The following is a 56,545-nucleotide window of genomic DNA, read 5'->3' as shown; positions in this document are numbered from 1 at the left end:
GGCCGGTCCGGAAGTCCGGCCTGTCCCCGACCTGTCGGGCGGCCTATCGGGCGGCCAGTTCGATGATGGCCCTGCAGAACGCGGGCAGGTCGTCGGGCTTGCGGCTGCTCACCTGGTTGCGGTCCACCACCACCTCGGCGTTCTCCCAGATGGCCCCGGCGTTGATCAGGTCGTCCTTGATGCCGGGGGTGGAGGTGCAGCGGAACCCGCGCATGATGCCCGCCGAGATGGGAATCCACCCGGCATGGCAGATGTGGGCCACCACCTTGCCCGCCTCGTGCATGCGGCGGGTGAGTTCCAGCACCTTGGGGTCGCGGCGCAGCTTGTCCGGGGCGAAGCCGCCGCTGATGACCAGCAGGTCGAACCCGGCGTCGTCCATGTCGGCGATGGCGGCGTCCGCCTTGCAGGGGTAGCCGTTCTTGCCCGCGTAGGTGCGGCCCTTCTCCGGCCCGGCCACCACCACTTCCGCACCCTCTTCGATCAGGCGCAGCTTGGGGTACCACAGTTCCAGGTCTTCATACACGTCGTCCACGAACATGAGGACGCGCTTTCCCTTCAGCCGTTCCATGTGTCCCTCCCGCCCCGCTCCGGCGGGGCAATCGGCTTGCCGTAACTGAAAGGGGCGGCTTTCGCCGCCCCGTGAACATCGCGCCGCGCCTCTTAAGGGGCTGTCTCCAAATTAGGTTTTTTGTTCGTTGGCAAGGAAAACGAGCTTGGCATGAGGGAGTGCGGCAGCCGTTAGGCGAGCTTGCGAGCCTTAAGGATGGCGACCGCAAAGCGTACTCTTATCGTATTCGACCGAGCCTTAGCCGTTAGGCGAGCGCACAGCGCGAGTCTTACGGATAAGGACAGCAAAGCCATGCCAAGCGAAGTTTGACGAAGCCAACGGGCAAAAGGACAATTTGGTGACAGTCCCTAGATGATACGCTTGCGAATATGGGTGACGAACACCTCCGCGATGACCACCACCGCGAAGATGCATACCAGTATAAGCGCCACGCGGTCCCAATGGAACAGGTTGAGCGCCTCGTCGAGAGCCATGCCGATGCCCCCCGCGCCCACCAAGCCGATGACCGAGGATTCGCGCACGTTGATGTCCCAGCGGAACAGGGCGATGCCCCAGAACGCCGGAGACACCTGCGGCCAGTAGCCCTTCAGGAACACGCTGATCCACGGCGCCCCGGAGGCGCGCAGCGCCTCGATGGGGCCGGGGGCGGATTCCTCCAGCGCCTCGCCGAACAGCTTGCCCACGAAGCCGATGGAACGCACGGCGATGGTCACCGTGCCCGCCAGCGTGCCGGGGCCGAACACCGCCACGAACAGCAGCGCCCAGACCAGCGTGTTGACCGAACGCGAGGAGACCAGGATAAACGTGGCCAGCCAGTTCAGCGCGGGCACGCGGCACACGTTGCCGGCCGCCATGATGCCCACGGGAATGGCAATGCCCAGGGTCATGATGGTGCCCAGGGTGGCGATGTGCAGCGTTTCGATGAGCACCGCGTGCACGCCGCGCTCGTAGTAGGCGAAGTCCACCGGCCACATGCGCTTGAACAGGTCGGCCACCTGCTCCGGGGCGTCCATGAGGAACTCGGGGATGATCTCCACCGTGCGGAACGACCATGCCAGCAGGATGCCCGCCGCGAGAAAGACCGCGAAACGCGCCATGCGCTCCGCCGGGGTGAAGCGTTGCCAGGTGCGCACCTCGCTCATTGGAACACCCCCTTCACCCGCACCGCCACGTACTCGGAAACCATGATCAGGGCGATGATGGCCAGCAGGATGGCGCACACGAAGCTGTAGTCGAAGCGCTGGAAGGCCGCGGCCAGGGTGCCGCCGATGCCGCCCGCGCCCACGATGCCGATCATGGTCGAGTTGCGCAGGTTGGAGTCCACCTGGTAGGTGGAAAAGCCGATGAACCGGTTCAGCACCTGCGGCAGCACGGCGAAGGTCAGCACCGAAAGGAACGGCGCGCCCGCGGCCCGCGCGGCCTCCACCGGCTTGAGCGAGATTTCCTCGATGGCCTCGGCGAACAGCTTGGCCACGAAGCCGATGGACGCGAAGATCAGCGTCAGGATGCCCGCCAGCGGGCCGAAGCCCACGGCCTTCACGAACAGGATGGCGAAGATCACCGGGTGGAACGAGCGGCACACGGCGATGAAGGCGCGCGCGGGCCAGGTCAGCCAGTCGGGCATCAGGTTGCGCGAGGCGGCCAGCCCCACCGGCAGCGAGATCAGCACCCCGAACAGCGAGGAGATGAGCGCGATCTGCAACGACTCCAGCAGGTTGTCGATCAGCAGCTTCCAGCGCTTGAACTCCGGCGGGAACATGGCCCCCAGGAAACGGGCGCCGTTGTCCAGACCCGCCAGCAGGCGGTCCCAGGAAATGTCCAGGATGGACAGCGCATACAGACAGTAGGCCACGGCCAGCAGATAGCCCAGGCGGGCCCACCAGTTGACCGCGAAGGGCGCGGGACGGGCGACGGTTGCAGCGCTCATGCCAGCCAGTCCTCGCCGCCGTAGATGAGCTTGAGGTGGGCGTCGGTCAGGTCGCCGGGCACGCCGTCGAAGACCACCTCGCCCTTGGACATGCCCACCACCCTGTCGGCGAAGCGGCGGCCCAGCGACACGTCGTGGATGTTCACCAGCACGGGGATGTCGTTGGCGGCGGCCACCTCGCGCAGGAGTTCCATGATCTCCACCGAGGTCTTGGGGTCCAGCGACGAGGTGGGCTCGTCCGCCAGCAGGATGTGCGGCTGCTGCATCACCGCGCGGGCGATGCCCACGCGCTGGCGCTGCCCGCCGGAAAGTTCGTCGGCGCGGGCGCGGGCGAATTCGGTCAGTCCCACCATGTCCAGCAAGTCGTAGGCGCGGTCGATGTCCTCGCGCGGGAACTTGCGCAGCCAGGCGCGCCACGGCGAAATGTAGCCCAGGCGGCCGCAGAGCACGTTTTCCATCACCGACAGGCGTTCCACCAGGTTGTATTCCTGGAACACCATGCCGATGCGCCGCCGCGCGGCGCGCAGGTTGGCCCCGCGCAGCGCGCAGATGTCCTGCCCGCTGACCAGGATGCGCCCGGACGTGGGCTCGATGAGCCGGTTGATGCAGCGCAGCAGCGTGCTCTTGCCGGTGCCGGACGGGCCGATGATGGCGGTGGTGCACTGCCCGGCCACGGTCAGGCTGATGTTCTTGAGCACGGGCTTGCCGCGCGTGTATTCCTTGCGCAGGTTCTCGACGACGAGCGACTTGTCGCCCGCGCTGCAGGCGGGGCGGCGGGCAATGGTAGAGGACTCGGTTTCCTTGTGCACGGTGCTGATTCCCAATGCTGCGGGTGATGGCGCTGCACGGCGGCGGCCGGGCATTGCCCGGCGCATGTCATGGCGCGCGACGAACGTATTGCCGACAGGCATGGCGCGTCCCGGCGGAACGCCCCGCTACATTCCGCCGTGCATCGCGCGATGCACCCCCCGGAATGCGGACGGGAAAATCCGGGCATGCGCCCGGACCTGATGACCGGATGGCCGCGCAGCCCGCGCATGCTGCACGGACACGGCGGCGGCACCCCTTCTGCCGACGGACGACAAGGCGGGTGCAGGGCCCGACGCCCGGCACCCGCCATCCGGAATTGCTATTGCTTCTTGGCTTCGGCTTCCTGCTTCTTCTTGGCGGCCTCGGCGGCTTCCTTCTCGGCGATCTTCTGCAGACCGGACTGGTTGAAGGTTTCGCCGTTGGCTTCCGCTATCTCGCGGATGACCGCCCAGTCCTTCTGGTAGGTCACCGGGAAGAACCGGTCGGCCCCGCCGAAGGTCTTCTGCATTTCGGGGGTGAAGCGGTATTCGTGGAAGGCGTCGACGATCTTCTTCACCAGGTCGGGGTTCAGGTCGTGGGCATAGCCGAACGACGACGTGGGGAACACGTCGCTCTGCCAGATGACCCGGTAGTCGGCCTCGCTGATGCGCCCGGCCTGGGCCATGCGCTTGAACACGTCGCCGGCCACGGGGGCGGCGTCGTAGTCGCCGTAGCCCACGCCCAGGATGGACTGGTCGTGCTTGCCCGAATAGACCACGGTGTAGTCCTTTTCGGGGGTCAGGCCCAGCTTGGGGAAGATGGCGCGCGGGGCCAGGTTGCCGGAGTTGGAAGAGGCGGAGGTGTGCGCCACCTTCTTGCCCTTCAGGTCGGCCAGGGTCTGGAAGGGGCTGTCCTTGCGCACGATCATCAGCAGGCGGTAGCCTTGGAAGCCTTCGGCGTCGCCCTTGACGGCGATGGGCACGTAGCCCGCCAGGTTGACCGCGTAGCAGGTGGGGCCGGTGGAAAAGCCCGCGATGTGTAGGCGGCCGGAGCGCATGGCCTCCACTTCGGCGGCATTGGACTGCACGGTGTAATAGATGACCTTCTTGCCGGTCTTCTTTTCCAGGTAGGCCTGGAAGTCGGCGAAGGCATCCTTGTAGACGGCGGGATCTTCAACGGGGGTGTACGTGAACACCAGCGTGCCCGGATCCTTCCACTTCCCCTTGTCCTTGGGGGTATCGGCCACCAGGTCCTTGTTGTCGTCGCAGAACATGGCGTCCAGCGCGCCACGGTTCGCGCACTCGTCGGCGGCCCTGGCGATGTCGGCGGTCATGACGCACAGGCCCGCGGCCAGAACGACCGGAGCGAGCAGCAACTGCATCCACTTCTTTGTCATTGCCTTCTCCTAGATATGGCGTTGACGTTGGAATGATCGGCCCTTGCGGCGTCTCATCCTCGTCACCGAAACGCCGCAAAATCGTCATAGTATAATCCAGAGGGGTTTATTCTCAAAGCATTTTCTGTCCGCCGTACATCCGGCGGGGGGCCGCATGGCGACATCCTGCCGGATGTACGCATGCCCGCGCAAGCGACGTTACCGTTACGCCATGCATGACCACGCGGGCGCCCGTTCCGGAAACCCCCGCAGGTCAGTATCCCCCCAGGTCCTCCACTACAAGCGCGGGCTGCCGGGCGAGTCCGGCAAGATCCTCGCGTCGGGTTTCGCCGCTGAGCACCAGGATGAAGTCCATGCCGGCGTTTTCCGCAAGCAGCTTGTCGGTATAGATGCGGTCGCCCACCATGGCCATCTCGTGGGGCTGGTAGCGCGTGAGCAGCGAACGCAGCAGGATGGTGTTGGGCTTGCCGAACACCATGTCCGGCGTGCGTCCGGTGGCCGCCTCGTACAGTGCGATGAAACTGCCCGCGTCGGGCAGCGGACCCTGCGGCGAGGGGCACACCTTGTCGGCATGGGTGGCCAGGAAGGCCACCTCGGGCCGTTGCAGCAGCAGGCACGATTCCGTGAGCTTGCGGTAGGTCAGTTCCGTGTCGTAGCCCAGCAGCACGGCCTGGCAGTCGGCCCCGGCGGTGAACGCGATGCCGGGCACGCGTTCGCGCAGGAAGGCCGTGAAATTGGCGTTGCCCACCGGATAGACGCGGGTGATGTCCTGTTCCCGCAGATGGTCCACCAGCGGCAGCAGCGGCGAGAGCATGCGGTCGAGCCCGATGTGGATGCCCATGCCCGCCAGCTTGGCCGTGTAGTCGGCAAGGTTCTTTGAGGTGTTGTTGGTCAGGAACTGGATGTCGCGCACCCCCAGGTTACGGCGGATGAAGTCCACCGTGCCGGGGATGGGCCGGTCGCCCAGGTACACCGTGCCGTCCAGGTCGAAGATGATGCAGCGCTTCTGGTCGAGATTCATGAATATCCCATGCAGTATGTGGATGCGGTGCGTTGTCCGGGAATGATGCCGAAGGGGGAGTCCCGGCCGGGTGGCCGGAGGCGGAGTGCGCGGGCACGGAATGCGCGGGGCACGTCCCGGCAGCATGTCGCACGGCCGGGCCTTCGCGTCAACGCCGGGGGGGCTGGTTCCGTGGCCGCCCCGCGCGCGCCTCCATTTCCGATGGATGACGTTTCCCTTCCATTACATACTGTTACAACAATGTTGCAGTGGCACGGCAACTCCATTATAGCTAACGCGCCGCCGGGGGGCGGGCATGCCGACAGGGCGTGCCCGGCCGCATTCCGCCGTGCCCCGCGCGCCACCCGTGGACCCCACCATGGCATGCCCCATGGTACCCCCATGGTATCGCAGAACGCGGCCCGCCCTCTCCCGGCTCCGCGCATCCACACCCTTACTTGCCCCGCCAGGAGCGACCCCACTTGCAGGACAGGCAGACCCAGCCCCAAGACTCTTCCGGAACATCCACCGGGCCCTCCCGCGAGGCCGCCCGCGATTCCGAGAGCCAGGCGCAGCCCTCGCGCATCAGCTATCTCGACGGCATCCGTTTCCGCCGGGTGGTGCGCGCCGCCGCGCACCGCCTCATCGAAAAGCACGGCCATCTCAACGCCATCAACGTGTTTCCCGTGCCGGACGGCGACACGGGCAGCAACATGGCCGGAACCATGAAGTCCATCGTGGCCTCCACCTCGGCCACGCCGGAAAGCTCCATCGGCCGCATGAGTTCCATCGTGGCCGAATCGGCGCTCATGGGCGCGCGGGGCAACTCGGGGGTCATCCTGGCCCAGTTCCTGGCCGGGTTTTCGGAAGGGGTGAAGGACCTGTCGCGCGTCAGCCCCCGCGACTTCGCCGAGGCCGCATCGCTGGCCGCCCGCCGCGCGGTGGAGGCCATCGCCCAGCCCAAGGAGGGCACCATCCTCACGGTGATCCGCGACTGGGCCGACCACCTGCGCGCCAACTGCCACTCCTACAAGGATTTCCATCACCTGCTGCACGATTCGCTGGACCGTGCCCGCCAGTCGGTGCAGGAGACGCGCGAAAAGCTGGCCGCGCTCAAGGCCGCCAACGTGGTGGACGCCGGGGGTCTCGGTTTCGTGTACCTGCTGGAAGGCATCGTGGAATTCACCGAGCGCGGCACCATCAACCGGCGGCGGCAGGCGACCGATGCACCGGGCGCGCCAGACGCCCCCGGCGCAACGGATACGACGGACGCAACGGACACGGCGGATGTCCCGGACGGCGGCGACAGCGCCACCCTCGGCGAGGCCCAGGAACGGGTGGCCGTGCAGGAACTGACCTACGGCTTCTGCACCGAATGCCTGATCCGCACCGAGGCGAACAGCCCCATCGACCGCGAGGAGTTGCGCACCCGGCTGGAGGAACTGGGCGATTCCATCGTGGTGGCGGGCGCCGGGGCCGTGACCCGGGTGCACGTGCACACCGACACGCCGGACATGGTGTTCGCCATCGCCGCCGAATACGGCGAGGTGTCGCACCACAAGGCCGAGGACATGCTGCGCCAGCACCGCGACCTGCTGGCCGCCGTGGCCAGGACCCATCCCCAGGCCGCGCCCGCGCCCACCGGCACCGCCGTGGTCACCGACTCCACCTGCGACCTGCCGCGCGAACTGCTGGACGAATACGCCATCCGCACCGTGCCCCTGCGCCTGTTTCTGGACGACGAGGAGTTCGTGGACAAGGTGAGCATCTCGGCCGACGAGTTCAACCGCCGCCTGCCCTCGTCCCGTTCCGCGCGCACCTCGCAGCCCGCGCCCGCCGATTTCCGCGCCGTGTACGAGGATGTGCTGGCCACCCATGCCGAAGTGGCCTCGCTGCACGTCACGGCCATGTACAGCGGCACCCACCAGTCCGCCGCCGCCGTGGCCCGCACGGTCTCGCCGCGCATCGCCGCCGTGGACTGCCGCACCCTGACCGTGGGCCTCGGCCTGGTGGTGCTGGAGGCGGCCCGCCGGGCAAGGTCAGGTATGGATGCGACGGAGGTGGCCCGCCTGGCCGCGCGCGACGCGGACAACCTGCATGTGTATGTTTCCATGGACACCCTGGACTTCGCCGTGCGCGGCGGCCGCATGAGCCGGGGCACCGGCATGGTGGCCAAGCTGCTGCACATCAAGCCGGTGCTGTGCTTCGACCCGCGCCAGGGCGGCAAGGTGGAGGTGGCGGCCAAGGGCATCGGCCCGCGCCGCGCCGGGGAAAAGCTGTTCGCCCTGCTGGGAAAGGCCATGGACGGCCTGACCAACCCGCGCCTTGCCGTGGCCCATGTGGGCGCGCCGGAAACCGCCGCCCGCTACGCCGCCGAACTCACGGCCCGCTTCGGCGTGGCCCCGCTGTACGTGGTGCCCGCCTCGCCGGTACTGGGCTGCCACAGCGGCCCCGGCGCCTGCGCCGTGGCCCTGCTGGGTGATCCCAAGGCAGACGCCGCCCTGCGGGCCGGTCCGACCGATCCGAGCGAGCGGCCCGGTTCGACCGAGCAGGCCGAGCCAGCCGAGCGGGTCAATCCCAAGGACGACTGAATCCCCGTTCCATCTGCCGGATACTCATGCACCGGCGCGGCGTTTCGCGGCCGCGCCCTTGCCAGACGCCCGGCTTGCGGCTATCTCTTGTTACATGGAAGGCAGAAACGGGGCTCGTCCCGCCCGCCTTCGTCCCGCATTGCAGGCAGCCATGGACCGGCAGCCCCGAACCGGCGACATGACGCCGTCCCCGACCGCATTCCGGACGATAGCGGGGGACGCGGCCATGGCGCCACGGCTTTCGTGCCAAAGGGGGGTGCGCCATGGCGTACGTCTATTCCGATATCTCCACCTTCTCCGGCCGCAGGATGCTGGAAATGGTGCTGGGGCAGCAGGTGCGCTCCGGCATGCGCCTGCAGATCACCGACGAGATCATCGCCCTGTACCTGCGCTCGGTGCAGGTGGCGGAACAGTACCCCACCAAGGTGGTGACGGCCTCGCAACGCGGGGTTCCCCCGGAAGTGCTCCGGGGGCTGATTACAAGCTGGTCCATCTGACGCACGCACCGGCGGTTTCTTCGGAAGCCGCCGTTTCATTTGTCCGCCGCTTTCCGCCGCTTTCCGCAGCCCCCCCCCCCGGCCAGTTCCGTCGTCCCGGCGAGAACCACGTCCGTCCCGGTCCGAACCGCCCGCCCGGCGTATCCGGCACGTCGTGGCCGCCGTGCCGCGCTCCTTCCCCGCCCGTCCGCATCGGGCCGCGCGGCGTCCCATGCCGCGCCGCCGTTGCATCGCCGGGCAGGCCGCGCCATCCGTCCGGCATGCTTCCATTGTTCGCACAACCGTGCAACATGCCGAATTTTTCTTGCCGTGACCCGAGGTTGCGTTTATTGATGGCCCAAACGCGCGCAGGGGCGGCACTCTCACCGCCGCATCATCCCGGCCCCAGCGGCCCGGCCACCATGGAACGGACGCCCTGCTCCGTTGCACCCAAAGCCACCATTGGTGCGGCTATGTCAAAGAAGCAAAAAGGTCAGACCCGCGTCTGCGTCTACCCCGACTGGTGCAAGGGCTGCGGCCTGTGCGTGGCGTTCTGCCCCGCCAAGGTGCTTGTGCTGAACGCCTTCGGCAAGTCCGAGGTGGCCAACGAGGACGAGTGCATCAATTGCGGTTTCTGCGAACTGCACTGTCCGGACTTCGCCATCGCCATCAAGCCGCGCACCCGCCACGGCGCAGGCCAGCCGGACCCGCGCAGCGGATGGAAAGACCCCGAGGCCGAACACGGCCGCGCCTCTCCGCCCGAGCCCACGCCCGAACCGAACCCCAACCCCGAAGAGTGACGCCATGGCGGTGCAACGCAAGAAACGCAAGAGACGCGAACTGTTCGCGCTCGGCAACGAGGCGGTGGCCGAGGGCGCACTGCTGGCCGGGTGCTCGTTCTACGCCGGCTACCCCATCACCCCGTCCACGGAAATCATGGAGGTCATGGCCAACCGCCTGCCCCTGATCGAGGACGGCGTGTTCATCCAGATGGAAGACGAAATCGCCAGCATGGGCGCCACCATCGGCGCGTCGCTGGCGGGTCGCAAGGCCATGACCGCCACCTCCGGCCCCGGCTTCGCCCTGATGCAGGAGCACATCGGCTACGCCTGCATGGTCGAGGCGCCCTTGGTGGTGGTCAACGTCATGCGCGGCGGCCCCAGCACCGGCCTGCCCACAAGTCCCGCCCAGGCCGACGTGCAGATGGCCCGCTGGGGCACCCACGGCGACCACCCCATCATCGTGCTGTCCGCATCCAACGTGCAGGAATGCCTGGAGATGACCGTGACGGCCTTCAACTTTGCCGAAAAGTACCGCACCCCGGTCATCCTGCTGCTGGATGAAGTGACGGCCCACACCCGCGAAAAGATCTCCGTGCCCGACCCGGACGAGGTGGAAATCCTGTCCCGCGTGGAACCCACGGTGCCGCCGGAATGGTTCAAGCCCTACGCCGACACGGCGCGCGGCGTGCCCGCCATGGCCCCCATCGGCTCCGGCTACCGCACCCACGTCACCGGGCTGACCCACGACGTCATGGGCTATCCCACCCAGCGGCCGGACGAGGTCAAGGACGCCATGCTGCGCCTGTTCCGCAAGATCGACCAGTACTACGGCGACATCCAGATGGCCGACGAATATCTGCTGGACGACGCGGAAGTTGCCGTGGTGGCCTACGGCAGCGTGGCCCGCTCGGCCCACCTGGCCGTGGAGCAGGCCCGCGAGCGCGGGGCCAAGGCCGGGCTGCTGACGCTGAAGACGCTGTTCCCCTTCCCGCGCCCGGCGGTGGAAAAGCTGACCCACCGCTGCCACACCGTGGTGGTGCCCGAGATGAACATGGGGCAGATGTCGCGCGAGGTGAAGCGCGTCAACAACGGCCGCACCAAGGTGCGCACCATCAACCGGGTGGACGGGCAGATCATCACGCCCTCCGAAATCCTGAAAGCCATACTGTAGGTGGGCCATGGCGGACGTTACCCAACTCATCCACGACTACCTGCGCCACAACAAGAAGTTCCCCCACGTGTTCTGCGCGGGCTGCGGCCACGGCATCGTGCTGGGATCGCTGATCCGCAGCGTGCACGCCCTGGGCCTGCCCAAGGACGACGTGGTGCTGGTGGCGGGCATCGGCTGTTCCGGCCGCATGGCCGTGTACGTCGACTTCAACACCGTGCACACCACCCATGGCCGGGCGCTTACCTTCGCCACCGGCATCAAGATGGCCAACCCCAAGCTGAAGGTCATCTGCGTCATGGGCGACGGCGACGCCCTGTCCATCGGCGGCAACCACCTGATCCACGCCGCGCGGCGCAACATCGGCGTCACCGCGCTGATCCTGAACAACCAGATCTACGGCATGACCGGCGGGCAGTGTTCGTCGGCCACCCCGCAGGGCGACATTTCCATGACCACGCCCTTCGGGTCGCTGGAAAAGGCCTTCGACATCGCGGACATGTGCAAGGCCGCGGGCGCCAGCTACGTGGCGCGCGGCACCTCGTTCCACGCCATCCAGTTGGACAGGCTGATCAGCTCGGCCATCATGCACCCCGGCTTCTCGGTAGTGGAGGTGTTCAGCCCCTGCCCCACCCAGTACGGACGCAAGAACAAGTTCCGCAACGCCGTGGACATGTACAAGTGGCTGAAGTCCAACACCGTGAAGGTGGAAACCCTGAAGGATCCCACGCAGAAGCCCGAGGACGGGCGCATCCCCATCGGGGTGTTCCGCGACGTGGACGAGCCGGGGCTTGAGGAACGCTACTTCGAGCTGCAACGCAAACTCATGGGGCAGAACCGATGAAGGCGCCGCAACCCATAGACCGTTTCGAAATCCGCCTTTCCGGCCTGGGCGGGCAGGGGCTGATCACCCTGGGCCGCCTGCTGGGCTCGGCGCTGGCGCTGGGCCACGGCTACTACGTCACCCAGACCCAGAGCTACGGGCCCGAGGCGCGCGGCGGCTCCAGCCGCGCCGACGTGGTGGTGAGTTCGCGCCCCATCAGCTACCCCAAGACCGAAAGCCTGGACCTGCTGGTGGCGCTGAGCCCCGAGGCATGCAACAGCTACTACCGCCTGCTCAAGAAGACCGGCATCCTGCTGGTGGACACCACCCTGGTCAAGCACGCGCCCACCAACGTGTACCTGGGCCTGCCGTTCACCCAGATGGCCAGGGAGCAGATCGGCAATCCCATGACCATCAACACCATGGTCATGGGCGCGGTGACGCACCTGCTGCCCTTCGCCGACCCCAAGGTGATGCGCAAGAGTCTGGAGGCCAACCTGCCCGCCAAGATCCGCGAGGTGAACGCCAAGGCCTTCACCCTGGGCCTGAAGCAGGCCCAGCGCCACTTCGGCGACGCGGGCGGCATCTGGGCGGCGGCGGAGGAGAATGGGCAGCATTCCGAAGACGACATCATCGTCTAGTAGGCGCGCCCGTTCTTTTGCCCCCTGTCTGCGTCAGGCTCGTTCCGTGCGACGGTCGAATATGCCAGAATATGCTCCCATCGCCCGCAACTCGCCTTCCTTGACAGGGAACAAAATTCCAGGGTGCGCCAAGAACGAGTGCTGAGGGCATACGCATCGCGGCCCCTGACAAGAATAAAAAACCCTGCCTTTCGGGCGGACCACGGATTCGACCATGAGCACGACCATCGAAGAATTGACGGTGAACTACGAGGAAGACGGCCAGCTTGTGGTCAAGGAACTGGACAAGGCCGTGCTCTCCAAGGGGGCATGGACCACCATCCTGTTCCGCTACCGGCAGTGGGATCCCAAGACCGAGGACTACGGCGCGGACAAGTACGTGGTGAAGCGCTACAAGAAGATGAGCGGCGAATACCGCGCCCAGTCCAAGTTCAACATCTCCAGCGCCGACCAGGCCCGCAAGATCGTCGAGACGTTGCAGGGCTGGCTGGACGAAGACCCCACGGCGTAACGCCACGGCTGGGAATACCCGAACGCAACGGGCGGGACCGCGCAACACATCGCGCGGCCCCGCCCGTTTTCTTTGCATCGCGGACCTTCCCAATGGCGGCGTACTCTGCCCTGCCGCCAGACGCAAACGACCGGCCCCCGTTGCCGGAAGCCGGTCGCGTCACGTGCATGCGTCAGCCGGTCGTACGCCGCCTACTTCATGCCGCGCGCCTTGGCCACGGCGAACTTCTTGGCGTCGATGCCGTACTTCTTCACCTTGTAGTTGACGATGCGGTAGCTCACGCGCAGGTCGCGGGCCGCCTGCAACATGTTGCCGCGCGCCTTTTTCAGCGCGTCCACCAGCAGTTCCTGCTCGAACTTGGCCACCGCCTCGCAGAACGAGAGGTTGGTGTCCGTGGCGGTGGATTCCGCCGTCTGCAACGAGGGCGGCAGATGGTAGGTGCGGATGACCTGTTCGTCGCACACCAGCACCGCGCGTTCGATGCAGTTCTTCAGTTCGCGGATGTTGCCGGGCCAGTGGTACTGCGTCAAGAGGTCGATGGCCGGGGTGGAGATGCGCTTGATGCTGCGCGAATACTCCTCGGAATAGATGCGCAGGAAGTGTTCCGCCAGCGGCAGGATGTCCTCGCGCCGCTCGCGCAGCGGGGGAATGAAGATGGGGAACACATTGATGCGGTAGTACAAGTCCTCGCGGAACAGCCCCCGTTCGACAAGTTCCTCCAGCGGCTGGTGGGTGGCGCAGATCAGGCGCACGTCCACGGTGATGGTCTGTTCGCTGCCCAGGCGCTGGATTTCCTGCTCCTGAATGGCGCGCAGCACCTTGGCCTGGGCGTTGGGCGACAGTTCCCCCACCTCGTCCAGGAACAGGGTGCCCTTGTTGGCCAGTTCGAACAGGCCCTTCTTGGTGTGCACCGCCCCGGTGAACGCGCCCTTCTGGTAGCCGAACAGTTCGCTTTCCACCAGTTCGGAGGGCAGCGCCGCGCAATTCAGCTTGATCAGCGGCATCTCGCGCCGGGGGCTGGCCTGGTGGATGGCCTCGGCCAGCAGTTCCTTGCCGGTGCCGGATTCGCCGCGCAGCAGCGCCGTGGCCCGGCTGGGGCCGACCTGCGCCGCCTGGTTCAGCACCAGACGCATGGCCTTGGACGCGGCCACCACGTTGGCCGGGGTGAACCCGATGTCGTTGCTGTCGCCCACGATGAGGCCCTGGGTCATCAGGTGCTTCTGGCGGGCCATTTCCTCTTGCAGATACGAGGCGTGGTTGGCGATCATGCCCGCCACCACCTCCAGGAACCGGCAGTGCGATTCCAACTGCGGCATGGGCACCGAGGGGGTGTCCACGCTCAGGGTGCCGATGACCTCGCGGCCCTGCCGGGGTTCGTCGGCGGGGCCCAGCACCGGCACGCAGATGAAGGCCAGGTTTTCCTGCTCCTCGTCGGAGCGGCCGAACGCCTTGTTCAGGAACGCCGGATGGTCCTTGATGCGCGGCACGATGACCGGCTGGCCCGTGGAGAACACCTGCCCCGTCACGCCCACGCCCGGCTCGTATTCCACGTGGTCCGCCTTGGTGGGCGTTTGCGACAGGCTGAGCTTGAGGGTGCGGGTCTCGGGGTCGAAGATGACGATGTGCGGCCGCTGGAAGTCATGGTTTTCAGCCAGCGTGCGGAGCAGCGACTTCAGGGTGGACTGAAACGGCCGCTGCGGCCCCATGTCGGACACGATCTTCTGGAGCGTGCCGAGATAGGGCTGAAGGCGCTTGTCGTCGGTGATGGTGGTCATGCGGTCAGCTCGCGGAGGTGACGGCCCGAACGCCCAGTTCGACCGCCCTCAGGTTCATGTCCATGAGTTTGGGGGCAAGATGGATGCGGATGGCGGCTTCCAGCGCGTCCGGGCCGAAGGGCAGCAGCCCCGTGGCGCAGGCCGCGCCCAGCAGCACGCTGTTGCCCGCCTGCACCGACCCGGCCTGAAGGCCCAGGGTGCGGCACGGCAGGAACCACGATTGCGCGGCGCAGCCTTCCACCTTGGCGCGGATGCGCGCCATGTCGGGGTAGGCTTCGCGCCCGGTGGAAACGCCCACCGGCGGCAGCGGCTCGGTGTTGGACAGCACGCTGCCCCCGGCGGCCAGGTGGGTCATGCCGCGCAGGGTTTCCAGCGGCTCGAAGCCCAGGATCAGGTCCGCCTCGCCATGGCCGATCTTGGGGCTCATCCAGCCGCCGAGCAGGATGGTGGACTCCACCACCCCGCCGCGCTGGGCCATGCCGTGGATTTCGCCGGAGGTCACCTCCAGCCCCTGGTCCAGGGCGGTGCGGGCCAGCAGGGTGGTGGCGGTCAGGGTGCCCTGCCCGCCCACGCCGGTAAGGTAGATGCGGATGCGTGCCGCGTTGCTCATGCGTCGCTCCTCTTGCGGGCCTTGATGGTGTCCGCAACCTGCAGACAGACCATGCAGCCGCCGCAGAGGTTCTCGTCCACGTGGATGCCCGTGTCGTCGCGGAAGAAGGCGGGGCAGGCCAGGTGTTCCAGACAGTCGGCCACGGAAGGACTCTGTTCGGCCACGTACGCCACCTGGTTGCGCGGCTTCTTCAGGGTGCGCCGGGCGTAGAGCACGCACGGCTCCTCGGCGATGATCACGCGCACGCCGGAACGTTCCTTCATCTCCGTCAGGGCCTTCATGGTGGACTTGACGTTGAAGGGCCGCACCTTGACCACGTCGGCCACGCCGCAGCCGCGCACCACGGCCTCGATGTCCAGGTGCACGCAGGCGTTGCCCAGCACGTCCTGGATCACGCCGGGGTTGGGCTGGTGGCCGGTCATGGCCGTGGTGCCGTTGTCCAGCACCACCACGATCAGGTCGTGCTTGTTGAACACCGCGTTGACCAGCCCGGTGATGCCGGAATGGAAGAAGGTGGAGTCGCCGATGAAGGCCAGCGTGGGCTTGCCCGAGGCCGTGGCGAACCCGGAACCCGCCGACACCGACGAGCCCATGCAGAACAGGAAGTCCGCCATGCGCAGCGGCGGCAGCAGACCCAGCGTGTAGCAGCCGATATCGCTGGAGTACACGGCGTCGTCGCCGAACACCTTGCGCACGGCATAGTACAGCGCGCGGTGCGAGCAGCCGGGGCAGAGGTTCGGCGGGCGCACGGGCAGGGCCGTTTCCGGGTCGCAGGCCATGGGTAGGCGGGCGGTTTCGCCCAGCAGGTCGGCCAGGGCCTGGGTGACGGACTGGGTGGAGTATTCGCCGTAGATGGTCAGCGCGCCGCCCTTGCCGCTGACGGCCACGGGCAGGCCCCTGCGCTGGACGAGCGCGCGCACGTCGTTTTCCAGCAGGGGTTCCAGCTCTTCCAGCACCAGCACGGCGTCGCATCCGGACAGGAAATCGGTCAGCAGTTCTTCCGGCAGGGGCCAGGTCATGCCCAGGTCCAGCACCTTCACCCGGCCGCCCCAGCCCGTCTCGTGCAGGGCATCGGACAGGTAGGCGCGGCTGATGCCGCTGGCGATGACGCCGAAGCGCCCGTCGCCGCGCACCGTGTTCCACGGCGAATGCTCGGCCTTTTCCCGCGCCATGCCCAGATGCCTGACCAGTTCGGCGTGGCGCACCCGGGCCACGGCGGGCACGGGCACGAAGCGCCGGGGATTGCGCTCGAAGGGCACGATGGGCGCGGGCTGGCCCAGCGGGCCGAATTCCACCGCGCCGCGCAGGTGGTTGACGCGGGTGGTGGTGCGCAGCAGCACGGGCTGCTCGAGTTCGCGCGCCAGCAGCAGCGCGTCGCGCGTCATGTCCTTGGCTTCCTGCGCGGTGGCGGGCTCGAAGCACGGCATGCCCGCGAAGCGGGCGTAGGTGCGGTTGTCCTGCTCGTTCTGGCTGGCGTGGCAGCCGGGGTCGTCGGCGGACAGCAGCACCAGGCCGCCGGGCAGGCCGGTGTAGGTCATGGTCAGCAGCGGGTCGGCGGCCACGTTGACGCCCACGTGCTTCATGGTCACCAGGGTCATGGCCCCGGCCAGGGCCGCGCCCGCCCCCACTTCCATGGCCACCTTCTCGTTCACCGAATATTCCAGGCGGTAGCGGCCCCCGCCGCCGATGCGGCGGAAGGTGTCGGGCACTTCGGACGAGGGGGTGCCGGGATAGCAGGCCACCAGGTTGACGCCCGCCTCCAGCGCGCCGCGCACGATGGCCTCGTTGCCCAGCAGCAGGCGCCGGGCGCCCGGTTCATCAGCCAGAAGAGGATTCACCGGGCGCGCGCCCGGCGTCACGCCCGATGGTGCAGTCGATTGGCTCATGGGCTTACGCGCCCCCCTTCTGCATGCGGGCCTTCAGCGCTTCCACGCGGCTCCTGAAGTAGTCCTTGTTGCCTCCGGTATCGGAGGCCATCAACTGCTCGTAGGCGGCCACGGCGCGGTCCAGCTTGCCCGCGCGTTCCGCCACGACCGCCAACTGACCGCGCACGGCATTGCGCGAAATCTCGCTCACCGAGCCTTCCAGCCCTTCCAGCACGGCAAGGGCCTCGGCGTCCTTGCCCGCCTGCGACAGGGCCTGCGCGCGGCCGATGCGGGCCACCACGCCGGTGGCGCCGTCGGCGGCGGCCAGGCGTTCCCAGGCCGAGGCGGCCTTGTCGTAGTCCTTCTGCTCCATGGCGGCGGCGGCAAGGTCCAGCAGCACGGCGTTGCGCACGCCCGACGGCGCCTTGGCGGCAAAGGTTTCCAGCGCCTGCACGCGTTCCGCGCCGGTCTTGGTCACGGTGATCATGCCCAGCTCGGCCTGCGCTTCGCGCGCCTGTTCGGCGGCCCACCAGCGGTAGCCCGCGCCCGCCCCGGCGGCCAGCACCAGCACGCCGAGACCGGCGGCGATGTAGCGGGCGTTGTCGAGCACGAAGCGCAGCAGCGGCGCGGCCTCGCCGGACACTTCGCCCTTCAGGGGTTCGGGGATGGCGGGTTGCTGCTGGGCGCGCGGCAGGCCTTTCCGGATCTTGTTCTCCGACATGCGAATTGCTCCTTGGGAATGCGGCGCACGGCCGCTTTGTGGCTGGAAATCGCAAAGCCCGATTCTTTTACGTGCCCATTACAGAAATGTCAAAAGGATTCCGGACGCCGACCGGTTTCTCGCGGCCCGTCTGGGCTTGCGGGTTTTGACAAGGCCATTCGCCCTCCCGCGCGCGGGGCGCGGTGCGTCGCGCGCAAATCATGCAAACCGGCTTGCGCGATGCGGCCGGATGCCTCCGCATGCAGTGCCGCCCCCGGCCTGCGGGTCATATTGTTGCGTTGCCGGGGGGCTGCGGATATAGCAATGTTTCGCAACCTTCACGTCGTTCCGCCGCCACACGGAACGCCAGAGCGCCGGAGCCGCCATGAGCACGCAGAACATTTCTTCCGCCCCGGATGCGGCACAGGACACGACACAGGACGTCGCCACGGGCGACATCGTCCAACTGGTCGAATCCATGGGCAAGCGCGCCAGGGCCGCCGCCCGCAAGCTGGCCGCCGCGTCCCCCGCCGCCAAGATCGACGCCCTGCTCCGCCTTGCCGGGCTGCTGGAATCGCGCGAGGCCGACATCCTTGCCGCCAACGCGCGCGACCTGGCCGCCGCCCAGGCGGCGGGCATGGACGCCCCGCGCATGGACCGCCTGCGCCTGACCCCGCGCATCATGGCCGAAATGGCCGCCGCCTGCCGCCACGTGGCGGACCTGCCCGACCCGGTGGGCGCGGTGGAAACCCAGTGGCAGCGCCCCAACGGCCTGCTGGTGGGACGCATGCGCATTCCGCTCGGCGTCATCGCCATCATCTACGAATCGCGCCCCAACGTGACCATCGACTCCGCCATCCTGTGCCTGAAGGCGGGCAACGCGGTGATCCTGCGCGGCGGGTCGGAGGCCATCCACTCCAACCTGGCCCTGGCCGGGCTCATCGCGGAGGCCATGGCCGCCGCGGGCCTGCCCGGCGACGCGGTGCAGGTGGTCTCGCGCACCGACCGGGCCGCCGTGGGCGCCCTGTGCGCGCTGGAACGGTACATCGACGTGATCATCCCGCGCGGGGGCGAAACCCTGATCCGCGCCGTGGTGCAGCAGGCCACCATGCCGGTGCTCAAGCACTACAAGGGCGTGTGCCACGCCTACGTGGACGCGGGGGCCGACCTTGCCCAGGCCGTGGAGATCGTCTTCAACGGCAAGGTGCAGCGCCCCGGCGTGTGCAACGCGCTGGAATGCCTGCTGGCGCACCGTGACGAGGCCGCCGCCCTGCTGCCCGCCGTGGCCGCGCGGCTGGCCCCGGCCGGGGTGACCTTCCGGGCGTGCCCGGCGTCGCTGCCCCTGCTGGGCGAGGCGGCCACCGCCGCCGCGCCGGAAGACTACGGCATGGAGTTCCACGACCTGATCCTGGCCGTGCGCGTGGTGGACGACATGGACGAAGCGCTGGCCCACATCGCCGCGCACGGGTCCAACCACACCGAAATCATCTGCACCCGCGACCACGCCAACGCCATGCGCTTTTTGCGCGAGGCCGACGCCTCCATGGTGGCGGTGAACGCCTCCACCCGCTTCAACGACGGCGGGCAACTGGGCCTTGGCGCCGAGATCGGCATCAGCACGTCCAAGCTGCATTCCTACGGCCCCATGGGCGTGCAGGAACTGACCACCACCAAGTTCGTGGTGTTCGGTGCGGGCCAAGTCCGGGAGTAACGGGAGCAGCGGAAACAGCGCGGCGGCTGAAGGGGCGTCCCCCGTGGCGCTTCTTCACCGGCTTCGCCGTGCACGGTCCGTAAGCGCTCGCTGAACCAACGCGGGCAGGGACGGGCAGGCGTCGGCAGGAACGGCAGGGACAGGCTGGGGCAAGCTGGGGCGGGCGAATCAGGCAGTCCGGGGCAACCAAGGGGACGGCGAAAGGCTCATGCGGCGCATCGGCATACTTGGCGGCAGCTTCAACCCCGTGCATTCGGGCCACCTGCGCCTGGCCATAGAGGTGGCCGAGGCGTTGCGGCCGGAACGCATCGACCTCGTGCCATGCGCCGTGCCCCCCCACAAGGAGGGGCACGACCTGCTGCCCTTCGGCCTGCGCCTGTCCCTGCTGCGCGCCGCCGTGCGCCCCTTCGCCGCACTGGCCGTGAACGCGCTGGAAGGCGGGCGCAGCGGCCCCTCGTACACCTGGGACACCCTGCACGCCTACCGCGCCGCCGAGCCGGAGGCCGCGCCGTTCTTCATCCTGGGGGGCGAGGATTTCGAAATGCTGCCCCATTGGCATCGGGGACTGGAGTTGCCGCGCATCGCCGACTTCGTGGTGGTGCCCCGCGCGGGCAGCGGGCCGGAAGCCTTCCGCGCCGCCCTGGCCGCCCGCTGGCCGGACGCCGCCCCGCTGCCGTCCGTGCAGCCAGCACCCCCAGCATCCAAGGACACGCCCCACCCCGCGTCCCGCCTTGCGCAGGGTACGGAGCGCCACCTGCTGCCCGGCGGTCCTTACGGCGACACCACCCTGACCTTCCTGCCCCTGCCCCGGCTGGACATCAGCGCGTCCTTGCTGCGCGGCAAATGGCTGCGCGGCGCGGACATCCGCCTGCTGGTGCCCGACGACGTGGACAGCCTGCTGCGCGCCCACGCCGACGCGGTGCGCCGCTGCTGGACGCCCGCCGCCAACACCCCGCAGGTCCCCGCCCCGCACCCCGGCTGCCGTCCTCCCTGTCCGCCCGGCTCACTCAAGGACGCCTCCAAGGACACCCCATGCGAATGACCGCCCCCAAGGCCGTGCGCGACAACATCGCGCGGTCCCGCGCCTACCTGGCGCGCGGCTACCTGACGCGGGCGCTGGGGGCCATGGAAACGGCCCTGCGCAACTATTCCGGCACCACGCTCATCGGGCAGGCCCGCTTCGAAACCGAGGTGCACATCCACGAATTCGTCAACGACCTCAACAGGAACCACGCCATCCTCAAGTTCTTCGAAAAGCGCAAGGTGCTTTCCGGCCCCTATGTGGCGTACGCGCCGGGCGACGAGCTTCCGCTGGCCGAACGGCTGGAATCCATCCGGCACGCCATGCTGGAGGAGGAACGCGCACGGGCCGCCGAACAGGCCCAGAAGATCCTGATGCGCAAGATGGAACTGACCGGCAACGGCCAGGCCCGGCTGGACGCGGGCGACCTGCCGCGCGGGCGGGCCCTGCTGCGCCGCGTGGCCGACGAGTGGGGGCACGAGCCGGGGGTGCTCACCGACATCGGGCAACGCTTCCTGCGCGCCCGGCTGTTCTTCGAGGCGGCGGAACTGTTCGAGTCGGCACTGGATTCCTTCCCCGGCGAGGCCCCGGCCTATTCCGGGGCCGTGGCCGCGTACATGGAACTGCGCGAGTACCCCAGGGCCGAGATCGTCTACCTGCGCGCCCTGCGCCAGTTCGGCGCGCATCCGCGCACCATGCTCAACCTGGCCAAGCTGTACATGGAATGGCGCAAGCGGGACAAGGCATACGAATACGCCAACCGCGCCATGCAGGCCGACCCTTCGCTGACCGAGGCGCGGGAACTGCTGTCCCGCCTGACGCGCTGACGAAAACGGCGGGCGGCGTCCCGCGCCGTCAGCGGTTCCCGGTTTCCGCGCCGGCCGAAACCGCTTCTCCGGCCATCACCCGCCGCACCGCCTCGAACACCGCATCCGGCGCGATGCCCCCCATGCAGCGCCCGGAATGGGCGCAGCGCCTGCTGCCGTGCAGCGAACAGGGGCGGCAGGCGTCGTCCGTTTCCAGCACCACGTCGCGCGGGCCTTCGGGGTAGAAGCCCCATTCCCGCGTGGTGGGGCCGAACAGCGCCACCACCGGGGTGTCCACCCCGGCGGCCAGGTGCATGGGGCCGGAATCGCCGGTCACCAGCACGTCGGCGGCGGCCAGCAGCGCGCAGGTTTCGCGCAGGTCGGTGCGGTCGGTGAAGTCCGCCGCCGCCCCGCCCGAGGCCCGGACCTGCCCGACCAGACCGGACAAATCAGACAGGCCGGACAGGGGTCCGGACTCGCCGCCCCCGGCCCCTCCCTTTCCTCCGGACCGTCCCACCACGAACCATGCATACCCCGCCCGCGAAAGCCGTGCGGCCAGGTCGCGCCAGGCTTCGGCCAGCCACGCCTTGTCCGGATGGGTGGAATAGGGATGCAGGGCCACCAGCGGACGGACAGGTGAAGACGCGCAGCCCGATGCACCATCCGGTGCACCGTCCGATACACCATCCGGTGCTCCCTCGGGCGCCAGTCCGACCTCGCGCAGCAGGTCCATGCCCCGCCCCCGCTCCGCGTCGTCCAGCAGGATGCGCGGCAGCAGTTCGGCGCGCGGGGGCGGCGCAGCCTCCACGGCCAGGGCGTAGCGCTGGGTCACGTTGCAGGCGCGCAGCCGGTGGCGGAACAGCCGTCCGCCGGTACGCAGGAACAGCCGCCGTTCCAGCGAGAATTTCGGGTAGCGGCGCACCGGGCCGGGCCACAACAGGCCCAGCAGCCGGGACCGCAGGGTGCCATGCAGGTCCAGCAGGCCCGCGCCGGGCAGCGAGGCCGCCAGCTCCCGCACCAGGCCGGGCAGCGCGGCGGGGCGCAGGTCGCGCTGGTCCACCGTGGCCACGCGGTCCACGGCGGGGTGGTTGCGGAACACCGGAGCCCACTGCGGCCGGGTCAGCACCACGAAGCGCCAGCCACGGGTGCGGTGCAGCCACAGCAGCACGCCCGTGGTCAGCACCACGTCGCCCAGCGCGCTCAGGCGCACCACGAACCATGTCGTCGGCAGGGTCATCCGTTCTCCGCCGGACAATTCCGGCATGCATGCTGTTGCGTGTCCGCCGAAGTGCGGATATAGCGCTCACCGCAGGCTGCAAGAGCGCCATCGCCGTTTCCCTCGGGTCCCGTTTCAGGTATCGGTAGGGCTTGCGTCACCCGGCCGGTCACGGCGACAGGGACCGACGGGGACCGGTGGGGCACAGCACTACCAGCAGCGGCCCGGAAAGAAAAGCGCGCCGGCCCGTCCGGACGCACCTTATCACGGCACGCCGCGCCGCGCGGTGCCAGGGTGGACGACGGCCCGGCCCCAATCCGGCCCAATCCGGCCCAATCCGGCGCGTGCCCGCGCTCCCGGCAATTCCAAGGAAAGTACCAGACAAGGCATGGACATCATCACCCCCCGCGCCCTTTCCTCGCTGCTGCGCAGCGCGCCCGTGCGGCGGCTGTGCCTGCTGCTGGTGCTGGCGTGCGGGGTGTTCACCCTGTTCCTGCTGCACGCGGTGCATACCTTCTGGGAAACGGCGGAAACATACCGCAGCAACCATCTGCGCGAAATGGTGCTGCTGGCCCGCAACCAGGTGCAGCCGGTGCTGGACGAACTGGCCTCCGGCGTCTACGGCCGGGACCACGCGCTGGTGCTGGTGCGCGAACGGATGCGCACCATGACCTTCAACGACACCCGTGGCCCCAACTACATCTTCATGAGCGGCTACGACGGCACGATGCTGGTCCAGCCCTTCGAGCGGCAGATGGAAGGCCGCAGCGGCCTCGACCTGCGCGACGCGCACGGCGTGGCCATCATCGACGGGCTCATCGAGACCGCCCGCGCGAACCCGGACGGCGGGTTCTTCTCCTATCACTACACGCCGCCGGGCGGCAGCGCGCCGGAAGAAAAGCTGTCCTTCGTGCTGCCCATCCCCGAACTGGACTGCTACATCGGCACCGGCACGTACCTCGGCGACGTGCACGCCGGCGAGCGGCGGTACATCCTGGCCACGGCCGCCCTGGCCGTGACGGTGTTCCTGCTGCTGGGGCTCACCTTCGTCACCGCCCTCGGCGCCCTGGCCCGGCGCGGCGCGGAACTGGAACGCGAGGTGGAGGAGCGCAAGGCCGCCGAACAGCGGCTGGCCGCGGCGGAACTGAAATACCGGTCCATCTTCCAGAACGCGCAGGAAGGCATCGCCGTCATCCAGGACGGCCTGCTGTCCTTCGTCAACCCGCGCATCGGCGAAATCCTGCGCCGCCCCACCCACGAACTGGTGGGCACCCCCTTCACCGACCACCTGCACCCGGCCGACCGGCCCATGGCCATGGACAGGTACATGCGCCGCATGGGCGGCGAGCCACCGGGCACCCACCCGCCGGTGCGCATCCTCGTGCCCGAGGGCGAGCGCTGGGTGTTCGGCACCGGGGTGCTGCTGGAATGGGACGGACGCCCGGCGGTGCTGGTGATGCTGACCGACATCACCGACCTGAAGGAAGCCGAACAGGCCCTGCACGCGCGCGAGCAGCAGTTCCGCGCCGTGCTCACCCAGGCCCCCTTCGCCATGGCCCTGCTGCACCCCGACGGCACCCTGCGCGAGGCCAACGCCGAATGGCTGGCCCTGCACGGGCTGACGGAAGCCACGGGCAACCCGGCCGTGTACACCCTGGGCCGGGACCGCTACGTGCTGCACGCCCAACTGCTCGGACTGGCGGACGCCGCCCTTGCGGGAGAGCCCATCGTCACCGAACCCCTGGAATTTCCGCCCGGAGCCACGCCCGACGGCCACCCCCGCTGGATGGCCCTGCGCCTGTACCCCGTGGGCGGCGCGCCGGGCGCGCCCGACGCCGTGGCGTTCATCCTGCACGACCTGACGGTGCTCATGGACTCGGAGCGCGAACGCCAGGCCCTGCTGGCCGACCTTTCGCGCGCCAACCGCGCCCTGTCGCGCGCCCAGCGCCACCTGAAGGGGGTGCTGGACGCCATGCCCTCGGCCATCGTGGTGGCCGACGCCGCCGACAGGGTGGTGCTGTGGAACCCGGCGGCGGAACGGCGCTTCGGCGTCGCGGGCCAGGCCGCGCACGGCCGCCCGCTGGCGGAGGTGGCCCCGGAACTGGCCCGCCACCTGCCCCGCCTGCACGCCGCGCGGCGCGGGGGCATGGCCACGCCGCCGGAACGGATCGTCACCCCCGTGGAGGGCCCGGCGGGCGCCCGGCCGGACGGCCTGCCCGGCGAATTCCGCCGGGTGGAGGACGTTACCGCCATCCCGCTGGAAACCGGCGAGGAGATGTGGGGCATCCTGCGCCTGGACGACGTGAGTGAGCGCGCCGCCATGGAAGACCTGATGGTGCAGGCCGAAAAGATGGCCTCGGTGGGCGGCCTTGCGGCGGGCATGGCCCACGAGATCAACAACCCCCTGGGGGGCATCCTGCAAGGGGAGCAGAACCTGCGCCGCCGCCTGCTGGACGACCTGCCCGCCAACCGCGCGGCGGCGGAACGCAGCGGCGTGACCTTCGACCGCATCGCCGCCTATGCCGACGAACGCCGCATCGCCGGGCTGCTGGACGGCATCCGCGAATCGGGCGCGCGCGCGGCGCGCATCGTGGCCAACATGCTCACCTTCAGCCGCCGCAGCGACCCTTCGCGGCTGCCGGTGCAGATCAACGACCTGCTGGAACGCACCCTGGAACTGGCCGTCACCGACTACAGCCTGGCCCGCAACTACGACTTCAAGCGCATTGCCGTGGTGCGCCGCTACGATCCGCACCTGCCGCCGGTGCGCTGTTCCGCCAGCGAGATGGAGCAGGTGTTCCTGAACCTGTTCAAGAACGCGGCACAGGCGCTGGCGCTGCGCGACGACGGACCGCCCCCGGTGCTGACCCTGACCACCGCCGCCGAGGCCGCGCACGTGCGCATCGAGGTGGCCGACAACGGCCCCGGCATGCCGCCCGAACTGCGCCGCCGGGCCTTCGAGCCCTTCTTCACCACGCGCGAGGCGGGCGCGGGCACCGGCCTTGGCCTTTCCGTGGCCTACTTCATCGTGGTCACCAACCACAAGGGCACCATCACCATACAGGAAGCGCCCGAAGGCGGCGCGGTGTTCGTGGTGCGCCTGCCCCTGGCCTGAACCGCAGGCATCGCTCCCGCCTTTTCCGGCTTCCGGCCGCCGCCGCGCTCCGTCCTTCCCCGCCCCGCCCGGCCTGCTCCCGCACACCAGTTCCTGCACACCAGTCCCGGACGGCCCCCGCCTCCGGGGCTTCCGCCGCGCCGCGCCCTTCGCGCACCGTGGCTTCTGCAAATCGTCACACGCCCGTCACCGCCGTCACCCGCGCCTTCATGCTAAACCCGCCCAGAGACGACCCCGGCGCCGCGCCATGTCACGCAGCCGTCACCGCCCCGCCGGGCACGCACCCGCAGACGACACGCTCACCGTCCCGCGCGAGGTTGCGGTCCGCACGCCGGTCGCGGAACTCGCGTCCGCGCGTCCGGCAACGTGCCCCACACGGTATCCTGGGGGGATACATGCAACATACCTGGCTGGAGCCGTTCCTGGAAATGTTCGGCCGCAGGCGCGACGACACCGTCCACCCACCGCACCCGGACGGTCCGCCGCCGTCCGGCGCGGACGCCACGCATGCCTCGCCGTCCTTCTCGACGCTGGAAATGGACGGGACCACGCCGTCGGGCGGCGGCCCCGGCGATGCCCCCGGCGGCGCGCCCGGCGCCGCATCCGGTCCCATGGCGCCCTCGCCTTCCCCGTCCGACCGGTCCGACCGGTCTGGCCCCGGCGGCCCCATCGCCGTCGAGGCCTCGGTGCGCGATCTGGTGGCCCGGCACGAAGCCCTGCACATGCTGCTGGTGCGCATGGTGGACCACGTGCTGGTGCGCGACCTGTACGGCGAGGAAATCACGGCGGGCATCGAATCGCTGCTGGTGGAAGGACTGTGGGCGGCGGTGCCCGGCCTGAGCGGCCAGCCCGCCTCGGCCCACCACCTGCTGCCGCTGGAGACCGGCGAATTCCTGGTGTTCTGGCCGGAACCGGCGGCGCGCCCGCTGCGCCTGGCCGACGCCGCCTTCACCATGAAGCTCAAGTTGCAGCACCACCTGAAGGATTCGGTGCTGCGCTGGACCGGGCGCGAGGTGAACATCGGCGTGGGCTGCGCCACCTACCGTCGCCGCCCCGACGCGGAACCCCGCCAGGAATTCTTCCAGGCCGTGCGCGAGGCGCGCACCATGGCCCGCAAGGAACTGGACCTGTCCGACCTGCGCCTTGCGCGCGACTTCAAGGCGGTGTTGCAGGACAACGCCATCCGCACCCTGTACCAGCCCATCGTGCGCTTTCCCACCGGGCGGATCATGGCCTGGGAAGCCCTGAGCCGCGGCCCGGTGGACACGCCCTTCCACTCGCCCATGATGCTCTTCGACATCGCGGAGGAGTTGGGCATGCTCTTCGCGCTGGAACGCATCTGCCGCGAGCGGGCCATCGCCTGCGCGGGTGCCCTGGCCCCGGACCAGAAACTGTTCCTGAACATCCACCCGCGCACCCTCACCGACCCCGGCTTCACCCCCGGCAGCACCATGGAGGCGGTGCGGGCCATGGGCCTTGCGCCGGAGAACATCGTGTTCGAGATCACCGAGCGGCATTCCATCCGCGATTTCGGGGTGTTCTACAAGACGCTGTCGCACTACCGGGGGCAGGGGTTCAAGGTGGCCATCGACGACGCGGGCACCGGCTATTCCGGACTGGCCACCATCGCGGAACTGAAGCCCGACTTCATCAAGATCGACATGTCGCTCATCCGCAACATCAACCGCGACCCGGTGCGCCGCGCGCTGATGGAAACCCTGGTCAGCTTCGCCGAAAAGATCGGCTCGCGGGTCATCGCGGAAGGGATAGAAACCCGCGAGGAGGCGGCCACCCTGATGGCCATCGGCGCGCACTACGGGCAGGGCTATTACCTGGGGCGGCCCGACTACCCCAAGTCGGAAACCCACGTGGACATCGGCGAACTGCGCCCCGCCGCGCAACTGCCCAGCGTGGGCGGGCTGGCCTGCTCCATGCCCGTGGGCGAACTGGCGGAACCGGCCCACACCGTGCCGCCCACCACGCTGGCGGGCGAGGTCCGCAAGCTCTTTGAAGCCTCCGATCCGTTGACGAGCATCGCCGTGGTGGACGAGCGCCACAAACCGCTGGGGCTGATCATGGACTACCACCTCAACCGCCAGTTGTCGGCGCAGTACGGGGTGGCGCTGTACTTCAAGCGGCCGGTGTCGGCGGTGATGGACACCCGCCCGCTGGTGGTGGAGGAATCCACCCCGGTGGAGGACGCCGCCCGCCGGGCCATGTCGCGCAGCCGGTTGCAGGCGTACGACGACATCATGGTCACCCGGGGCGGGGTGCTGGCGGGCATCGTCTCGGTGCAGCGGCTGCTGCACAAGCTGGCCCAGGTGCAGGTGGAACTGGCCAAGGGCACCAACCCGCTCACCGGCCTGCCCGGCAACGTGGCGCTGGAAAAGGAACTGGAGACGCGCCTGGCCGGGGGGCAGCCCTTTTCGCTGCTGTACGCGGACCTGGACAACTTCAAGAGCTACAACGACACCTACGGCTTCAAGAACGGCGACCGGATCATCCTGCTGCTGGCCAAGGTGCTGTCGTGGGCGGTGCAGCGGCACGGGGCCAAGGGCGACTACGTGGCGCACATCGGCGGCGACGACTTCGTGTGCATCACCTCGCCCCGCCATGCCGAGCGGGTGTGCCGGGCGGCCACGCGCTGCTTCGGGCGGCTGGTGCGCGGCTGCTACTGCGCCGAGGATATCGCGCGGGGCTGGATCACCGCGCGCGGGCGCGACGGCATGGAGCGGCGCTTTCCCTTCGTCTCGGTGTCATTGGCGGTGCTGGACTGCCACGAGCGCAGCAACCTGCACGAGATCGGCGAGCGCGCCGCCCACGTGAAGCACCTGGCCAAAGCCATCCCCGGCAACGCCTACGTGCTGGAATGCGGGGTGTGCCAGATGCGCGCCCTGCACTGAGATCACGCGGCAGCCATGTTCCGCACACGACGGCCCCCCCACGGTGCAACGCGGGGGGGCTTGTCCGTCCGGCGGGTGCACGCGGGCACGGAGCCCACAGGAGGAGCACACGACTCCGTGCTTTCGGACGAATATGGCGCCGCCCGCCGCGCCATGCGCAGCGGGCGGCGGCAAGAGACCAGCTAGGGCAACATCCAGCCGATAACGTAAGCCTGCAGGGTCACCAGCACGCAGATCACCAGGGTCATGGCGATGCTGTGCCCCAGGGCGAAACGGAACAGCGCCCCTTCCTGGCCCACGGTGTGGGTGGAGGCCGTGGCCACCGAGATGGACTGCGGCGAGATCATCTTGCCGGTCACGCCCCCGGTGGCGTTGGCGGCCACGGTCAGGTACGGGTCCACGCCCACGGCGCGGGCCGTGGCCTGCTGCATGCTGCCGAACAGCGCGTTGGACGAGGTGTTGGAGCCGGTCAGGAACACGCCCAACCAGCCCATGATGGGCGCGAAGAACGGGAACAGCGCGCCGGTGTGGGTGAAGGCGATGCCCAGGGTCGAACTCATGCCCGAGTAGTTCATGAGCTGCGCAAGACCCAGGATGAGCATGATGGTCAGCACCGGGAAGCGCAACTGATGGCAGGTGCGCCAGAAGCAGCCGATGGCCCGCTTCATGCCGTAGCCGGCCCCGGACCGGGACATGACGGGCACGGACAGCAGCCCCGCCAGCAGGATGGCGGTGCCCCCGGCCGACAGCAGGTTCAAGGTGTACTTGGCCGCATAGGGAGCGTCCTTGGCCACGATGGGCGCGGTCTTGGCGATGGCGCCGTGCAGGCCCGGCCATTCGATGGCCTGGATGTAGACCTTGTTCAGCCCGGCCTTCACGCCGTCCAGCCCCCAGAAGAACACGAACACCGCCAGGATGGCGTACGGCGCCCAGGCCCGCAGGATCTCGCCGGTGGTGTGGTGGGCGCTGGCCGCCGCGCTGGCGGGCTGTTCGTCGGCGAAGTGCCAGGTGCTGGCGGGCTTCCAGAAGCGCAGCAGCACCAGCAGGCCGACGATGGTCACGATGGCCGCCATGACGTCGGGCAGCGTGGGGCCGTGCAGTTCGGCGAACAGGAACTGCGTGCCGCTGAAGCACACGCTGGCCACCACGATGGCGGGCAGCACCTCCATGGACCGGCGGAAGCCGCACATGACCACGGTCATCCACAGCGGCACCACCAGCGCAAACACCGGCAGCTGCCGCCCCACGTACTGGCTGAGCACGGCAACGTCCAGGCCGCTGACCTGGCTGGCCACGATGACCGGAATGCCCAGCGCCCCGAAGGCCACGGGCGCGGTGTTGGCCACCAGGCAGATGCCCCCGGCGTACACGGGGCTGAAGCCCAGGCCCATGAGCATGGCCGCCGTGATGGCCACCGGCGTGCCGAATCCCGCCGTGCCTTCCAGAAACGCCCCGAAGGCGAAGGCGATGAACAGGGCCTGCAACCGCCGGTCGTCGGTAAGCCGGGCCAGCGAGCCCTTGATGATCTCGAACTCCCCGGACTCCACGGTCATGTTGTACAGCCACACGGCCGTCAGCACGATCCAGATGATCGGGAACAGGCCCATGGCCATGCCGTACAGCGTGGCGTTGACCGCAAGGCCCACGGGCATGCCCCACACGCCCACGGCGACGCACAGCGCACCGGCCAGCCCCAGCGCGGCGGCCATGTGGCCCTTGGCCCGCCGCACGGCCAGCATGTAGAAGAGTATCGCCAGCGGCAGCATGGCCACGCAGGCCGAGGCGGCGATGTTGGCAAACGGATCGTACTGCTGCACCCAGTTCATGAATGCCCCCTGTGGGTTGATGTGCGTGGGCGGCGGCGCGCGCACCCTGCGTGCGCCGCGCCGTATGCTGCGTGGCGCGGCCACATTCCCGCCTGCCCGCGCGATGCCGGGCGGCGGAAACGGCACCGTGACCGCTTGAACCTCGCTGCTTCTGCTGTTAGCCAAGGGGTCTGGCAGTTGTGAAATGAATTGTCTTCATGAACCGCAGTCGAAAATGGAATGGCCATGCACCTCAAGGTATTGCGCTGCTTTGTCGAGGTGGTCCGCGCGGGCGGGTTTTCCGCTGCCGCGCAGACCGTGTGCGCCACCCAGTCCACGGTCAGCAAGGCCGTGCGTGGGCTGGAGGAGGACTGCGGGGCCATCCTGCTGGAGCGTACCCCGGCGGGGGTGACGCTGACGGCGGCGGGAGAGGTGGCCTACCGCCGCGCGCTGGCCATGCTGGCCGAAAAGGAGGCCATGGACGCGGAGATGGACGACTTGCGCAACGTGCGGCGGGGCACGCTGCGCTTCGGCGTGCCGCCGGTGGGCAGCACCCTGCTGTTCGCCCGGCAGTTCGCCGAATACCGCCGCCGCTATCCGGGCGTGCGCATAGAACTGCGCGAAAAGGGCTGCTATGCGCTGGAAGAGAGCGTGCTGCGGGGCGAACTGGAAATGGCCCTGGCCCTGCTGCCCGTATCCGGCCAGTTCGAGGTGTCGCCCCTGTGCGACGAACCGCTCATGGCCCTGCTGCCGCAGGGGCACCCCATGCAGGGCTGCGCGGCCTTGCGCCTGCGCGACCTGGACGGCAGCGCGTTCATCCAGTTCGAGCAGGGCTTCGCGCTTAACGCACGCATCCGCGACTGCTGCCTGAAACAGGGGGTGCACCTGGACGAAACCCTGTGCAGCGGCCAGATACCTTTCATCATCAGCCTGGTGGCCGCCGGGCTTGGCGTGGCGCTGGTGCCGCGCCTGATGTTGACGGAACCGCTGCCGCAGGGCGTCCACCGGGCCCTGCTGGACGACGGCGAGTTGCGCTGGCGCGCGGTGCTGGCCTGGCGCAAGGGGCACAGCCTGTCCCCGGCGGCGATGGCGTGGCTGGACCTGATGCACGAAATGCCGCCGCGCATCCCCGGGGGCACGGACGGCGGCCGGGCGCGGGCGGGCGCAGCGGATACGCCCGATGTCGGCACGGTGGAAGCAACGCTAGGCCGGGGACGGGAAGGGACGGCGGCAGCGGCAACGGACGAAAAAGCCCCACCGGTCAGGGCGGGGCGACGTTGCGCGGCGGGAGGGGCGTGCGGCCGGAAGCGCTGATCAGCGCTCCTGCATGCCCTGCGCCACGCGCACCAACTGGGCGGCGTCGAGGATCAGCGATATGCCGCCCTCGGCGTCCACGCTGGACCCGGCGATCCACGCGGCGCGGCGGCACGGCCCGCCCAGGCGCTTGATGACCGCCTGTTCCAGCCCGGCCACGCCGTCCACGGCAAAGCCCACGGGCTGGCCGTCCACGTTGGCGATGATCACCCGCTCGTAGGCGGGCTGCCCGCCGGGCACGTCCAGGAAGCGGCGCAGGCTCAGGCACGGCACCAGCCGTTCGCGGTACTCGATGAGGCCAAGCGTGACGGCCTCGCCGTCCACGAAGCGTTCCAGGCACGCCTCCACCTGGGTCAGGGGCAGGATGAACGCCTCGTCGCCCACGCGCACGCGCAGGCCGTCGATGATGGCCAGGGTCAGGGGGATGCGCAGCCGCCAGGCCGTGCCGCCGCCCCGCCGGGTGACCACGTCCACGCTGCCGCGCAGGGCTCCCAGGGCCGTGCTGACCACGTCCAGCCCCACCCCGCGCCCGGACAGGTCGGACACGCCGCTGGCCGTGCTGAAGCCGGGCAGGAAAAGCAGTTGCAGCAGTTCCGCCTCGCCGGGTTCGGCGTCAGGAGCAAGCAGGCCGCGCGCCACGCCCACGGCGCGCAGCCTGTCCAGGTCGATGCCCGCGCCGTCGTCGGACACGGTGATCAACACCTCGCCCCCGGCATGGGCGGCGGACAGGCGCAGCACCGCCTCGGCGGGCTTGCCCGCGGCCAGGCGCGCCCCGGCGGGCTCCACCCCGTGGTCCATGGCGTTGCGCACCAGATGCAGCAGGGGGTCGCGCAGGTGGTCGATGACGGTCTTGTCCAGTTCCGTCTCGCCGCCCTCGGCCACGAAGCGCACCTCCTTGCCGAGGCGCGCCGCCAGATCGCGCACCAGCCGCCGGAAAGCGTGGAAGGTGGCGTCCAGCGGCACCATGCGCACCGACATGGTGCTGTCGCGCAGCGATTCGGTAAGCCGTTCCAGCCCTTCGGCCAGTTCGCGCAGGCGCGGGTCGTCGTGGTCGGTGGCGATGCGCGAAAGGCGCGCCTGCAGGATGACCAGTTCGCCCACGTTGTCCAGCAGGCGGTCCACCTTGGCGCTGTCCACGCGCAGGCTGGTGGTGGGGCCTTCGTCGCCGCCGGGGCGCAGGGTGCCCGCCGGGTCGACGTCGTCCCCGGGCGATGGCGCGCATTCCGGCGCCGGACGCGGCGCGGGCGCGGAGGCGGACGGCGACATGGGCGCAGACGTGAACGGGGGCGGGGACGCCTGCGGGAATCCGGCGGAAGGCACGGCCGGGGCCACCGGAGCGATGGCGCCACCGGCCCCGCCCTGCCCGCGTACCGCCCGCAGGGCATCGTCGCCCGCACCGGCGGCGGCCAGCAGCCCGGCCGCGTCGGCAACGCCGTCCTGGGCCGCGATGCGGCACAGCAGTTCCGGCGGGGGCAGCAGCCGTTCCTCGCCCAGCGCCACCACCTCCAGCCCGGCCTCGTCCATCAGCGTGGCGAACGGCTCGCGCACCATGGCCACCGGATGTTCCGTGACCAGCACGGCGTCCCAGCGCAGATGCACCGTTTCCGCGTCCAGCCCGTCCAGTCCGGGCACGGTTTCGCAGTGGGGCCAGAGATGCAGCGCGCCAAGCCCGCGCAATCCGTCCAGCAGCCGGGAGGGGTCCAGACCCCGGCGCAGCGCGTCGGCCGAGGGGGCGTAGCGCAGCCAGTACACCCGTGGCTCGAACGGGCTGCCGGCGGGGATGCCGGACAGGGCGGGCGGTTCACCCGCGATGCGGCCCGGCGGCGCCGGAACGGCATCCGAAGCGGCATCGCCAGGCGGGGGCACGGCCATGTCGCCGGCGGCGTGCGGGGCTTCCTCCCCGTCGGGCTGAGCCGCCGGGGGCGCCCACTGCGCCGCCAGCCCGCCGATGCGGTCCAGCAGTTCGCGCTCGCGCGCGGCCACGGCGGCGGCTCCCGCCGGGGAGGAACCCCCGTCCTCCGCCGACGCACCCGAAGCACCCAGTTCCAGCAGGTCCTGCAGGTGGTCCTTGGCGTCCAGCCCCAGGGCCAGCAGTTCGGACGTGGCCGGCATGCCGGCCTTGCGCACGCTGTCGAACAGGTCTTCCACCACGTGGGTGAACCGGGCCACGGCCTCGAACCCGAACATGGCCCCCGTGCCCTTCAGGGTGTGCAGCGCCCGGAACACCCGCGCCATGAGCGCGGCGTCTCCGGGGTGCGACTCCAGTTCCAGCAGGGCTTCCTCGAGGTCGATGAGCAGGTCGCGCGCTTCCTCGGTGAACACGCGCCGCGCGGTGCCGCCGGGGTTCATGCGCCGCCTCCGCCGCCGTGGGCGGCCCTGTTCCGGAAGTTCCGGGTGTCCGGCCTGTCTGGCGTGTCCGGTGCGTCTGGAATATCAGCGACGCACGCCGCGCGGGAATGGGGACGGCCATCGGCGGCGGGCGAGGCCGGGGAATTGGCGGGCTCCTCGTCGTCGAACAGGCGGTCGGCGTCCAGCAGCAGCACGTGCCGTCCATCGTGGCGGAATATCCCGGCCAGCACGTCGGCGGGCACGGGGGTGCCCATGCGCGGCGGGGGCTCCACGGCGGCGGCGTCGATTTCGATGACCTCGCGCACGGCGTCGGCCAGGGCGCCTGTCAGGGTGATGCCGCCGCCCGCCTCGGGCAGCGCGGGCGCCTCCACGATGACGATGCGCGAATGCACGGTGCGCGCCACGCTGCCCATGCCGAGGCGGGTGCGCAGGTCCACCACCGGTACGGCCGCGCCGCGCAGGTTCACCACCCCGCGCACGTGCGCGGGCATGCGGGGGATGCGCGTCAGGTCGCCGAAGTCCAGCACCTCGCGCACCACGCCGATGTCGAGGGCGAACCGCTCGTCCCCCAGGGTGAGGGCCAGCAGCCTGCGGGTGGGGGCAAAAGGGGCCGGTCCCGCCTGGAGCGACGGGCGCGCCACGCCACGCGGCACGGCGGGAGCCCGAGGCGTGGCCGCCGCGCCCCTGCCGCCCGCATCCCCCTGCGGCGCCTGTCCGTTGTTGCCCTGCTGCACGTCGTGGTTCCGGTTGCGCGGCGGGTCACGCGGTGACCCGGTCTGAAATGGCGTCTCCGCCCCCCAATCCGGGAGCAGTCCTGCTAGAACCGTTCGAAATCCTGGTCGTCGGCATCATCCGTGAGGTCGATGCGCACCTTGCGCGGGTCGCCCTCTCCCAGCGCGGGCATGGCGGCAGGCTGCGGCCCCGGCGCGCGCTGGGCCTTGGGGGCCATGTCCGCCGTCAGCCGGAAGAACGACACCGTGCGTTGCAGGTGGGCCGCCTGGGCCGACAACTCCTCGGACGTGGAGGCCACCTCTTCGGAGGCCGCCGCGTTCTGCTGGATGACCTGGTCGAGCATGTGCAGGGCTTCGTTGACCTGGCTTGCGCCCTCGCGCTGCTCGAGGCTGGCGGCGGCGATCTCCTGCACCAGTTCGGAAGTGCGTTCGATGTCCGGCACCAGCTTGCCCAGCAGTTCACCGGCCCGCTCGGACACCTCCAGGCTGGCGCCCGAAAGACGGGTGATTTCGGCGGCCGCGGCCTGGCTGCGTTCGGCCAGCTTGCGCACTTCCGACGCCACCACGGCGAAGCCGCGCCCCTGCTCGCCCGCGCGGGCCGCCTCGATGGCGGCGTTCAGGGCCAGCAGGTCGGTCTGCCGGGCTATTTCCTCGATGATGGAAATCTTGCTGGCGATCTCGCGCATGGCCTTCAGCGTGGCGCCCACCGCCGTGCCCGACTCGCGGGCGTCGTCGGCCGCGCGCACCGCGATGGCTTCGGTGGTGCGGGCGTTCTCGGCGTTCTGGGCGATGCGCGCCACCATCTCTTCCATGGAGGCGGAACACTGCTCCACCGAGGCCGCCTGCTCGGTGGCCCCCTGCGAAAGCGCCTCCGCCGTGGCGCTCAATTCCTCGCTGCCGGCCGCCACGTTCTCGGCGCCCACCTGCACGTCGCGCACCACGTCGGACAGGCGGCGCACCATGTTGCCCAGCGAGGTCAGCAGCCGGTCGTTGTCGCCGCGCGGGTCCAGCGACACGCGCAGGTCGCCGGTGGCCAGGGTGGACGCACTGCGCGCGATGGAACGCTCGACGGACACCATCTCGCCCAGGGCGCGCATCAGTTCGTCGCGCGGGCCGCGCATGCCCACCTCGATGTCCACGTTGCCCCGGGCCAGTTCGCGGGCCGTGTCCACCACGCGGCGCTCGGCCTCGAGCATCTCGTGCATGGCCTGCAACAGCCTGCCCACTTCGTCGGTGCCTTCGGCCCGGACCTCCAGCGAGGTCTCGCCCTGGGCCACGGCCTCGGCCACGGCGGCCGCGCGGGCAATGCCCCCGCGCACCGACTTGCCGATGAGGATGGCGAACAGCAGGCCCAGCACCAGCGCCCCGCCCGCCACGCCCAGCGAGATCACGGACGAGCGGCGCACCGCATCCTCCATGCGGTCCTGCTGGGCGTCCTTCACCGCGATGACGGTATTGCGCACGCCATCGGCCACGCTGGCCATGCCCGACAGGCGATTGTCGCGTTCGGTCTCGTCCTTGACCAGTTGCTCCACCTGTTCGCGGTAGGCGCGCGCGCTGGCGAGCACCGACGACGCCAGCTTCCAGCTTTCTCCGGAACCTTCGCTGGCCGAAAGCCCGGACGCGGCGGCGATGGCCTTGTCCAGGCGCATGCGGGCGCGGGACAGGGCATCGGCATCGCCCCGCCACAGATAATAGAGCACGTCCACGCGCGACTGCAGGAATTCCGTCTCCAGCGTCACCAGTATCTGCAATTCGTCGCGCCGGGACGCAAGGGCGGGGTTGGCCTGCACGATCATGTTCAGGCGCGCGGCATGCAGCCGTTCCACCCCTTCCTGCAGGGCGTTGGCGGCCTGCACGGCGTTCTTGATGGTCTGGTCGCGGTGGGTGAGCACGCCGTCCAGTTCCAGGAACTTGCGCCGGTAGTCGGCATGCATGGGACCCAGCACGTCCAGGCCGCCCCCGCGCACGCCCTCTGCGGCAAGGCGTTCGCGCAGCGCGGCGATGCCCTCGGCATCCCTGCCGTGCTGCGCTTCGAAGGCGCGCACGTGATCCCGGCCCTGGGTGAGCAGGTAATACAGGATTTCCACGCGCGAATGCTCCATGCCCGCCACCAGCGCCTGGGCGTTGCCCGTGATCTCGGACTGGCGCAGCAACTGCTGTTGCTGTTGCCACGAGAAGGCGACCACCGCCGCCACGATGAGCAGCAGCGAGCCGAACCCCAGGCTGAGCTTCATGAACAGACTGCAATTCTTGAGCATCCGGAAACCCCTTGCCCTGTCGAGAAGTCGAGAAATTGAACCGGCCTGCGCCGTGGCGCACCGGGCCTCACCCGTACCGCATTTCACGGGGGGCGGCAAACCGTATGGCCCCCTTTGAAATGCGCATGCAATGCACTGTATTCATGCAAATTTTTCGGCATCGTGGCCGCCGGGCACCTCCCGCCGTCCGGCAGATTGTGCCTGGGCAGGCCCGTGCCGCTCCAGAATCTTGCAAGAAGCACGCCGGGATAGCACATGGCGCAAGGCGGGTCCAGGCCCGGACCGGAAATGCGTGCGAGGAGGAGTGCGGCCGCATGGGCCATGGTGCGTATGGTGCGTACGGTACGTCCCGCCAAAAAACGAAGCCGCCGGGCATACCGGCGGCTGAATCAGGGCTCATGCGGCGGGGCTTGAACGGCGGGGCAGTGCATGCCCGCAGGCCGGCGGGGCGGGCACATCGGCCGGGGCGGCCGCACTCCCACCCCCCGAATGCGGGACAGGCCGTCATATGGTGCGGACGCATCCCGCCCGGCGAACAACGGTGCGGGCAGGGACCGGGCGGCAAAAGGGCCGCCCGGCGATGCAGGGCGGCCCGATGCCGGTTCAGCATAGTCACCAGTCCAATACAGTCACCTGTTCAGTACAGTTCGGCGGGGCTCACCGGACGGGCCGGCCGGCGGACCGAGGGGCGCTTTGCGGAGGCGCCGTCACCGTCCGCCGGGCGACAGACAGCTTCGTCGTGGGGGGACAGCGGCTGTTCGCCCTCCATGAGGGTGGCCAGCGTGGTTTCCTCCAGCGAGCGTTCCAGCGCCTGCGACGCACGCACCCAGGCCGACCGGGTCAGGCACGAGGCCCGCCGGGCGCATACGTTGGCGTCGCCGGAACAGCAGACGGTGAGTTGGATGCCCCCTTCCATCAGGCGCACGATCTCGCCCAGGGTGATGTCCTCCGGCGTGCGCGCCAGCATGTGACCACCCGAGGCTCCGCGCGAACTGCGCGTCAGCCCGCCCCGTTTCAGGGTCTTGAGGATCTGCTCGATGAACTGGACCGTCACGCCGGTGTGCTGGGACAGCGCCGTGGTGGTCATGGGAGCCTCTTCGCCGTGCATGGCCAGAGCAAGAAGGATGCGCGCCGCGTATCGTGTCTTTGCTGCAAGCTTCATTGTATGGGTCCCGCGCCCGTCACTCGACATCGCGCCACACGGCACGATGAAAAAGAGTGAGCTATTACATAACTATGGGAAACTTCTTACAGAAAATATCCTCCTTTGTCAATAGGAATTAAAAAAATTGGTTTTCACTGCACATCCGGAAAATCGACTGGAACGGCAAGATGTTAGTGAGCATTAACCGGGCAGACTAAGAAAATGGGTAAATAAAAACAATCGGTTTACACAACATGCAGTACCACTCTCGACATCGCGCAGAACCACCACTCCTATAAAAGTATGCAACGGCATCACTCCGGATGCCGTCCGCCCGCCCGGAATGCCCTTCTGCCCCGCCTGCAACGCCTGGCCGGACCGTGCCGCCCCCCCCGATACCCTCTGATGACCTGGAGCGGCTTCGTGCCGCGCCGCAGCGCTTCCCGCCTTCTCCCCTTCTTGCCTGCCGCCCCCGCCAGCCGGAGCGAAAAGAGTCCCGCCTGCCGCCACGCCGCCCGCTTGCGCCCGGATTCACACATGTCGCGCCGTCGTGCGCACGGCCAACCGTGCACCCGGCGGATGGCGCCGTCAGTCATCCATAACCGTGACGAAGGCGGGCAAAACAAGAAATTATTTTCACAAACACAAAATAACCGCACGAATTCAAGCTGTTGAAAAATACCCCTTTTTTCGAGGGGTGCTTGACACCTAAATTCGGATGGGTTTAATTCATACGAAATTAATCTGATTCGAAAGAATTCAGATTAATCAAAATAAAATTGCATCAATATAAATACGGACCATACCGGAATCACCCGGTCAACAGCCCCACCGCGCCCCGGCGCGCTGCCTTCGCCCCCCCGCACAGGCACTGGAGAACGGCATGAGAATTTCCTCCACGGTGCATTACGCATCCCGGCTGCTGGTCAACCTTGCCCTGCACGGCCCGCAGGACGGGCCTCTTTCCGCCTCCGAACTGGCCGAGCACACCGGCATTTCCGTCAAGTTCATCGAAAAGATCATCCGGCAGCTGCGCACGGCGGGCATGGTCCGCAGCGTTCGCGGCGCCGCCGGTGGCCACGTGCTGACCATGAACCCCGACGACGTGACCCTGGGCGACGTGCTGCGCGTGGTCGAGGGCGGCGTGCAGCCCCCCAACTGCTGCGTGGGCGCCGACTGCGACGACGCCCCCTGCCGCTGCAAGGCCGCCTGGACCAGCGCCGCCAAGGCCCTGGAAGAAACCCTGGACCAGTTCACCCTTACCGACATCATGCACGGCGCCGAACGCCCCGACGACTGCGCCCACATGGCCGAAGGGGACAAGGACGCCCGCCCGGCGCCCTCGCCCAAGCTGAACGGCAACAAGCCGCTGAACACGCCGCGATACGGCAGAACGCCCCGTGCCCTGCGGGGCTGCAATACCCGAATCTGCTCTCACCAAAGCCAATAAGTGAAGGAGAAACCTGGCATGAAGAAACTGCTCATTCTTGGGGCAGGTGCCGGCGGCACCATGCTCGCCACCAAAATGAGGAAAAAGCTCAGCGAGCGTGAATGGGAGATCACGGTCATCGACCGCGACCTCACCCACCATTACCAGCCCGGCTGGCTGTTCATACCCTTCGGCATCGACACCCCCAAGGGTTGCGAGAAGGCCAAGAAGGACTTCATTCCCCGTGGCGTGAACTTCGTGAAGGATACCATCACCAACGTGGATCCGGAAGCGAAGGTGGTCACCTGTGAAGGCGGCAAGTACAGCTACGACTGGGTGGTCATCGCCACCGGCTGCCGCATCGCCCCCGACGAGGTGGAAGGCCTGCTGGACGACTGGCGCGGCAGCATCCACGACTTCTATACCCCCGACGGCGCCGCCGCCCTGCTGCCCAAGATCAAGAACTTCAAGAAGGGCCGCCTGGTCCACCACATCTGCGAAACCCCCATCAAGTGCCCGGTCGCGCCGCTGGAATTCGTGTACCTGGCCGACTGGTACTTCACCAAGATGGGCGTGCGCGACAACATCGAAATCGAACTGGTCACCCCGCTGACCGGCGCGTTCACCAAGCCGGTGGCCGCCAAGATCCTGGGCGAACTGTGCGACAAGAAGAACATCAAGGTCACGCCCAACTTCGTGGTGGACAGCGTTGACGCGGGCAACAAGACCATCGCCTCCGTCACCGGCGACGAGATCAACTACGACCTGCTGGTCACCATTCCCCCGAACATGGGCCAGCAGTTCCTGATCGATTCGGACATCGCCGACCCCATGGGCTTCATGGACACCGACAAGGGCACCCTGAAGTCCAAGAAGTACCCCAACATGTACGTCATCGGCGACACCACCAACGTGCCGACCTCCAAGGCCGGCTCCGTGGCCCACTACGAGGCCGACATCATCGCCGAAAACCTGATGTCCGACATCGACGGCAGCGAGCACTACCACCACTTCGACGGTCACTCCACCTGCTTCATCGTGACCGGCTACGAAAAGGCCTCGCTCATCGACTTCAGCTACGACGTGGAACCGCTGCCCGGCATGTTCCCCTTCCCCGGCGTGGGGCCCTGCGCGCTGCTGGGCGAAAGCCACATCAACTACTGGGGCAAGCTGATGTTCAAGTGGGTGTACTACAGCCTGATGCTGAAGGGTCACGAGTTGCCGTTCGAGCCGAACATGTACCTGCACGGCAAGGACACTTCCCTGATGCGGAAGAAGTAAGCCGGAGGCGCAAATGACCAACGAAGAACTCATTCTCCAGCGCCTCGAGGCCATGGAAGAGCGGATCGCCTTCCTGCACGAGCGCGCGATGGGCACCAAATACCTCATCGAGGAAGTGACGCCCATCGGCAACCACGCCTTCCGCCTGATGGTGGAAGAGTTGCAGGACGTGCACGGCAGGGTCCATCTGGACGACATCTTCGAACTGCTGCGCCGTGGCCTGCGCGGCGTGCCGAACCTGAACTACTGCCTCGACCAGCTGGAAAACCTCATCGACCTGTGGCGCACCATGCACCCGGCAGTGGCCCCCACCTGGCCCCACATCATCGAAGGGCTGGGCAAGTGGGAGCAGGACGGCGTGTTCGCCAAGCTGACCGCCCTCAAGGGCGCGGGCGGCAAGGTGCTGGACGTCAACACCCCCGAAGGCATCGAGAAGATGGGCGAGGCCCTCGCCTTCATGACCGTGCTGCTGCAAAAGCTGGCCGATCCCAACGTGCAGGCCTTCCTGGCCCGCGCGGTGGACATGCTGGCCAAGCTGGACCTGTCGCAGGCCAAGCCCGTGGGCATGTTCGGCATGGTCGGGGCCCTCGGTTCCAGGGAAGCCAAGGAAGGCCTTGGCGTGGCCATGGAAGTGCTGAAGGCCCTCGGCTCGCTGAAGGGCGACGGCTGCTGCGCCTGCGGCTGCGCCGCGCACGCCCCCGCCGAAAAGAACGACTAGCCGCATCGAACGGACCCGCCGTCGCCCCCCGGCACGGCGGGTCCTTTTTACCCCCATCTTGTGAAGGAGATGTCAATGTCCGCGACCAACATGAGTGCCACCCACCGCCGCGTGCTCGTGGTCGACAACGACCCCGCCGAGCGCGAACGCCTTGCCGGGCTGCTGACGGCGGAAGGCCATGCCGTGCGCACCGCCGCCTCCACGCCCGAGGCGCTCGAGGCCGCCGCCAGCTTCCGCCCCGACCTGATCACCCTGGAAATGGACCTGCCGAGCCCCGGCGGCACGGTGTTCTACGCCCGGCTGCGCCGCAGCCCCGCCCTGCGCGAAACCCCCGTGGTGGTGGTGAGCGGCGTGGGTCCCCGCCCGGCCCGCCTGGCGCGCCGCGTGCCCACCCACCAGAAGCCGGTGGTCCCCGCCGCCCTGCTGGACACCATCCGCAGGGCCGTTCCCGCCCAGGCGTAGCCGCGCCGCAACACGACATGACGGGCCGGCGTCCGCCGTGTCCCCACCCGGGCCCTGCCTGTTCCTGCCTGCCCCTACCTGCGCAGGTGAGCCATCCTCCTCCGGCTCGCCCTCTCCACCGAATCGATGACTCCGCTGCACCTCGATACCGGTTCACCTGCGCAATTCGGACCAAATAAGTCAAATTCATACCTGCATCGTAGGATTTACACGACCCGCGCGGAGCCCACCTAGGGCTCGCGCAGGCCCCCCCGCAGAAACAGGCACGCCACATGCTGCGGGGCTCCGTGCCTTTCGGCAGGGAGCCCCGCGCGTCGCGTGCATCGGCCACTGTTGCGGCGCAAGGCGGAGGAAACCGCCGCGCGCGGCCTGTGCCCGGCGGCCCGGCGGCCCGGGGGTTGCCGTCCCCGCCGCCGCGCCGCCTGCCGCCGGTTACTGGGCCGCACCCTCCGGCAGCGGGAAACAACGCAGCCAGCGCGCCGCGAGCTTTTCGGCCCGCGCCACGTCCTTGTCCTTCATCCTGTCGATGAGTTCGCGCCGGGCCTCACCGGCCTTGGCGAAGCCCGCCGTAACGGCCAGGTCGAACCACATGTACGCGCGCACCTCGCTGGCGGGCACGCCCGCACCGTCACGACACATGGTGCCGAGCAGGTGCATGGCCTTGCCGTTGCCCAGGGTGGCCGCGCTCAGGAACAGTTCGCGCGCGACCTTGCGCGAGGTAGCGTCGGTGGCTTCGCCATGGTAGGCAAGACCCACGTTGCAGCGGGCCTCGGCGGCCAGCAGGCGCGCCTTGCGTACGAAGTCGCGCTTGGCGGCCACCAGTTCCATGCCGTACTGCTTGTCGCGAAAGTCGGTGGGCAGGTCGTCGTACACCGGTTCGCAGTTGTAGCCGCACTTGTCGGCCTTGCGGAACAGTTCCAGCGCCTTGCCGAAGTCCTGCGCCACGCCCTTGCCGGTGGCGTGCAGCACGCCGTAGAAGTTGAGGGCCTCGTGATGTTCGGCCTGCGCGGCGCGGCCCAGCCACTGGGCGGCCTTGCCGAAGTCCTGCGCCACGCCGTTGCCTTCGTAGTACAACATGCCAAGATTGAACTGGGCGCTTGCGTCGCCCGCCTCAGCCATCGCGAACATCTCCTGAACTTGCATTGGCTTGCCCCTGTGTACTGAAAGGTTGGGAAATCCTGCCCCGGTGCTTCCGGGTGGCCCCCGCCGCCAGCGCCATCCGGCTGCGGGGACCGCGGCGGCAGCACCGCCGGGCCAGCTTGGGAAACCTCATCGCCTTGTTCCGGTATCCGGGCAGCGCGGGGGCATGGTTCCGCGTGTACCCGGGGTGATCCAGCGTCTACCTTCAGTCACCGGCACGGAGGTGCGGGTGGCAGTCCGCATGCTTCGCTAATTCCTACCGTGCTGGTATGGGTTATTTCCTACCTGCACGGTGGGATATTGTCAACAACCCTGCCACAACTTTTCTAAAAAAATATATCATATGATATCATGGCATTAAAAATACGAGCGCCGGAATTCCCCATTCCGGCGCTCGGATACCGCGCACAACATTCTTGCCGGTGACCTTATTCAACCCGGCTGGAATGTCGCATTTTGGGCTTTCACAATACGCTGAAATACATGAATCCCGCTTCGGCTGCGGACATAAATCCTACCGAAACGGGATGCGATATGTCGTTTCCCGCATAGTGATCAGGCCGCGCGCAGCGCGATTACCACATCAGGCCGCGCGCAGCGCGATTACCGCATCAGGCCGCGCGCAGCGCGTCTACGATAACCAGCCGCGAGGCCTTGATGGCGGGCAGGATGCCCCCAAGGCAGCCCATGCCGGTGCCGAACAGCAGCGACCACACGGCGATGCGCGGGCTGAGGCTGAAGCTGAACGCCAGTTCCGAGAAGGTCTGGAAATTCATGGTGGAGATGGTCACCAATTGCAGGGTGGACGCCAGCAAAAGCCCGATGGCCCCGCCGCTGCCGCCCAGCAGCAGCGACTCCATCAGGAACGCCCGCAGGATGTCCCGCCGCTGGAACCCGATGGCCCGCAGGGTGCCTATCTCGCGCACCCGGTTGGCCACGGCGGCGTGCATGGTGATCATGGCCCCGATGATGGCACCCAGCGAGAAGATGGCGGGCAGCATGGTGCCCAGCACCCCCAGGAACTTGGCCATCATTTCCGACTGCTCCTCGTAGAAGCGGGTTTCGCGCTTGCCTTCCAGTTGCAGGCGCGGGTCCGCCGCAAGGCCCGCGCGCAGGCCCGCGAGTCCGCCCCGTCCCTCGGACCCGTCCCGCTCGTTCATGCGCGCCACCACCACGGAATAGGACGAACGGCGAAACGCGGCCATCAGTTGATCCACATCGCCCCAGACTTCCGAGCTGAAGCCGGTGGCCCCGGCCTCGAAGATGCCCACCACGGTCCAGTCGCGCAGGCCGAAACGCAGGCTTTCGCCGATGCCCGTGCCGCTGAACCGCCGGGCGATGCTTTCCCCGGCGATGATCTCGGACGTGCCGAAGCGCGGCATGCGCCCTTCCTTCAACCGGACTTGCGAACGAAGTTCCAGGGAGTGGGGGCCGATGCCCCGGATGACCACGTTGGACGGCTTGGTGGTGCCGCGCTTGTTCAGGGTGATCAACACCACCAGTTCGCGCGCGGCCAGCGGGCCGCCGTCGGCGGCGCGGGCCACCTGGGGCAGGCTTTCCACCAGCGGGGCCTGGTCGCGGTCCACGGAGCTTTCCATCTCGGACTTGGCCCCCTGCCGCAGCACCACCACGTTGTCCGGCGAGCCGGTGAGCACCAGCGTGGCGCGCAACCCCTCGGACAGCATGAGCATGGCCGCGAACACGAACACCACCAGCGCCATGCCCCCCACGGTAAGGGCCGTGGTCAGGCGGCGCGCCAGCATGTTGCGCAGGCTGTACGAGAAAAGCGAGGCCATGCCGTTTCCCTATCGTCCCAACACATCCGCGATGCGCACCCGCCGTGCCCGCAACGCGGGCGCCGCGCCCGCCACAAGCCCCACCACGGCCGCCGCCGCGCCTTGCAGGGCCAGCGTTTCGCGCGACAGCAGGAACACCGGAAAGTAGTCGCCCAGCACGTGGGCGATGACCCGCGTGACCGGCACGGACAGCGCGCACCCGGCCAGCCCCCCCAGCAGCGACAGGGCCATCGCCTCGCCCGCCACCAGCAGGGCCACGTACCCGCCGCCGAAGCCCAGCGCCTTCAGGGTGGCGAATTCGCCCATGCGCTCGCGCGCGGACATGGCCATGGTGTTGGCAGCCACCGCCATGATGATCACGATGACGATGCCCGACACCAGCCGGATGGCCACGATGATGGCCTCGGTCATGGAGATGAACCCCATCTGGAAGGCCTGTTCCGTCTCGGTCAGGGTTTCGGCCAGCGAATTGCGGAACCGCGCGTCCACGTCGTTGGCCACGCGGGCGGCGTTCTCGGGCCGGTCCACGCCCACCAGATAGAAGCCCACGTGGTCGGCGCGGCCGGGATTTTCGGTCTTCATGCGCTCGTTGACGTAGGCCCAGTGGAAGAAGGCCTGCGTCTCGTCGGTGTTGGGGTAGCGCCCGGTGTAGATGGCCCGCACCGTCACGCTCCAGTCGCCGGGGTAGATGGTGCCCTTGAGGGGCACGGTGTCGCCCAGCTTCCAGCCGAAGCGCCGGGCCAGCCTGTCGCCCACGGCCATGCCCTTGCGGTCGCGCAGCAGGGCGGCCTTCTGGTCGTCGGGGATGACGTATTCCGGATACAGGTCCAGGTAGCTGCGCACGTCCACGGTGAAGTTGGCGAAAAGGTTCTTCTCGTCCACGTAGTACGCGCCGAACCAGTTGCCCCACGAAAGGTGGGTCACCCCTTCCACGGCGCGGATCTTGCCCGCGTAGGCCATGGGCAGCGGAAACACCAGCGAGATGGCGTTGCGGGTGACCAGCCGGTTGGCGGCCGAGGCGGAAACCCCCACGTACCAGGCTTCCACCGTGGTGCGCAAAAGGCCGAAGGCCATGATGGAAACGGCGATGCCCAGCACCGTCAGCGCGTTGCGCAGCGGGTGCCGGGCCAGGTTGCGCAGCACGAACCTAAGGGTGAGCATCGGCCAGTTCGCCCTTTTCCAGCAGCAGCAGGCGGCCCGCCCGTTCCGCCGCGCGCGGGTCGTGGGTGACCATGATGATGGTCTTGCCCATGGTGCGGTTCAGCCCGTCCATGAGGTCCAGGATTTCCCCGGCGGACACCCGGTCCAGGTCGCCGGTGGGCTCGTCGGCCACCAGGATGTCCGGGTCGGCCACCAGGGCGCGGGCGATGGCGGTGCGCTGCTGCTGCCCGCCGGAAAGCTGGCCGGGGTAGTGGTCCAGGCGGTCGGACAGGCCCACCATGGACAGCGCAGTGCGCGCCCGGTCGCGCCGTTCGCGCCCGGACAGGGGCGTGAGCAGCAGCGGCAGTTCCACGTTCTCCTGCGCGTTCAGCACCGGGATGAGGTTGTAGAACTGAAAGATGAATCCCACGCTGCGGCTGCGGTCCAGGGTGGTGATGTCCGTGCCGCCCACGAAGATGGATCCCGCGTCCACCCGGTCGATGCCCGCGATGAGGTTGAGCAGCGTGGATTTGCCGGAGCCGGACGGACCCATGAGCGCCAGGAATTCGCCGGGGGCCACGGCCATGTTCACGCTGGTCAGCACCGGCACCACCTGCGCGCCGCGCCGGTAGGCCTTGGACACCCCCTCGAGCCGGATGGGCGGGCTGGCCGTGCGCGGCGCGCGGGCGGGAGCAGCGCCGGGCGCGCCATCCGGGTCCAACACGACATCCGGGCCCAACACCTCATCCCCGCCCACCCCCCTATCCGGGCCGGGCGCGCCGTCCTGCGGGGCGGGACGGGGAGGAGCGGCGGAATCCTGCGCGCGGCTCATGGCTGCATCCGCACGCGGTCGCCGTCGGCCAGGTCGGCGGGCGGGTCGGCCACCACCCGTTCGCCCTCGGCCGGACCGGACAGCAGTTCCACGGCATCGCCAAGGGCCATGCCGGTGCGCACGGGGGTACGTTGCACCCTGCCCTCGCGCACCACGAACACGGCCCGTCCGCCACTCGGGTCCCCCACGGCACCCTCCCCGCGCACGGCGGTGGCGGGCACCGCCGGACGGGCGCGGCGTTCATCCTCGGAAGGCACGCGGTCCAGAAAGGCCACACGGGCGCTCATTTCCGGCAACACGCGCGGGTCCAGCGAATCGAAGGCCACCTTGACCATGACCGAGGCCTTGCTGCGGTCGGCCGTGGGCACGATGATGTGCACCCGGCCGGGAAAGCGCTCGTCCGGCAGGGCGTCCAGGGCGATTTCGCAGGGTGCGCCCGGTTTCACCCGGCCCACGCTGGATTCGCCGACGTCCGCTTCCACCAGCAGCGAGCCCATGTCGGCGATGGTCACCACGCTGGCCTTGGCGTTGGCCGCCGCGCCCAGCGGGGTGATGATGTCGCCCACGTCGGCGTTCTTGGTCAGCACCACGGCGTCGAACGGCGCGCGAATGAAGGTGTATTCCAGCTGCGTCTCGGCCTCGCGCCGGGCGGCGGTGGCGGCGGCCAGCCCGTCGCGGGCGGCGCGGGCCGAGGCGTCGGCCGTGAGGGCGCGGGTTTCGGCGGTGTCCAGGTCGGACCGGGAGATCACGTTTTCCGCCAGCAGCCTGCGCATGCGGGCGTGGTTGCGGTTGGCGTCCGTCAGTTCGGCGGCGGCGCGGTCGATGTCGGCCCGCGCGGCGCGCTCGTTGGCCAGCGCGCGATCCAGGACGGCACGGGCGTCGTCGCTTTCCAGCCGGGCCAGCACCTGCCCGGCGGTCACCCGGCTGCCCTCCTCCACCCCCAGCCATTCCAGGCGCGAGGTGATCTTGGACGCCACCGACGCCTTGCGCTGCGCGGTGACGTAGCCGCTGGAAACCAGCGTGGTCATGGACTGGGTGGGATACGTCCGGGCCACCACGGCAAGACGCACCTCGCGCTCCGCCGGAAACAGCAGCCGCGCGGCCGCCCCGGCGCAGATCACCGCCACCACGGCCAGCAGCCAGAGCCAGCGCCGCCGGGGAGAACGCCGGGGCGACTGCCAGCCGGTCTTGTCGATGGACAGCCTGCCGAGGTCGGACTGTGCGGTTCCACCCGACGCGACACCGCCGGAAACCGAGGCTTCGCCGGAAGGGGACGAAGAAATGGAGGAGGACGATGACATGTGGGCTCGCAGGCGTCACGGTTCATGGAGGGGGGCAGCCCCGGCGCAACAGCCGTCCGGCGTGCTGCGGCGGGCATCGGCACCATACCAGAACGCGCCCCGCGTGCAACCGCATAGTCCGCTTCGCGTGCGGCTGCGTTTCACCGCTTGCCGTTTTCCCCCTTCCATGGTGCACATGGCATTCCTCCATTACTGTTCCGCAGGGCATGGCGCATGCTGTTGCATGGCATGCCGCAAAAATTGGGGCGCCACTTCACGGGAGAGTTGCAGATGAAAATTTCTCTGATACTTGACCGAAAAAGGGAAAAGGGATAGCACACATGACACTCCGGTTCAGCATGCGCGCGGCATGCCGGTTCGTACGGCATCGCCCTACCCGCCCGATACGGGTAACGGACCATGCGCCACCCGGACGACACGACCAACGAACAGCACAGGTTTGCACATGCCCAGCTTCGAAGCAGACAACCTTACCCTGCACAAGATAAACGTCGCTCCCATGTTTCGCTGTACGCGCTGCCACTTCGGCCCCCCGGACACCTCGTGGGCGGGCCAGAAGAACGGCGAGCACCGCCGGGTGCTCGTCTGCCGCTCGTGCGGCGCCCGCGCCGTGGCCACCTTCCGCGTGGCGGCGGACAATTCGCGCTGGGAAATCCTGTCCGTGGAAGACATGGAATAGGAAGGCGGCGCGCCGCAGGAACGCACCCTGCCCATGGGCGCTCAGGGTTGCCAGTCCGGCGAGATCACGCCCCAGCCCGTTTCATGGCGGCGCAAGCGCACGCATTGCAGGTGGCGTACCGGCAGTGTGAGCAGTTCGTCCCGTCCTGCGTGGCCCAGCGCGCACAATACGGAACGGATCAGCCCGGCGTGGGTCACGGCCAACACCAGAGGGGCGTGGACGTGATCAGCGGCACCGTCCGCAAGGCACGGCCGCCCTGCGTCGCATCCCCCCTCCCCCTCTCCCGCGCAGTCCCGCCACATGGCGGACAGCGCCCGCAGGCCGCGCGCGGCCACGTCCGCGCAGCATTCCCCACCCGGCGGGCGAAAGGTCCAGGGTTCGCGGCCGCGCCGGGCGTAGGCGTCCGGCCGGGCTTCCCGCACCTGGGCCTGAGACAGCCCTTCCCATTCCCCCAGGTCCATTTCCGCAAGGTCGGCCAGAACGGTGACCGGAATGCCCGATGCGCCCGCAGTGCCCGGCAACCCGGCGCAGCCGCCACTGCCGCCCGCGCCGTCATCCTGCCCCAGCATGAGCCGGGCCGTCTCCCGCGCCCGCGCCAGCGGCGAGGCATAGGCCCGCGCCACGGCCAGCCCGGCCAGGCGCGGCCGCCATGCAGCGGCCTGCGCGCGGCCTTCGTCGGACAGCGGCACTTCGGTGTGGCCGATGTACCGGCGTGGGCCGTCGCCCATGTCCGTGGCCGCGTGGCGGAACAGCAGGATATCCGGCATGGTGGTCACGGGTGGTGCCCGCCACTGCCGGGTTGCCCGGCCGGACCGTGTGATGGGGGCGCGTGCGGCGCACCGGTCGCATTCATGGCGCACGGGGCGGCCTGTCCGGTCTGCTTGGTCTGCCTGGTCTGCCCGGCCCCGTCAGCCGACGGTTCCCACGCGGGCATGCCCACAGCCAGCGGATGCAGGATGTCCGCCAGCGGCCGCCCGGCCTCGCGCTCGATGCGCGTGCGCAGGGCCAGCGCCCGGCGCATCCGCCCCTCTATGGCGGCGGCAGCCTCGGCATCGTGGCGCCATTGGGCCAACTTCTCGCCGAAGCGGCTTTCCACGTCCACCACCGTGTGGCAGCGCACCAGTTTGTCCGCGAAGTAGACCAGTTCCCGCTCGGTCAGGGGCTGGCCGTCCGGCAGCGTGGTGTCCCGGTGTGCGGCGACCATGTCCGCCACGCCGGAAAAGCCCAGTTCGCGCAGCAGCGCGCCTCCGGCGGCCTCGTGGTGGGGTTGGCCCTTGGCAATGTCGTGCAGCAGGGCGGCGGCCTCGGCCAGGTCCCGGTCCAGAAGTGCGCCCGTGGCGACTGTTCCGCCAGCCACGCCGCCAGTCCGCGCAGCATTCAGGGCGTCGGCCAGGCGCACGGTCACGGCGGCCACCCCTTCGGCGTGGGCGACGCCGCCGGACGGCATGGACCGCACCGCCAGCAGGGCGCGCGCCTCCTGCGACGTTGGGACGTTGCGGACGGGCCAATCGGCGCAGGCCGCGCGGTAGTCCTCGGGCGTGTCCATGTCGCGCAGGATGAACCGGTCGGGCACGCCGACCTCTTCCAGCACGCCCGGTCCCAGCCGATGCAGCGCGCCGCGCAGCCCGCCGTCGCCGCCATCGCCCAGAATGATCGAAAAAACCGATGCGGGCAGCAACGGCGGATGCCCCCACTGCCCGCCGAACACCGGCAGCACTACCCGGCCGGGGCGCCGGGCCTCGTGTTCCAGCAGCAGGCGCACGGTCAGGGGCCGCACCAGCGCGGCATCCACCGGCAACAGCAAGGCCCTCGCTCCGCCAGTCCCATCAGTCCCGCCAGTTCTGTCAGTCCCGCCGCCACGCTGCGCCACGGCCGCCAGCCCCGCGCGTACCGAGGAGAACATGCCCCCTTCACGCCATGCCGGGTTATGCACCGTGGCCGCGCCAAGCCGGGCCGCCTCCGCCGCCACCTCGTCCGCACGATGGCCGGTGACCACCAGTACGTCGGCCACGCCCGCCTGCCGGAACATCTCCACGCAGCGGGCCAGCACCGTGGCTCCGCCCAGGTCCAGCAACGGCTTGAAGTCCGGGGTCATGCGCGACGATGCCCCGGCCGCCAGCACCACGCCGACTATGGAAACTGGGGAAACCGGGGGGACCGGGAGGGCAGCCGCGTCGGGAGAAACGGCCTGCACGGCCGCTTCGCGCCTTGATCGTTCGTCCATTTCGATTGTCGACCTGTTCACTATCGAAACCATCGACCGTTCGTTGCTTCAGATGAAATCCGCCAACACATGCACAAGGCCGGTCATGCACCATCCGCCACGCCCAGCGGCGTCACCGCCTGCATGGGCGCCACCATGCGGCGTACCCGGCTGGCGGCCCGCGCCTGCACCAGTTCCGCCACGATGCTCACGGCTATTTCCTCGGGCGTTTCCGCGCCGATGTCCAGCCCGATGGGCGAATGCACCCGTTCGATGGCCGCGCGCGGGGTGCCCGCCTCTTCCAGCCTGCGGTACACGGCGTCGCGCTTGCGGCGGCTGCCGATCATGCCCACGTAGCGGGCCGGGGTGCGCAGGGCGCTGGCCAGCACTTCGCCGTCGTTGCGGTGCCCGCGCGTGACGATGACCACATAGCAGTCCTCGTGCAGGCCCAGCCCCGCCAGCCAGTCACCGCCCGGTTCGACGCAACGCACTTCGTCCGCGCCGGGCAACCGATCGGCTCTGGCGAAATCGGGCCGGTCATCCACCGCCGTGACCCGGAACCCGGCCAGCGAGGCCATCAGCGCCACCTGCCGCCCCACGTGCCCGGCCCCGGCGATGACCACCCGCCCCGGCGAGGCCACGGGATCCGCCAGCAGGGACAGGCCGCCCGCCTCCACGCACAGCGGCCCGCTGGCCGAGGCCACGGCCTCGCACAGTCCGGCCAGCGCGCCGGGGTCCAGCGCCAGGTCGCCGCTGACGTCGGCCCCCTGCCCCTCGCCCGCCAGCAGCAGGCGGCGGCAGTCGGGCGCGGCATCGGGACGCAGCACGTTGACCAGCACGCAACGCCGCCCCTGCGTGGTCAGACGGTCCGCTTCGCGCAGCATGGACGCCAGGCGCGGGCAGGACGCGGCGCGCAGCGGTTCCACGTACAGCCGTACCCGGCCGCCGCAGATCATGTCCGATCCGGCGGCCTCGTCGGCGGACAGGTCGAAGCTGAGCAGGCGGGCCAACCCGTCGCCCAGGGCCGTGCGGCAGGCGTCCAGCACGCGCGCCTCAAGGATGCCCCCGCCCACGGTGCCCTCGAAGCCGCCCCCCGCTCCCTCGGGGCGCACGAACAGCCGCGCCCCGGCCATGCGCGGGGCGGAACCTTCCGCCGTGACGATGGTGGCCAGCACGGCCGCGCCGTCGCGCTCCAACGCGTCGGCCAGTTGTCCGAAGAACTGCGTCATGGTCGTACCCCCTTGGCAAGGGTGATGATGTCCCAGTGGTTTCCGTGGCGGCGGATGCGCCCCCGCACCGGCCCCAGCCGCCGCAGCAGGCTGCCGCAACGGCACGGTGGTGGCAGCAGGGCCGCCGCGTCGCCGGTGCGGTAGCGCAGCAGCACCATGGCCTCGGCGGCAAGGGTGGTCACCACCACCTCGCCGGTCTGGCCGTCCGGCAGCGGAGCGCCGGTGACGGGGTGGACGATCTCCACGAAGATGTCCGCCTCTCGCAGGTGAAAGCCGTGGTGGGCGGCGCATTCCACGCCGCCTCCGTAGCCCGTTTCGGTCATGCCCCAGTGGTCGAACACCTCGCAGCCGAAGGCCGCGCGCACCCTGTCCGCCGTTTCCGGCGGGGTGGCCTCCGCGCTGAGCAGGCAGGCGCGCGGGCGGGAGGCGGGAGCCTGCCCCGACAGCACTACCTCGGCCATGGCGTGGGCCTGCGTCGGCGTGGCGACAAAGACCTGTGCTCCGGATTGCGCCAGCAGGGCGGCGTGTTCCGGCCCGCTTGCCGCCGGGGGCAGCAGCACCGGATGCATGCCGGAGCGGCGCAGGCCCCGGCCCAGCAGATCGCCCACGCTGTCCGGCCGCTGGCCGGGCATGAGCACGGCCACCACGTCGCCGGGGCGGCACAGGGTGGTCATGCCCACGGCAAAGAAATCCACGGTGCGTTCGATGTCCGCGCCGGTGAAGCGCAGCCGCTTGGGCGCGCCGGTGCTGCCCGACGTGGGCAGGGTGACGATGCGGGCCACGGCGTCGTCGGCCACGCGCAGCAGGGCGTCACCATCCTCGCGCAGGTCGTCGGCCGTGGTGAAGGGCAGGCCGGGCAGTTCGTCAAGCGAACGGGGCAACGGCAGGCCCGTCAGCCGAGCGCGGTAGAATGGCGCTTCAAGGGCGCGGCGCACGGCCCCGCGCAGCAGTTCGTCCTGCCGGGCGCGCACCGTGGCCGGGGAAAGCTCGCCGGGCCGGATGAGCAGCCGCGCGGCCAGCCACGGGTCCAGCGGGGAGCGGGCCGGGGTGGCCGGGGTGGATGCCCCCTGCCCGTGCGCCACGGGCGCGGCGCACGCAGGGCACGGCGTGGACACGGCCCCGTCCGGCGATGCGGGGAATACGGGGTGCCGGGTCATGCGCCCTCCCCTGCATCCGGTTCGATTGCATCTCCCTCTCCCCCGGTCTTTCCCGTTCCGCGAGGCGCGCCGTTGCGGTGCAACGGCGCGCCGCCCGCCGAGGTCAGGTTCCAGGCGCAGAACGGCACCATGCGACCGTCCGGAGCGGCCACGTGGATGCAGCAGCCGCGCAGCCGTTCGGTGTCCAGCGTCCAGGCGTCCTGAAAGGCCATGCCGGACACGGTGAACCGCCGCCCGGCGCGGGCCAGGAAGCGTTCGAAATCGTCGCGGGGCGGCGCGGCGGGCGTGCCGTCGCCCGTGTCAGTGGCCGGAGCGGGCGCCGGACCGGGCGCCTTCCACTGGCGGCGCACGAAGGCCCGCGCCCGCTCCGCGCCCAGCGCGGCGGGGATGGGGGCCGGGGCGATGGAGCCGTTGCCGCCATTGCCGCCTGTCCCGCAGCAGGCCCCGCCCGCCGGTTCCAGCCCGCCTTCCTCGTGGGCCAGGAACGTGCCGCTGAAGGAGCACTGGGCGTGCTCGCACCCCGGCGGATGCAGGTGGGCCAGCGGTATCAGTCCGCCGGTCTGGTCGCGCACCGCGCGCATGACCTCGGGCAGGGTGATGCGCGCCGCCTCGCGCGGGGATTCCCCTACCCCGCCGTCCGCATCGTCCGGCGCGCCGAAGCCCTCGTACCGGCCGAAGAAGCTCACCGGCTGGAAATGCGCCCCGCGCACCACGGGCACCCGGGACAGGCCGAAGCGCACGATGTCGCCCAGGCAGTGGTCGTTGACCCCGCGCGCCACGGTGCACACCAGCACCACGCCCAGCCCGGCCGCAGCGCAGGCGTCCACGGCGCGCACCTTGTCCGCGTGCAGGGGCAGGCCGCGCAGCCGGGCGGTGGCCGCGTCGTCCGGCCCGTCGAATTGCAGGAACACCGAATCCAGCCCGGCGGCCGCGAGCCGGTCGGCGTAGCCCGCCTCTCGCGCCAGGCGCAGGCCGTTGGTGTTCAACTGCACGAAGGGATAGCCCAGGCCGCGCACGGCGGTGACGAGTTGCGGCAGGTCGTCGCGCATGGTCGGTTCGCCGCCGGAAAGCTGGATGTTGGCGTCGCCCGCGCGCGGGCGCAGCGCGGCCAGGCGGGAAACCAGGTCGTTCAGCGAGGGATCTTCCGCCGCGCCCGGCCCCCGCGTAGCGGCGTCCATGCCGTCGTTCCGCGTTTCCGCCGCCGCGAAGCACACCGGACAGCGCAGGTTGCAGCGCGCGGTGACTTCGACGAGCAGGGTGCAGGTGTGCTGGCCGTGGTCGGGGCACAGTCCGCAGTCGCGCGGGCAGCCCAACACCCGTTCCGTGCCGGGGCCGCGCCGGGCCGTGGGAATCTTGGGGCGCACCCAGCCGGTGAACGCGGGCTCGCCCCGCCACACCGGCGCGGAAAATTCGCCGTGTTCCGGACAGCGCTTGACCAGCAGCACCGTGTCGCCCACGGCCACCCGCTCGGCCGGGGCCAGGCCCAGGCACACCGGGCACACGCTGGCGGTGCGGGCCAGCACGCGGCCGTGCGGCGGCGCGGATGCATCGGCCCCGGCATGCCCATCGGCAAGGCAGTTGCAATCGCGCCCGGCCATGCCGCCTACTCCCCGCGCACCAGCGTGGGGTCCACGCCGTAGGCCGCCAGAACTTCGAACATCTTCGCGTGCGCCTCCAGCAGCAGGCCGTGGCACTTGCCGAAGTCGGGACGGCCGCCCCCGGTATCTCCCAGGATGGCCCCGCACGAAATGCCCCCGCTGGCGGCGGTGCGCTCGCGGAACCATTCGGCGAATTCGGTGGTCATGCCTTCCAGCGCCTCGTGGGCGTCCTCGCCGTCGTGGCCCTTGGCGGCGCACAGGCCCATGGCCATGCACCCGCCCAGCAGGATGCCGCAGGCGCCCTCGGACAGGCCGAAGCCCCGGCACAGGCCGCCCGCCGCGCGCACCGCGTCGGGCGCCTCGCGCCCCTGCACGTCCAGCAGCAGCATGACCATGATCTGGGTACAGCAGTACCCGGAGGCCCCCAGGGCCAATACCCGTCCGAACGCGTCGTCGCTCATGAAGCATCCCCCCGTGGCTCGCCCTGCCGGTGGCCGTTGCGCCGGGCCAGCAGCAGCGCATAGCCGGGCCGTCCCCCGCCACTGCCGCCGCACCCGAACAGTTCCGCCAGCCCGGCCCCGGCAAACAGCAGTCTGCCCGCCAGTTCCGCCAGCAGGCGGCTGTGGTCCTCGAACGCCAGCACCGTGAACCCGGTGCGTTGCAGCATGTCTTCCATGGCCGCGCGCGGGATGGCCCCGGCAAGGCAGGAACGGCCGGAGACCGGCGGCGCGGAGCACCGGGGCTCGCCACCGTCAGCGCAGCCGTCCGTGCCGCGCCATGCACCCGCCGGGCGGCCATCCCGCACATACAGGTCGGACCAGACCAGCACGCCGCCGGGCCGCAGCACCCGCGCCAGTTCCGCCAGCACGGCCTCCCGCCCCGGCAGCACCGAGAGCACGCATTCGCAGAACGCCCCGTCGAGGCTGGCGGTGCGCAGCGGCAGGCCAACTTCGGCATCCGCCCCCGCGTTGGCCCGTATCAGCGGCATGGCTTCATCGCGGCCGCGCGCCTCGTCCAGCAGGCTGGCGGAAAGATCCAGCCCCACCGCCGCCAGGCCACGTTCGCGCAACAGGGCCACGGTTTCGCCCGGCCCGCAGCCCACGTCCGCCACCAGCGCGCCCTGCGGCAGGCCCACCAGTGGCGCGGCCAGTTCCAGCGCGCGCCGGGTCAGGGCCAGCCCGCCGGGCCGCAGCATGGCGCCGGACACGGCGCGCAGGGCCGGGTGTTCCCACGGACCTGTTCCCGTGGCGGCGGCCCCCTCCGGCACAAGGACGTTGACGGCGGACGGCGCGCTCACTTGTCCTCCAGCAATTGTTCCACTTCCAGCATCTTGCCCAGCGCCAGGGCCTCATCCACCAGCACCAGCCCGCAGTCCGGGCAGGTCAGCAGGCGCACGTTGAAGGTGCTGCCCAGGTAGGTCAGTTCCACCGAGAGCGGGCGCGGCGTGCCGCCGCAGGCGCAGGCCCAGTTGCCCGACGCGGGCAGGTAGGCCGGTTCATGGGGCGATTCCTTCCACCCGCCGGGGGGCGGCCCCTGCGGCAGCACCATGCGGTGGGCATAGGCCTGCCGGATGGCATAGGCG

General features: G+C 69.4%; 47 protein-coding genes (1 of these 47 running past the window's edge). 18 read left to right on the top strand and 29 right to left on the bottom strand.

From position 1 onward, the window contains the following. Positions 1–43 precede the first annotated feature (43 nt). The 6 genes from V6B97_RS04685 to V6B97_RS04660 all read right to left on the bottom strand — a co-directional run bounded on the left by V6B97_RS04685 (position 44) and on the right by V6B97_RS04660 (position 5,701). Positions 44–568, bottom strand: a complete 525-nt coding sequence (locus V6B97_RS04685; protein ID WP_333505329.1) for a type 1 glutamine amidotransferase domain-containing protein — start codon at positions 566–568, stop codon at positions 44–46. 347 nt (positions 569–915) lie between these two features. Continuing rightward, positions 916–1,710, bottom strand: a complete 795-nt coding sequence (gene phnE / locus V6B97_RS04680) for a phosphonate ABC transporter, permease protein PhnE (protein ID WP_333505328.1) — start codon at positions 1,708–1,710, stop codon at positions 916–918. After that, entirely contained in the window at positions 1,707–2,495 is a 789-nt protein-coding gene (phnE, locus tag V6B97_RS04675; RefSeq protein WP_333505327.1) for a phosphonate ABC transporter, permease protein PhnE, read from the bottom strand. Before phnE (V6B97_RS04675) ends, phnE (V6B97_RS04680) begins: the two co-directional genes overlap by 4 nt. After that, positions 2,492–3,304, bottom strand: coding sequence for a phosphonate ABC transporter ATP-binding protein (gene phnC, locus V6B97_RS04670; RefSeq protein WP_333505326.1), 813 nt, complete (start codon positions 3,302–3,304; stop codon positions 2,492–2,494). Before phnC ends, phnE (V6B97_RS04675) begins: the two co-directional genes overlap by 4 nt. A 320-nt stretch (positions 3,305–3,624) precedes the next feature. Further along, positions 3,625–4,680: a phosphate/phosphite/phosphonate ABC transporter substrate-binding protein gene (gene phnD / locus V6B97_RS04665; protein WP_333505325.1), complete on the bottom strand. Its 1,056-nt coding sequence runs from the start codon at positions 4,678–4,680 to the stop codon at positions 3,625–3,627. A gap of 253 nt (positions 4,681–4,933) precedes the next feature. Continuing rightward, positions 4,934–5,701: an HAD-IIA family hydrolase gene (locus tag V6B97_RS04660; RefSeq protein WP_333505324.1), complete on the bottom strand. Its 768-nt coding sequence runs from the start codon at positions 5,699–5,701 to the stop codon at positions 4,934–4,936. Between the two features lie 461 nt (positions 5,702–6,162). Between V6B97_RS04660 and V6B97_RS04655 the strand changes: the two genes are divergently transcribed. From V6B97_RS04655 to V6B97_RS04625, 7 genes are all read left to right on the top strand, one after another. Continuing rightward, positions 6,163–8,271, top strand: coding sequence for a DAK2 domain-containing protein (locus tag V6B97_RS04655; protein ID WP_442935464.1), 2,109 nt, complete (start codon positions 6,163–6,165; stop codon positions 8,269–8,271). A gap of 263 nt (positions 8,272–8,534) precedes the next feature. Further along, positions 8,535–8,768, top strand: a complete 234-nt coding sequence (locus V6B97_RS04650; protein WP_333505323.1) for a hypothetical protein — start codon at positions 8,535–8,537, stop codon at positions 8,766–8,768. A gap of 452 nt (positions 8,769–9,220) precedes the next feature. Next, positions 9,221–9,547 (top strand): 4Fe-4S dicluster domain-containing protein, encoded by a 327-nt coding sequence (locus tag V6B97_RS04645; protein WP_333505322.1) that lies wholly within the window; start codon positions 9,221–9,223, stop codon positions 9,545–9,547. Between the two features lie 4 nt (positions 9,548–9,551). Beyond that, a complete protein-coding gene (locus tag V6B97_RS04640; protein WP_333505321.1) occupies positions 9,552–10,700 on the top strand; it encodes a 2-oxoacid:acceptor oxidoreductase subunit alpha in 1,149 nt (382 codons plus the stop codon). Positions 10,701–10,707: 7 nt separating this feature from the next. Then, the gene (locus tag V6B97_RS04635; RefSeq protein WP_333505320.1) at positions 10,708–11,541 is read left to right on the top strand and encodes a 2-oxoacid:ferredoxin oxidoreductase subunit beta; all 834 of its coding nucleotides are present in this window, start codon (positions 10,708–10,710) and stop codon (positions 11,539–11,541) included. After that, the gene (locus V6B97_RS04630) at positions 11,538–12,161 is read left to right on the top strand and encodes a 2-oxoacid:acceptor oxidoreductase family protein (RefSeq protein WP_333505319.1); all 624 of its coding nucleotides are present in this window, start codon (positions 11,538–11,540) and stop codon (positions 12,159–12,161) included. The genes V6B97_RS04635 and V6B97_RS04630 overlap by 4 nt, the downstream gene beginning before the upstream one ends. Positions 12,162–12,375: 214 nt before the next feature. Beyond that, entirely contained in the window at positions 12,376–12,672 is a 297-nt protein-coding gene (locus tag V6B97_RS04625; RefSeq protein WP_333505318.1) for a hypothetical protein, read from the top strand. A 191-nt stretch (positions 12,673–12,863) separates the two neighbouring features. On the opposite strand, the gene V6B97_RS04620 is transcribed toward V6B97_RS04625, so the two are convergent. The 4 genes from V6B97_RS04620 to V6B97_RS04605 are packed head-to-tail and all read right to left on the bottom strand — an operon-like array spanning position 12,864 to position 17,643. Next, the gene (locus V6B97_RS04620) at positions 12,864–14,447 is read right to left on the bottom strand and encodes a sigma-54-dependent Fis family transcriptional regulator (RefSeq protein WP_333505317.1); all 1,584 of its coding nucleotides are present in this window, start codon (positions 14,445–14,447) and stop codon (positions 12,864–12,866) included. A 4-nt stretch (positions 14,448–14,451) separates the two neighbouring features. Further along, positions 14,452–15,057 carry an indolepyruvate oxidoreductase subunit beta gene (locus V6B97_RS04615; protein WP_333505316.1) on the bottom strand — a complete coding sequence of 202 codons (606 nt, stop codon included), beginning with the start codon at positions 15,055–15,057 and terminating at the stop codon, positions 14,452–14,454. Beyond that, positions 15,054–16,943: an indolepyruvate ferredoxin oxidoreductase subunit alpha gene (iorA, locus tag V6B97_RS04610; RefSeq protein ID WP_333505315.1), complete on the bottom strand. Its 1,890-nt coding sequence runs from the start codon at positions 16,941–16,943 to the stop codon at positions 15,054–15,056. The genes V6B97_RS04615 and iorA overlap by 4 nt, the downstream gene beginning before the upstream one ends. Before the next feature lie 4 nt (positions 16,944–16,947). Beyond that, positions 16,948–17,643: a tetratricopeptide repeat protein gene (locus tag V6B97_RS04605; RefSeq protein WP_333505314.1), complete on the bottom strand. Its 696-nt coding sequence runs from the start codon at positions 17,641–17,643 to the stop codon at positions 16,948–16,950. Between the two features lie 364 nt (positions 17,644–18,007). On the opposite strand from V6B97_RS04605, the gene V6B97_RS04600 reads away from it, so the two are divergent. The 3 genes from V6B97_RS04600 to V6B97_RS04590 all read left to right on the top strand — a co-directional run bounded on the left by V6B97_RS04600 (position 18,008) and on the right by V6B97_RS04590 (position 21,181). Further along, the gene (locus V6B97_RS04600; RefSeq protein WP_333505313.1) at positions 18,008–19,333 is read left to right on the top strand and encodes a glutamate-5-semialdehyde dehydrogenase; all 1,326 of its coding nucleotides are present in this window, start codon (positions 18,008–18,010) and stop codon (positions 19,331–19,333) included. 208 nt (positions 19,334–19,541) lie between these two features. Further along, complete coding sequence (locus tag V6B97_RS04595) at positions 19,542–20,375, top strand: nicotinate-nicotinamide nucleotide adenylyltransferase (protein ID WP_333505312.1); 834 nt, start codon at positions 19,542–19,544, stop codon at positions 20,373–20,375. Further along, the gene (locus V6B97_RS04590; protein WP_333505311.1) at positions 20,366–21,181 is read left to right on the top strand and encodes a hypothetical protein; all 816 of its coding nucleotides are present in this window, start codon (positions 20,366–20,368) and stop codon (positions 21,179–21,181) included. The genes V6B97_RS04595 and V6B97_RS04590 overlap by 10 nt, the downstream gene beginning before the upstream one ends. Before the next feature lie 28 nt (positions 21,182–21,209). Here V6B97_RS04590 and V6B97_RS04585 read toward each other — a convergent pair whose 3' ends face one another. Next, positions 21,210–22,397, bottom strand: coding sequence for a glycosyltransferase family 9 protein (locus V6B97_RS04585; RefSeq protein WP_333505310.1), 1,188 nt, complete (start codon positions 22,395–22,397; stop codon positions 21,210–21,212). Positions 22,398–22,764: 367 nt separating this feature from the next. Here V6B97_RS04585 and V6B97_RS04580 point away from each other — a divergent pair, with 367 nt between their 5' ends. Continuing rightward, entirely contained in the window at positions 22,765–25,491 is a 2,727-nt protein-coding gene (locus V6B97_RS04580; RefSeq protein WP_333505309.1) for a cache domain-containing protein, read from the top strand. Between the two features lie 395 nt (positions 25,492–25,886). After that, a complete protein-coding gene (locus V6B97_RS04575) occupies positions 25,887–28,394 on the top strand; it encodes a GGDEF domain-containing protein (RefSeq protein ID WP_333505308.1) in 2,508 nt (835 codons plus the stop codon). A gap of 182 nt (positions 28,395–28,576) precedes the next feature. Here V6B97_RS04575 and V6B97_RS04570 read toward each other — a convergent pair whose 3' ends face one another. Continuing rightward, entirely contained in the window at positions 28,577–30,220 is a 1,644-nt protein-coding gene (locus tag V6B97_RS04570) for an L-lactate permease (protein ID WP_333505307.1), read from the bottom strand. A gap of 225 nt (positions 30,221–30,445) precedes the next feature. Here V6B97_RS04570 and V6B97_RS04565 point away from each other — a divergent pair, with 225 nt between their 5' ends. Continuing rightward, positions 30,446–31,513, top strand: coding sequence for a LysR family transcriptional regulator (locus V6B97_RS04565; protein WP_333505306.1), 1,068 nt, complete (start codon positions 30,446–30,448; stop codon positions 31,511–31,513). On the opposite strand, the gene V6B97_RS04560 is transcribed toward V6B97_RS04565, so the two are convergent. The 4 genes from V6B97_RS04560 to V6B97_RS04545 all read right to left on the bottom strand — a co-directional run bounded on the left by V6B97_RS04560 (position 31,514) and on the right by V6B97_RS04545 (position 38,016). Continuing rightward, complete coding sequence (locus V6B97_RS04560) at positions 31,514–33,862, bottom strand: chemotaxis protein CheA (protein WP_333505305.1); 2,349 nt, start codon at positions 33,860–33,862, stop codon at positions 31,514–31,516. Next, positions 33,859–34,596: a chemotaxis protein CheW gene (locus V6B97_RS04555; protein ID WP_333505304.1), complete on the bottom strand. Its 738-nt coding sequence runs from the start codon at positions 34,594–34,596 to the stop codon at positions 33,859–33,861. The genes V6B97_RS04560 and V6B97_RS04555 overlap by 4 nt, the downstream gene beginning before the upstream one ends. Before the next feature lie 83 nt (positions 34,597–34,679). After that, positions 34,680–36,854, bottom strand: coding sequence for a methyl-accepting chemotaxis protein (locus V6B97_RS04550; protein ID WP_333505303.1), 2,175 nt, complete (start codon positions 36,852–36,854; stop codon positions 34,680–34,682). A 637-nt stretch (positions 36,855–37,491) separates the two neighbouring features. After that, positions 37,492–38,016, bottom strand: coding sequence for an RrF2 family transcriptional regulator (locus V6B97_RS04545; RefSeq protein ID WP_333505302.1), 525 nt, complete (start codon positions 38,014–38,016; stop codon positions 37,492–37,494). Between the two features lie 865 nt (positions 38,017–38,881). Here V6B97_RS04545 and V6B97_RS04540 point away from each other — a divergent pair. From V6B97_RS04540 to V6B97_RS04525, 4 genes are all read left to right on the top strand, one after another. Beyond that, on the top strand, positions 38,882–39,448 hold the full coding sequence (locus tag V6B97_RS04540) for an RrF2 family transcriptional regulator (protein ID WP_333505301.1): 567 nt from the start codon (positions 38,882–38,884) through the stop codon (positions 39,446–39,448). Between the two features lie 18 nt (positions 39,449–39,466). After that, positions 39,467–40,708: a type III sulfide quinone reductase, selenoprotein subtype gene (gene sqr / locus V6B97_RS04535; protein WP_333505300.1), complete on the top strand. Its 1,242-nt coding sequence runs from the start codon at positions 39,467–39,469 to the stop codon at positions 40,706–40,708. A gap of 13 nt (positions 40,709–40,721) precedes the next feature. Then, on the top strand, positions 40,722–41,426 hold the full coding sequence (locus V6B97_RS04530; protein WP_333505299.1) for a DUF1641 domain-containing protein: 705 nt from the start codon (positions 40,722–40,724) through the stop codon (positions 41,424–41,426). A gap of 75 nt (positions 41,427–41,501) precedes the next feature. Next, positions 41,502–41,888: a response regulator gene (locus tag V6B97_RS04525; protein ID WP_333505298.1), complete on the top strand. Its 387-nt coding sequence runs from the start codon at positions 41,502–41,504 to the stop codon at positions 41,886–41,888. Between the two features lie 432 nt (positions 41,889–42,320). Here V6B97_RS04525 and V6B97_RS04520 read toward each other — a convergent pair whose 3' ends face one another. The 5 genes from V6B97_RS04520 to V6B97_RS04500 all read right to left on the bottom strand — a co-directional run bounded on the left by V6B97_RS04520 (position 42,321) and on the right by V6B97_RS04500 (position 48,097). Further along, positions 42,321–43,007 (bottom strand): tetratricopeptide repeat protein, encoded by a 687-nt coding sequence (locus tag V6B97_RS04520; RefSeq protein WP_333505297.1) that lies wholly within the window; start codon positions 43,005–43,007, stop codon positions 42,321–42,323. 632 nt (positions 43,008–43,639) lie between these two features. After that, positions 43,640–44,824: an ABC transporter permease gene (locus V6B97_RS04515; protein ID WP_333505296.1), complete on the bottom strand. Its 1,185-nt coding sequence runs from the start codon at positions 44,822–44,824 to the stop codon at positions 43,640–43,642. A gap of 9 nt (positions 44,825–44,833) precedes the next feature. Continuing rightward, complete coding sequence (locus V6B97_RS04510) at positions 44,834–45,985, bottom strand: ABC transporter permease (protein ID WP_333505295.1); 1,152 nt, start codon at positions 45,983–45,985, stop codon at positions 44,834–44,836. Then, positions 45,972–46,796, bottom strand: coding sequence for an ABC transporter ATP-binding protein (locus V6B97_RS04505; protein WP_333505294.1), 825 nt, complete (start codon positions 46,794–46,796; stop codon positions 45,972–45,974). Before V6B97_RS04505 ends, V6B97_RS04510 begins: the two co-directional genes overlap by 14 nt. Further along, on the bottom strand, positions 46,793–48,097 hold the full coding sequence (locus tag V6B97_RS04500; protein WP_333505293.1) for an efflux RND transporter periplasmic adaptor subunit: 1,305 nt from the start codon (positions 48,095–48,097) through the stop codon (positions 46,793–46,795). Before V6B97_RS04500 ends, V6B97_RS04505 begins: the two co-directional genes overlap by 4 nt. 445 nt (positions 48,098–48,542) lie before the next feature. On the opposite strand from V6B97_RS04500, the gene V6B97_RS04495 reads away from it, so the two are divergent. Beyond that, positions 48,543–48,776 carry a hypothetical protein gene (locus V6B97_RS04495; protein ID WP_333505292.1) on the top strand — a complete coding sequence of 78 codons (234 nt, stop codon included), beginning with the start codon at positions 48,543–48,545 and terminating at the stop codon, positions 48,774–48,776. A 41-nt stretch (positions 48,777–48,817) separates the two neighbouring features. Here V6B97_RS04495 and V6B97_RS04490 read toward each other — a convergent pair whose 3' ends face one another. The 8 genes from V6B97_RS04490 to V6B97_RS04450 form a co-directional block, all read right to left on the bottom strand. Continuing rightward, positions 48,818–49,543 (bottom strand): histidine phosphatase family protein, encoded by a 726-nt coding sequence (locus tag V6B97_RS04490; protein ID WP_333505353.1) that lies wholly within the window; start codon positions 49,541–49,543, stop codon positions 48,818–48,820. Between the two features lie 5 nt (positions 49,544–49,548). After that, complete coding sequence (locus tag V6B97_RS04485) at positions 49,549–51,000, bottom strand: DVU_1551 family NTP transferase (protein ID WP_442935463.1); 1,452 nt, start codon at positions 50,998–51,000, stop codon at positions 49,549–49,551. An 83-nt stretch (positions 51,001–51,083) separates the two neighbouring features. Then, positions 51,084–52,208 (bottom strand): XdhC family protein, encoded by a 1,125-nt coding sequence (locus V6B97_RS04480; RefSeq protein ID WP_333505291.1) that lies wholly within the window; start codon positions 52,206–52,208, stop codon positions 51,084–51,086. Continuing rightward, complete coding sequence (locus V6B97_RS04475) at positions 52,205–53,365, bottom strand: DVU_1553 family AMP-dependent CoA ligase (RefSeq protein WP_333505290.1); 1,161 nt, start codon at positions 53,363–53,365, stop codon at positions 52,205–52,207. The genes V6B97_RS04480 and V6B97_RS04475 overlap by 4 nt, the downstream gene beginning before the upstream one ends. Continuing rightward, on the bottom strand, positions 53,362–54,963 hold the full coding sequence (gene trsS, locus V6B97_RS04470; RefSeq protein ID WP_333505289.1) for a radical SAM (seleno)protein TrsS: 1,602 nt from the start codon (positions 54,961–54,963) through the stop codon (positions 53,362–53,364). Before trsS ends, V6B97_RS04475 begins: the two co-directional genes overlap by 4 nt. 5 nt (positions 54,964–54,968) lie before the next feature. Then, positions 54,969–55,424, bottom strand: coding sequence for a DVU_1555 family C-GCAxxG-C-C protein (locus V6B97_RS04465; RefSeq protein ID WP_333505288.1), 456 nt, complete (start codon positions 55,422–55,424; stop codon positions 54,969–54,971). After that, a complete protein-coding gene (trsM, locus tag V6B97_RS04460; RefSeq protein ID WP_333505287.1) occupies positions 55,421–56,260 on the bottom strand; it encodes a DVU_1556 family methyltransferase in 840 nt (279 codons plus the stop codon). The genes V6B97_RS04465 and trsM overlap by 4 nt, the downstream gene beginning before the upstream one ends. Beyond that, positions 56,257–56,545, bottom strand: partial view of a pyridine nucleotide-disulfide oxidoreductase/dicluster-binding protein gene (locus tag V6B97_RS04450; RefSeq protein ID WP_442935462.1) — the 3' portion only. Its footprint extends 2,384 nt past the window's final position; only the last 289 of its 2,673 coding nucleotides appear in the window; its start codon lies off the right edge, out of view; its stop codon occupies positions 56,257–56,259. The genes trsM and V6B97_RS04450 overlap by 4 nt, the downstream gene beginning before the upstream one ends.

It is taken from the genome of Nitratidesulfovibrio sp. 1201_IL3209 (genome assembly GCF_036763125.1).
Taxonomy (GTDB): Bacteria; Desulfobacterota; Desulfovibrionia; order Desulfovibrionales; family Desulfovibrionaceae; genus Cupidesulfovibrio.
Note: the sequence above shows the minus strand (reverse complement) of the source record. Positions and strands in the feature narration are given on the sequence as shown.

What these genes read in the sequence shown, in the direction of transcription:
- V6B97_RS04660 (WP_333505324.1), bottom strand. Translation starts at nt 5,701, where the DNA reads ATGAATCTCGACCAGAAGCGCTGCATCATCTTCGACCTGGACGGCACG.
- V6B97_RS04615 (WP_333505316.1), bottom strand. Translation starts at nt 15,057, where the DNA reads ATGAGCAACGCGGCACGCATCCGCATCTACCTTACCGGCGTGGGCGGG.
- V6B97_RS04485 (WP_442935463.1), bottom strand. Translation starts at nt 51,000, where the DNA reads ATGGACGAACGATCAAGGCGCGAAGCGGCCGTGCAGGCCGTTTCTCCC.
- V6B97_RS04545 (WP_333505302.1), bottom strand. Translation starts at nt 38,016, where the DNA reads ATGAAGCTTGCAGCAAAGACACGATACGCGGCGCGCATCCTTCTTGCT.
- V6B97_RS04590 (WP_333505311.1), top strand. Translation starts at nt 20,366, where the DNA reads ATGCGAATGACCGCCCCCAAGGCCGTGCGCGACAACATCGCGCGGTCC.
- iorA (WP_333505315.1), bottom strand. Translation starts at nt 16,943, where the DNA reads ATGAGCCAATCGACTGCACCATCGGGCGTGACGCCGGGCGCGCGCCCG.
- V6B97_RS04495 (WP_333505292.1), top strand. Translation starts at nt 48,543, where the DNA reads ATGCCCAGCTTCGAAGCAGACAACCTTACCCTGCACAAGATAAACGTC.
- V6B97_RS04465 (WP_333505288.1), bottom strand. Translation starts at nt 55,424, where the DNA reads ATGAGCGACGACGCGTTCGGACGGGTATTGGCCCTGGGGGCCTCCGGG.
- V6B97_RS04525 (WP_333505298.1), top strand. Translation starts at nt 41,502, where the DNA reads ATGTCCGCGACCAACATGAGTGCCACCCACCGCCGCGTGCTCGTGGTC.
- V6B97_RS04685 (WP_333505329.1), bottom strand. Translation starts at nt 568, where the DNA reads ATGGAACGGCTGAAGGGAAAGCGCGTCCTCATGTTCGTGGACGACGTG.
- V6B97_RS04635 (WP_333505320.1), top strand. Translation starts at nt 10,708, where the DNA reads ATGGCGGACGTTACCCAACTCATCCACGACTACCTGCGCCACAACAAG.
- V6B97_RS04540 (WP_333505301.1), top strand. Translation starts at nt 38,882, where the DNA reads ATGAGAATTTCCTCCACGGTGCATTACGCATCCCGGCTGCTGGTCAAC.
- V6B97_RS04520 (WP_333505297.1), bottom strand. Translation starts at nt 43,007, where the DNA reads ATGGCTGAGGCGGGCGACGCAAGCGCCCAGTTCAATCTTGGCATGTTG.
- V6B97_RS04600 (WP_333505313.1), top strand. Translation starts at nt 18,008, where the DNA reads ATGAGCACGCAGAACATTTCTTCCGCCCCGGATGCGGCACAGGACACG.
- V6B97_RS04515 (WP_333505296.1), bottom strand. Translation starts at nt 44,824, where the DNA reads ATGGCCTCGCTTTTCTCGTACAGCCTGCGCAACATGCTGGCGCGCCGC.
- V6B97_RS04510 (WP_333505295.1), bottom strand. Translation starts at nt 45,985, where the DNA reads ATGCTCACCCTTAGGTTCGTGCTGCGCAACCTGGCCCGGCACCCGCTG.
- V6B97_RS04620 (WP_333505317.1), bottom strand. Translation starts at nt 14,447, where the DNA reads ATGACCACCATCACCGACGACAAGCGCCTTCAGCCCTATCTCGGCACG.
- V6B97_RS04605 (WP_333505314.1), bottom strand. Translation starts at nt 17,643, where the DNA reads ATGTCGGAGAACAAGATCCGGAAAGGCCTGCCGCGCGCCCAGCAGCAA.
- phnE (WP_333505328.1), bottom strand. Translation starts at nt 1,710, where the DNA reads ATGAGCGAGGTGCGCACCTGGCAACGCTTCACCCCGGCGGAGCGCATG.
- V6B97_RS04575 (WP_333505308.1), top strand. Translation starts at nt 25,887, where the DNA reads ATGCAACATACCTGGCTGGAGCCGTTCCTGGAAATGTTCGGCCGCAGG.
- phnD (WP_333505325.1), bottom strand. Translation starts at nt 4,680, where the DNA reads ATGACAAAGAAGTGGATGCAGTTGCTGCTCGCTCCGGTCGTTCTGGCC.
- trsS (WP_333505289.1), bottom strand. Translation starts at nt 54,963, where the DNA reads ATGGCCGGGCGCGATTGCAACTGCCTTGCCGATGGGCATGCCGGGGCC.
- V6B97_RS04475 (WP_333505290.1), bottom strand. Translation starts at nt 53,365, where the DNA reads ATGACCCGGCACCCCGTATTCCCCGCATCGCCGGACGGGGCCGTGTCC.
- V6B97_RS04645 (WP_333505322.1), top strand. Translation starts at nt 9,221, where the DNA reads ATGTCAAAGAAGCAAAAAGGTCAGACCCGCGTCTGCGTCTACCCCGAC.
- V6B97_RS04595 (WP_333505312.1), top strand. Translation starts at nt 19,542, where the DNA reads ATGCGGCGCATCGGCATACTTGGCGGCAGCTTCAACCCCGTGCATTCG.
- V6B97_RS04640 (WP_333505321.1), top strand. Translation starts at nt 9,552, where the DNA reads ATGGCGGTGCAACGCAAGAAACGCAAGAGACGCGAACTGTTCGCGCTC.
- V6B97_RS04570 (WP_333505307.1), bottom strand. Translation starts at nt 30,220, where the DNA reads ATGAACTGGGTGCAGCAGTACGATCCGTTTGCCAACATCGCCGCCTCG.
- V6B97_RS04630 (WP_333505319.1), top strand. Translation starts at nt 11,538, where the DNA reads ATGAAGGCGCCGCAACCCATAGACCGTTTCGAAATCCGCCTTTCCGGC.
- V6B97_RS04560 (WP_333505305.1), bottom strand. Translation starts at nt 33,862, where the DNA reads ATGAACCCCGGCGGCACCGCGCGGCGCGTGTTCACCGAGGAAGCGCGC.
- sqr (WP_333505300.1), top strand. Translation starts at nt 39,467, where the DNA reads ATGAAGAAACTGCTCATTCTTGGGGCAGGTGCCGGCGGCACCATGCTC.
- V6B97_RS04650 (WP_333505323.1), top strand. Translation starts at nt 8,535, where the DNA reads ATGGCGTACGTCTATTCCGATATCTCCACCTTCTCCGGCCGCAGGATG.
- V6B97_RS04500 (WP_333505293.1), bottom strand. Translation starts at nt 48,097, where the DNA reads ATGTCATCGTCCTCCTCCATTTCTTCGTCCCCTTCCGGCGAAGCCTCG.
- phnE (WP_333505327.1), bottom strand. Translation starts at nt 2,495, where the DNA reads ATGAGCGCTGCAACCGTCGCCCGTCCCGCGCCCTTCGCGGTCAACTGG.
- V6B97_RS04505 (WP_333505294.1), bottom strand. Translation starts at nt 46,796, where the DNA reads ATGAGCCGCGCGCAGGATTCCGCCGCTCCTCCCCGTCCCGCCCCGCAG.
- V6B97_RS04565 (WP_333505306.1), top strand. Translation starts at nt 30,446, where the DNA reads ATGCACCTCAAGGTATTGCGCTGCTTTGTCGAGGTGGTCCGCGCGGGC.
- V6B97_RS04530 (WP_333505299.1), top strand. Translation starts at nt 40,722, where the DNA reads ATGACCAACGAAGAACTCATTCTCCAGCGCCTCGAGGCCATGGAAGAG.
- V6B97_RS04585 (WP_333505310.1), bottom strand. Translation starts at nt 22,397, where the DNA reads ATGACCCTGCCGACGACATGGTTCGTGGTGCGCCTGAGCGCGCTGGGC.
- V6B97_RS04625 (WP_333505318.1), top strand. Translation starts at nt 12,376, where the DNA reads ATGAGCACGACCATCGAAGAATTGACGGTGAACTACGAGGAAGACGGC.
- V6B97_RS04550 (WP_333505303.1), bottom strand. Translation starts at nt 36,854, where the DNA reads ATGCTCAAGAATTGCAGTCTGTTCATGAAGCTCAGCCTGGGGTTCGGC.
- V6B97_RS04490 (WP_333505353.1), bottom strand. Translation starts at nt 49,543, where the DNA reads ATGCCGGATATCCTGCTGTTCCGCCACGCGGCCACGGACATGGGCGAC.
- V6B97_RS04580 (WP_333505309.1), top strand. Translation starts at nt 22,765, where the DNA reads ATGGACATCATCACCCCCCGCGCCCTTTCCTCGCTGCTGCGCAGCGCG.
- V6B97_RS04480 (WP_333505291.1), bottom strand. Translation starts at nt 52,208, where the DNA reads ATGACGCAGTTCTTCGGACAACTGGCCGACGCGTTGGAGCGCGACGGC.